Source organism: Pseudophaeobacter leonis, assembly GCF_002087335.1.
In the GTDB taxonomy this organism is placed as follows: domain Bacteria; phylum Pseudomonadota; class Alphaproteobacteria; order Rhodobacterales; family Rhodobacteraceae; genus Pseudophaeobacter; species Pseudophaeobacter leonis.
Genome location: NZ_MWVJ01000047.1, coordinates 1 through 57671, shown reverse-complemented (window position 1 = coordinate 57671; position 57671 = coordinate 1). Strand labels below are relative to the sequence as shown.

The following is a 57671-nucleotide window of genomic DNA, read 5'->3' as shown; positions in this document are numbered from 1 at the left end:
GGCAAGGCCGCGGCGGCCGATGATCGCCAGAAACTGTTTGTCACCCTTGGGGCCAAAGATTTGCCGCTGCATGGCCAGTCGGTGGATCTCGGGCGCATCGCCGATCTGGTGCGCAGCCAGCCACAGGACAGCCGGGGCCATCTTGTCCTCATCAGCCCGGATGCAGAGGCCTCGTCACAGCGGCTGGTGGATCTGCTGGCCGCTCTGCGTCAGGTGGAAAAGCTGCAAACCGTAGTACTGGGCTGACGCATGCAGCTAAAAGCCCCTGCTTTGACCCAGAAAGAGCCGACAATCGCGCTGATCAATATCGTATTTTTGATGCTGATCTTCTTCATGATTGCCGGCACGCTGGCGCCTCCGATCGACAAGGATCTGGCACTGGTCGAAACCGCTGATCTCGAAGGGCGCGAGCCCCCCGATACGCTGGTGGTGCATGCGGATGGACGGTTGTCGCTGCGTGGCGCCGCTGTTGTCGATGCCCAGAGCTACATGGCAGGGCTGTCACCCGAGGCACGTGAAACCGTGAAAATCGTTCCGGACCGGGCCCTGCCGGCCAAAGATCTGGTGCAGATTGGCAATGCGCTGCGCGCGGCCGGGGCCGGGCGGGTGGTGCTGATTTCCGAAAGGGCACTTTGAACATGTCGGTGCAGATCGCCCCCCCGGCGCTTGAGGTGCCACAGTCGCTTCTTGCGGGTATTCTGGCTTTGGCCCTGGCGCTGGGCCTGCACGCCGCATTTGCGCTGCAAAACCAAACCAGTCCTGTTGAGCAGGCAGGCGGCAATACGGCCCTTGCGGCCCAGGGCAGCAGTTTTGCCAATATGGCCGCAGGTGTCGAAACCCCGCAACAGGCCGAGGTGGCGCCTGCTGTGCAGGAGCTGCCCAAAGTCCAGCCTGTTCAGCCAATGCCGCCCATTCAACCGGTGCAAACGCCACAGGTCACGGTTGCCAAACCCACCCCGGTACAGAGGCCAGAACCAGTTGAACTGGTGAAACCTGTGACCCCAATTCAGGCCGTGGCGGGCGGTGTGCCGCTTGTGCTGTCGCAGACCAAGCCTGAGCCGGTTGTCGCGAAACCGCCTGAGCTAACAGCGGTCGAGGTTTCTGCTGAGGTGCTGGAGGGGGTTACACCCGTCATTGAACAGGCCCTGGACCCGAGTGTGACCAAGGACGCCGCCCCCGCGCCAGAACCTTTGCCAACGCCACCAGCGGCGCAAGCTGCGGATCCGGTGCAAACCCAACAGCCGGTTGCAATTCAGAAACCGCTGGCAACCCCAGAACCCGAGATGGCCGCCGATCCTGTTGCGGCGACCCAGCCTGTTGAGGCCAACGTGCAGCCACCAGAGCCGCAAAGCCCTCCGGTCACCGAATCCCTGCGTCCGCCAGAGCGTCCAAAGCCCGAGGTGGTGCGCCGCACTGACCCGAAACCTGCGCCAAAGTCCGCTCAGAAAACAAGTGCAAAACCACGGGGCAATGGGAATGTGAATGCAACGCGCGGCGTGGCGAGCTCAACCCGCAGTCAGCCGGGCGGGCAGGCCCAAACCACAGGCGGCAGTGCCAAGGTGCAGGGCAATGCTGCGGCCAGCAACTATGCCGGGCTGGTGATGCGGCGCATTCAGCGTGCCAAACGGCGGGCCGATGTGCGCGGCGAGGCATTGGTGCGCTTTTCCATCACATCTGGCGGTGGCGTCGCATCTGTTAGTCTGGCGCGCAGTTCCGGCTCTGGTAAGCTCGATGGCATAGCGCTGGCGCAGGTGCGGCGCGCGGCGCCTTTCCCACCGCCTCCTCCCGGTGCGCGCACCAGTTTCACGGTGCGGATCAAGGGCAAATGAGCGGCGGGGCCTGGAGGCATGGCCTGGAGGCGGGGCCTGACAGTCACGCGCGGGATCAAATTAGTGTTGCGCCGCTGCAAGATGGGCTAAGCAGCGGGTAAGACGGATCGAGAGGCGAGTGACCTCTCCAAAGGAGCACTGCCCATGACCCCGCTTTCTGGCCTCAAGGTTGTTGAACTGGCGCGCATTCTCGCTGGCCCCTGGATTGGCCAGTCGCTGGCGGATCTTGGCGCTGAGGTGATCAAGGTCGAAAGCCCCGACGGCGATGACACCCGCAGCTGGGGCCCGCCCTTTATTGAGCGCGATGGTGACAAGACGGCCGCCTATTATTATGCGGCCAATCGCGGCAAAGACTGCGTGGTTGCGGATTTTCGCACCGATGCTGGCCGCGCCACAGTACTCGATCTGGTGCGCGACGCCGACATTCTGATCGAGAATTTCAAGGTAGGAGGTCTTGCAAAATACGGCCTCGACTATGATAGCCTCGCCAGGCTGAACCCCGGGTTGATCTATTGCTCGGTCACCGGTTTTGGTCAGGATGGCCCCTATGCCACGCGGGCTGGCTATGACTTTTTGCTGCAGGGCATGTCGGGCCTGATGTCGATCACTGGTGATCCGGATGGCCAGCCGCAAAAAGTAGGCGTGGCGATCACCGATGTGGTCACCGGGCTCTACGGCACCATTGGCATTCTGGCCGCAGTGGAGCAACGCCATACCACCGGGCGCGGCCAGCACATTGATATGTCGCTGCTGGATTGCGCCACTGCCGTGCTGGCCAATCAGGCGATGAACTATCTGGCCACTGGCGAGAGCCCAACGCGGCTGGGCAATGAACACCCCAATATCGCGCCCTATCAGGTCATGGAGGTGCAGGACGGCCATATCATTCTGGCGGTGGGCAATGACGGCCAGTTTCAGCGGCTTTGCGAGGTGTTGGGGCTGGCGGGCATCAAAGCGGATGCGCGATTTGCCTCGAACCAGCTGCGGGTGGCAAACCGGGTGGCGCTGACCACGCTGTTAGAGGCCGTAGTGGCGGGCAGGAGCCAGACAGAGCTTTTGGCAGCTCTTGAGGCGGCGACGGTTCCGGCAGGGCCGATCAACACCGTGGGTCAGGCCTTTGAGGATCCGCAGGTTTTGCACCGCGAAATGAAGATCACCCCCGAGGGCATTCCCGGCGTGCGTGGACCGTGGAAGTTTTCGGATGCGGAGCTGGCGCTGGAGAAATCCGCCCCCAAGCTGCCGAAATAATCTGTAAAACACCCCTCTCAGACCGGTCCTTCAGAGGCCTGCCCTTGCGGCCTGGCCGGTTCTTGCGACCGCTATGTGGTGTGGCCATAGGCTGCGAAAGCTCCGGGCAAAATTTTTGCATATTATTTTTTGCGGACAGCGAGGCGCATTCTGTCACTTTTCTTTTGCCAGCCAGTGCGCGAGGCTGCGCTTGAAAGCCCCTTTAAGAAGAGACCCAGCGGATGTCCTGTGCCTATGACCTGATTGAGACCACCTGGATCACGCTGCCCGATGGACGTCGCCTGGCGGCCCGCATGTGGTTGCCGCAAATCGAGACACCGGTGCCGGCCATTCTGGAATATCTGCCCTATCGCAAAGGCGACGGCACAGCGCCGCGCGATGAGACCACCCACACCGTTTTTGCCAGCGAAGGCTATGCCTGCATTCGGGTGGATATTTCCGGAACCGGCGACAGCGAAGGCTGCTTTGATGATGAATACTCCGAACAAGAGCTGAGCGACGGTGAGGCGGTTCTGGCCTGGATGCGGCGCAGGACTGGTGTGACGGCAATATCGGCATGATCGGAATTTCATGGGGGGGCTTCAACGGCTTGCAGCTGGCCTTCCGGCAACCCGAGGCGCTTAAGGCGGTGGTCTCGGTGGCCTCTACCACGGATCGCTATGCGGGTGACATTCACTATATGGGCGGCTGTCTGCTGAGCGATAATGCCAACTGGGGCAGCCAGATGTTCGCCTATCAGTCGCGCCCGGCAGACCCGAAACACCGTGCAGACTGGCGGCAGGACTGGATCAGGCGGATGGAAGAGATGCCCTTTATGGCCGCTGACTGGCTGCGGCATCAGACCCGCGACGCACAGTGGACACATGGCTCGGTCTGCGAAGACTGGGCGGCAATAAAGGCGCCCGTGCTGGCGATCACCGGCTGGGCCGATGCCTATGTCAACGCCCTCGCCCGTTTGGCGGCCAATCTGACGGTGCCCGCCAAGGCGCTTGTTGGCCCCTGGGAGCACCGCTACGCCCATATCGCCAAACTGGATGCGTCGGATTTCCATGGCGAAGTCCTGACCTGGTTTGACCAATACCTGCGCGACGAGGACAGCGGCGCGGCAGAGCTGCCGGACTATCGCACCTATATGCAGGAACACTTTAACCCGACCATGCAGAACAAACCCCGTCAGGGGCGCTGGGTGGCCGAGGCGCAGTGGCCCTCGCCCAATGTCCGCGACAGGGTGATGCATCTCAGCGCAACCGGTCTTGTGGATGCGGCGGAGACTGGGGCGGCGACTGGGGCGGCGGCGACAGAGACCGAGGTGGTGCGCAACCCGGCGACGCTGGGGCAGGCGGCGGGCTATTTCTGCGCCGGTATGCGGTTTGACAACGAGTTGCCCGGTGATCAGGCAGTGGATGATGCGCAGGGGAGCAGTTTTGACACATCGCCGCTGGCAGACCCGTTGGAGATCATGGGGCGGCCGCGTCTGCGGGTCAGTTTTTCTGTCAACAAACCTGTGGCGCAGCTAGTGGCGCGGCTCTGCGATGTTGCCCCCACGGGGGTGTCGCAGCGCATTACCTTCCGGCCGCTGAACCTCACCCATCGTGACAGTCACGTGGCACCAGAACTGCTGGTGCCGGGGCAGCGCTATGAGGCCGAGATCGAGCTGAATGAATGTGCGTATCAGTTGCGGCCGGGGCATCAGCTGCGGCTGGCGCTGTCGACCTCTTACTGGCCGCTGGTCTGGCCTGCGCCCGAGGCGGCGGAGGTGACGCTGTATCTGGAGGGCTGCCAGCTGATCCTGCCAGAGCGGCGTGTCACCACAGAGATCGCGCCACAAAATCCCGGAGCACCCCCCGACTAACAAACCCTGCAGGCAGAGGTTCTGCGCCCGCCCGGTGGGCATTCAAACACCCAGGTGCTGCAGGATGGCACGCTGGTGCTGGATAGTTTTGATGACTACGGCAAGGCGATTGATCCCTACCACGGGCTTGAGGTGGGCAGCCATGTCTCGATGCACTATGCGATCCACCCGGATGACCCGGCATCGGCGGTCTTTGCCAGCGACTGGCAGTTCACTTTTGCCCGCGACGACTGGCAGGTCACAATCGAAACCGAGAACAAGATGACCTGTGATGCCGAGAATTTCCATCTCTTGCGCCGGGTCACAGCGCGTGAAGGCGCAGAGGGCGCCGAAGTTCTGGTCAAGGAATGGCAAGAAACCATCCCGCGGGGTTTCCTCTAAAGGCTTTCAGATCAGGCGTCGCTGCGCCTGATCTTTTTGCGACCTGCGTTTTTAAATCCAGTCCCAGATCCAGCGTCTGCGCCGAAGGGGTGAGTGCGCCGGAAGAGATATAGTTGACGCCGGTGGCGGCGACCTCAGCAATACGGTCCAGCTTCATATTGCCCGAGGCCTCGGTGACGAGCCTGCCACGGGTCATTTCAACCGCGCGGATCAGATCTGGCGTGCTCATATTGTCCAGCAGCACCACATCGGCGCCGCCCACCTGCAGCACCTCTTCGAGCTGCGCCAGGGTGTCGACCTCGATCTCGACCTTCATCATGTGGCTGACGCTGGCCTTGGCGGCGGTGAGGACCGGTATGATGCCGCCCGCAGCGGCGATGTGGTTGTCCTTGATCAGGATGGCATCCGACAGGCCAAAGCGGTGGTTAAAGCCGCCGCCATGGATCACCGCCTGTTTTTCCACCATGCGCAGGCCCGGCGTGGTCTTGCGAGTGCAGGTGATGCGGGTCTGGGTGCCTTTGGTCTGGGCGACAAAGCCAGCTGTGAGGCTGGCAATACCCGACAGGCGGCCAGCAAAATTAAGTGCCACACGTTCCGCAGAGAGGATCGCCGCAGCCGAGCCCTCAATGGTCATCAGGGTGTCCCCCGGCGCGCAGGTATCCCCGTCCTGACGCGTGATGGTCAGCGCAAGGCCAGGGTCCACCAGATGAAAGGCAATGCGGGCAATCTGCATGCCAGAGACAATGCCACTGTCGCGCGCATTGAGACGTGCCTTATAGCGGGCCGAGGCCGGGATCACCGCCCGGGTGGTGATGTCGCCGTTCTGGCCCAGGTCTTCATGCAGGGCCGCGCGCACCAGGGGCTCTAGCAGCAAATCGGGCAGGGGGGTGTGACGGATCATTGGGTATCCTTCCGGGGGGCCTGCTGAGTGGGCCGGGCGCTGTGCAGAACCCGGGTCTGGATACTGCGGGCCTCAGTCAGGGTGATATGACTGCGCTGGGCAAAGGTGGGGTCGGGCTGCGGGAAGTCGTCGCGGAAATGTCCGCCCCGGCTTTCACGGCGCTGTAGGGCTGAGGCAGTGATCAGGATCGCGGTGGCACACATGTTGAGGAACGCTTCATCCTCGGCCTGCGTGATCTCGAGATCAGACAGGATGATCAGCGCCTGCTGCAAGCCTGCCTCATCGCGTCGCATCCCCACATGGTTGGTCATGGTCTGGCGCAGGCGCTGAACCGCGTCTGCGTCCATTTCGCGCCCGCCGGGGGCAAAGCTGGGGTGCAGCTCTGGTGGGCGCTCTGGGGAGTACTCTGGCACCGCTTCACAAGTGACGGGTGCTAGGGTGCCGGCGATATCTGCAGCAGCGCGACGGGCATAGACCAGCGCTTCAAGCAGTCCGTTTGAGGCCAGCCGGTTGGCACCGTGCAACCCGGTTGAGGCCGCCTCGCCACTGACCCAGAGGTGGTCCAGACTGGCGCGCCCCTGCAGATCGGTCTCGATGCCGCCCATATGATAATGCGCCGCCACCGCAACAGGAATGGGTTGCGCCACGGGATCTATGCCTGCGCGTGCGCAGGTTTCAGCCAGAGCGGGAAAGCGCTGCAGAACCTCGGCACCGAGGGCGGCACGGGTGTCCAGCATGGGGCGGCGACCGGCCTGAGTTTCGGCAAAGATGGCGCGCGCAACAATATCGCGGGGCGCCAGTTCAGCGTCTGGGTGCAAATCCCGCATGAACCGGATGCCGTCTGCGTTGATCAGGGTTGCTCCTTCACCCCGCAGCGCCTCGGTGGCAAGGGGGGCGGGATCTTCGCCGCAATCCACCGCTGTGGGGTGAAACTGGACAAATTCCGCATCGGCAATGCGCGCCCCGGCACGGGCCGCCAGCCCAATGACCTGGCCGCGAATGCGCGGTGGGTTGGTGGTATGGGCATATAGCCCGCCCGAGCCCCCCCCGGCGAGCAAAACACCGGGGCAGCGGATCAGCACCGGCTGTGTAGCTGCATCAGAGCGCCGGATCCACACCCCGGTGACAGTCTTGTTTTCGCTGTTCAGGTCCGTGTGGGTTTCCAGCCGCAGAGCCTCGGTGCCCTCAAGCACCTGGATCGAGGGGGTGGCCCGCACAGCCTCGATCAGGGTTTCCATGATCTGATAGCCGGCCTGGTCGCCTTTGACACGCACCACACGGGCGGCAGAATGAGCGGCTTCGCGGCTCATGACATAGTTGCCGTGGGGGTCGCGATCAAAGGGCGCACCAAGTGCTGTGAGGTCAAGGATATGGCGGCGCGCCATCTGTGTGACCATCTCGGCCACCTCAGGATCAACAGTGCCAGCCCCTGCGGCGCGCGCATCACGGGAATGGGCCTCGGGCGTGTCGCTGGCTGCCATGGCGGCGGCAACGCCCCCCTGCGCCCAGGCTGAACTGGCGCCCAGGCCCAGCGGCTCCGGCGAGATCATCAGCACCGGGCGCGGCGCGAGCTCCAGCGCGGCATAGAGCGCGGCCAGTCCGGCGCCGACAATGACGATGCGCTCGGTTGTGAGAGGGGCGGTCATGGACGCAGCTCCGGTCGCTGGGATGTCACGGGGACTGCAGGCACCCGTCAGATACCCAGTTTCTGCGACATATCAATCATCTTTTGCACCGCCTGGCGCGCCCCTTCCGCCACTGTGGGGTCAACTTCGACCGGCTCGGACATTGTGTGCAGCGACCAGAGGATTTTCTCCAGCGTGATCATCTTCATGTAGGGGCACATGTTGCAGGGGCCGACAAAATCCACCTGTGGAAGGCTGTCCGCAATATTGGAGGCCATCGAGCACTCGGTGATCAGCAGGGCCTTCTCCGGCTGCTCGTCGGTGACATATTTGATGATGCCACTGGTGGAGCCGGAAAAATCAGCCTCTGCCACGACATCCGGTGGGCATTCGGGGTGGGCAATCAGCCGTGTGCCGGGGTTCCATTCGCGGAATTCGCGCAGGTCCTTGGCGCTGTATTGCTCGTGCACGATGCAGGAGCCCTCCCACCAGACGACGTTTTTGTGCGGCACATCCTTGGCCACGTTCTGCGCCAGATACTGATCCGGAGTCATGATCACCGTGTCGCTCTCCATGGCGCCCACGATCTGGGCCGCATTGGAGGAGGTGCAGCAGATATCCGAGGCGGCTTTAACCTCGGCGGTGGTGTTCACATAGGTGACCACGGGTGCGCCGGGGTATTTTGCCCGCATCTCGGCGATGCCTTCGGCGGTGATGCTTTCGGCCAGCGAGCAGCCCGCGTCCATATCAGGGATCAGCACGATCTTGTCGGGGCTGAGGATCTTGGAGGTCTCGGCCATGAAATGCACACCGCATTGCACGATGACATCGGCCTCGACGCGGGTGGCCTCGATCGCCAGTTGCAGGCTGTCGCCAACCACATCGGCCACGCCGTGATAGATTTCGGGGGTCATGTAGTTGTGGGCCAGAATAACGGCGTGGCGTTTTTTCTTCAGGGCCTTGATGGCAGCGACATAGGGCGCATGCATCGCCCAGTCGATGGGCGACACCACGCGCTTCATCCGCGCGTAGTCTTCTGACATCTCCTGGGCCAGATCCGGGTTGGGTGCCAGATCATAATGGGCGGCGAGCTGATCGCGCATTGTGAGCAGATCAAACATGGCTGGTCCTCAAAGTAGTGTTCAGGATGAAACTTTGGCTGCGGCTTGTTTCACGTTCAATACCCGCACGCAAGTGAGCCTGGGGGAATAGCGCAGCCGGTGCGGTGATTTGGCGCGCGGTGAGCGCGCATTGGGGTCAATCGGCGCATTCTGACGGCAAAAGGAAACTGCGAATGCCTGGTTGGGGTCGTATTTGACCAGTATGTTGTCCATTCTACGGCGCGCTTCATGCCAAAGTTGAGCTAGATATAAGTACCAAAACTGACCCGTCAAGAGGTGGGGCGCCTAGGGGGCCTAGACAAATTGTCCCTTTTGGCACGGCCGTTAAAATAGTTCTGTTGTTGATGACAAACCTGTGATTTTGAACCTCATATTGAAGTTGAATCGACAAGGCAGGAGGTGGCTAACCTCCAACCCAAGCGAGGAGAAAACCATCCGCGATGACTGATCTGTTGGACGGTATGGTCCGGGCCTTCTGGCTGGTGGTGACTCTGGACAGTGATCTGGTGGAAATCACCCTGCGCTCGCTGAGGGTCACTTTGACCGCGCTGGCGATTGCCGCGGTGATTGCGCTGCCGCTGGCGGCGCTGCTCTCGGTGCGCCGGTTTCGCCTGCGCCGCACGACGATTGCCGTGCTGAATGCCCTGATGGGGTTGCCACCGGTTGTGGTGGGGCTGATCGTCTATGTCTTTCTGTCGCGGTCCGGCCCGTTTGGGGTGTTTGGACTGTTGTTCACCCCGACCGCCATGATCATTGCACAGGTCATCATAATCGTGCCGCTGGTGGCCTCGATTGCGCATCAGTCCCTGCGTGAGTTGTGGAGCGACTACCACGATCTGCTGATTTCGATGAATGCCTCGCAGGTCCAGCGCGTCAAGGCGCTGCTGTGGGACGGGCGCCGGGCGCTGTTGACGGCAGCGCTGGCGGGGTTTGGCCGCGCCATTGGTGAGGTCGGCGCGATTATGGTGGTTGGGGGCAACATCGACCATGCAACGCGGGTGCTGACCACGGCCATCGCGCTGGAGACCGGCAAGGGAGACTTTGCCATGGCTCTGGGGCTTGGATTTGTGCTGATCGCGATGGCGATTATGGTCAATCTTGCAATCCATTGGCTGGGCCATACCGAAACCGAGGGGCGCTGGTGATGTCGGGGCAAATGTTTCCCATGGTTGCCAAACAGGCGCTGGTGCGGCGACGCGGCAAGGTGCTGGTGGGGCCGGTTGACCTAACGCTCAACGGCCAGGGCACGAGTATCGTGATTGGGCCTAACGGCGCGGGAAAGACCACGCTGCTGAAGATGCTGCATGGCATTGTGCGGATGAATGGCGGCGCGCTGGACTGGGGCTGCTCTTCGCGAGGAGGCGCAGCGGCGGCAGGCCTTTGTGTTTCAGGCGCCGATCATGATGCGGCGCTCGGTGGTGGATAACATTGCCTATCCGCTGCAGCTGATCGGTGTCAGGCGCAAAGAGGCGCGGGCGCGGGCGGCTGTCTGGGCCGAGCGGATCAATCTGGGCGATGCATTGGGTCGGCAGGCAACGCTGCTTTCTGGCGGTGAGCGGCAAAAGCTGGCGCTGGCACGGGCTCTGATCCGCGAGCCGGATGTGTTGTTTCTGGATGAGCCCTGCGCGTCACTGGATGGCCGCGCCACCCGCGAGATCGAAGAGATCCTGCAGCAGGCTGCGGCTGAGGGAACCCGTTTGATCATGTCGACCCACAATATGGGCCAGGCGCAGCGGCTGGCCGATGAGGTGATCCTTGTCCTGCAGGGCCGCATTCACGAATTCACCCCGGCCAAGACGTTCTTTGCCGGACCAAAGACCCCACAGGGGCATGCTTTTCTCAGAGGAGATATAGTTGAATGAAACAGTTTGTATTGGGCATTGTTGCGAGCCTTGTTCTGACCGGTGCCGCAGTGGCGGAAGAGATGAAACTGGCGGTTACGACCTCTTTCCACAACTCGGGTCTGGCGGAAATTTTGCTGCCTGAAATCAAGGCTGATCTGGATCTTGATGTGCAGCTTTTGGTGGTGGGCACCGGACAGGCGATCCGCCTTGGCGAAGCCGGCGATGTCGACGCCATTCTGGTGCACTCGCAAAAGGCTGAAGAGAAATTCCTGGCCGGCGGCAATGGCACCCATCGCCGGGAAATCATGTATAATGACTTTGTCTTTATCGGGCCAAAATCCGACGTAGCAGGCGTGCAGGCAGCCACAAGTGCGGCCGAAGCGTTGCAATTGATCGCCACAGCCGCGTCGCCCTTTGTCAGCCGCGGCGATGACAGCGGCACCCACAAGAAAGAGTTGAGCCTGTGGCGAGCCGCTGAACTGGACCCTGCGGGTTTTGACAGCTGGTACCGCGCGGTTGGCGCTGGCATGGGGGCGGCTCTGAACACGGCGTCGGGGATGGAGGCCTATATCATGGCCGACCGTGCCAGTTGGCTGAACTTTGGCAACAAGGGCGCGCTGGACCTGCTGTTTGCTGGCGACCCGGTGCTGTTCAACCAATATGCCTATCTGCCGGTGAACCCTGAAAAGCATACACATGCAAAGAACGATCTGGCGATGAAGCTGGAAGCCTGGCTGACCTCGGACAAGGCCAAAGAGCTGATCAATGCCTATAAGATCAATGGCGAAACCCTGTTTGTGTTCAACGCCAAACAGTAAAAATTAGCAACGACAACCTGCGCCCCTGCTATTTTGCGGGGGCGTTTTTTTGGGCGGGTTTTAGCTGTCAGGTCGCGGGCTCACCCCTCCAGCCCATCAACCGTCAGGGTGACACGATCCCCGGCAAACCAGGTACGGCCAAACTCCACGGGGCGGCCCTCTGTGTCGATGTTGACCCCGGTGGTGCGCAAGATGGGGGCGCCTTCAGAGATCCGCAGATGCAGCGCCTGGGTGGCGGTGGCCAGCTTGGCGGTGATGCGGGTTTCCGCCCGGGTATAATCCTCAACCCCGCAGGACTTTAGCGCGGCTGTGACCGATTGCATCTGGGCCAGAGCGGTCAGCAAATCGGGCAGGGCCTGCGCCGAAAAGATGCTTTGAAACAAGGCAATGGGTTGCCCATCGGCCAGCGAAAGCCCATCGTAGACATGCACCAGTGCACCGGGTTCAAGATGCAGTGCTTCAGCCTCTGAGGCAGAGGCGATGCGGGTTTCCAGCATCAGGATCTGTTTGGTTGGCGCCTGACCACCACGCGCAATATTTTGGTGAAACCGCACTCTTTTGCCGATGGGATAATCGGTGGGCGCTGCTGCGACAAAGACGCCTGCACCGCGCCGGGCATGCACCAACCCCTGATCCGCCATCGCGGCCAATGCTCGCCTGACAGTGTGGCGGTTGACCCCAAACCGGGCCGCCAGCTGGGCTTCTGATGGCAGCTTGTCCCCAGGGCGATACCGCCCCTGCGCGATATCATCGGTCAGCGTGATCGAGATGGATTTCCACACGGATGTGCGGCCACTGCCAGGCGGGCTCTGAGCCATGTCACTAAACTTTCACAAGGTTTCGATTGCGCATCTGCGGGTGGCTTCGCTATGATTTGTCTAGTTGTATAGTTGATGTAGACAACCCGGCCAAGAGGCTTTGATAGATGAAGACAGAAATTTCCGTTCCCGCGCGTAAGGCCTGGATGAGCCTTTTGGCCCAGGCCGATGCGGGTGAACTCACGCGATTGTGGGCCTCCTTTGGCCGTGACCCGGCCTTTGACTGGCTGCGCGCCCCTGAGGCCGGCGGCGTGATGCTGCGTGGCCGTATGGGCGGTGCCGGGGCGCCATTTAATCTGGGTGAGATGACCGTGACCCGCTGTGCGCTGACGCTGGCGGATGGCACGGTTGGCCATGCCTATGTGCAGGGGCGCTCAAAACCCAAGGCAGAGATCGCCGCAAAAGTGGATGCCCTGATGCAGACCGAGGCGGCCGAGGCTCTGCGCGCTGCAGTGCTGGATCCACTACAGGCGGCACGCAAGGCCCGCAAAGAAGCCCGCGCCGCAAAGGCCGCCGCCACCAAGGTTGAATTCTTCACAATGGTGCGGGGAGAGGACTGATGTCAGAACAGCAAGAGCACAATATCTTTAGCGGTGGCTTTGCCCCCCCGGCCATTGATGCAGCGCATGGGTTTCGCGCCGCGATGCAGGCCATGGCGCGCCCCGGTAGCCGTCACGAGGTCGCAGGTGCGCAGCCCCCCGGCGGGATTTCCGTGGCGGCAGGGGTGCTGCTGCTGACCCTGTGTGATCCCGAAACCGGGGTCTATCTGGCCCGCGATGTTGACAGTGCGCCCCTGCGTGAATGGATCGCCTTTCACACCGGCGCGCCAATTGTTGCGCCAGAGCTGGCCAGTTTTGCGCTGGGCAGCTGGGAGGCGCTGATGCCTCTGCCGCAATTTCGCATTGGCACCTCCGATATCCCGACCGGTCAGCGACGCTGATTGTCGAGATGCCCGGCCTGTCGCGTGCAAATGCCAGCCTCACGGGGCCGGGCATCAAAAAGCAGGCAGAGTTGGCCCTGCCGGATATCGCCGCCTGTCAGAGCAATGCCATGCAGTTCCCTCTCGGGGTGGATTTCTTTTTCACCTGTGGGCCGGAGCTGGCGGCGCTGCCGCGTTCAACCACGATTTTGGCAAAGGACTGACGCCATGTATGTAGCTGTAAAAGGTGGTGAACGCGCCATCGACAATGCCCATGCCTGGCTGGCCGAAGAACGCCGTGGCGACACGGCCGTGGCCGAGCTTTCTCTTGAACAGATCCGCGAACAGATGAGCCTTGCGGTCAATCGGGTGATGGCCGAGGGCTCGCTCTATGATCCGGATCTGGCGGCGCTGGCGATCAAACAGTCGCGCGGTGATCTGATCGAAGCGGTCTTTTTGATCCGCGCCTATCGCACCACCCTGCCACGGTTTGGCTATAGCCAGTCGGTAGACACCGGCGCGATGGCCTGTGACCGTCGTATCTCGGCCACCTTTAAGGACGCGCCTGGGGGCCAGGTTCTGGGGGCGACCTTTGACTACACGCATCGTTTGCTGGATTTCAAACTGGCCGCCGATGGCGAGGTGCCCGAGGCGCCGATTGCCGCGCCTCGTATGGAGGTGACGCCGCATATCACCGAATTTCTGCAGGGCGAGGATATCATTGAGCGCGAGCCTGCTTCAGAGGCCACGCCCGGGGATCTGACGCGTGAGCCCATGAGCTTTCCTGCCGGGCGTGCCGTGCGCTTGCAGTCGCTGGCGCGCGGCGATGAGGGGTTTATCCTTGGCATGGCCTATTCCACCCAGCGCGGCTATGCGCGCAACCATGCCTTTGTTGGCGAGCTGCGCATCGGCAAGGTGCCGGTGGAGATGGAGATCCCCGAGCTGGGCTTTGCCATCGAGATCGGCGAGGTGGAGCTGACCGAATGTGAAACGGTGAATCAGTTCAAGGGTTCAAAAACCGTGCCGCCGCAGTTCACCCGTGGCTATGGGCTGGTCTTTGGTCAGTCCGAGCGCAAAAGCATCGCCATGGCGCTGGTTGACCGCGCGCTGCGCTGGGAAGAGCTGGGGGAGGACAATCTGGGTGCTGCAGCCCAGGACGAAGAATTTGTCCTCAGTCACTCCGACAATATTCAGGCGACGGGTTTTCTGGAGCACATCAAACTGCCGCATTACGTCGATTTCCAGTCAGAGCTGGAACTGGTGCGCAAGCTGCGCCGGGAGGCACAGGATCTGGCCGAACAGATGGCAGCACGGGAGGCCGCGGAATGAGCGAATTTCACTGTATCACTGCCCGCATCACTGAGCGGCGTCATGTCGGACCTCCCTCAGCTGCCCACCTGTTGCGTGAAAGGACATACAATGTCTGACTATAATTTTGCCTACCTGGATGAGCAAACCAAGCGGATGATCCGCCGGGCGATCCTGAAAGGGCTGGCGGTGCCGGGCTATCAGGTGCCCTTTGCCAGCCGCGAGATGCCGATGCCCTATGGCTGGGGCACGGGCGGTGTGCAGGTCACAGCGGCGACCCTGACGCCGGATGATACCCTCAAGGTGATTGATCAGGGCGCTGATGACACCACAAATGCGGTCTCGATCCGCAAGTTCTTTCAGCGCACCGCCGGGGTTGCCACTACCGAGGAAACCACCAAGGCCAGTGTGATCCAAACCCGTCACCGCATCCCCGAGGCGGAGCTGAGCGAGGATCAGGTGCTGGTCTATCAGGTGCCCATTCCCGAACCCCTGCGGTTCCTCGAGCCACGTGAGACCGAGACCCGCAAGATGCACAGCCTTGAGGAATATGGCCTGATGCATGTGAAGCTCTATGAGGACATCAGCCAGCACGGCGATATTGCGACCTCATATGCCTATCCGGTGAAGGTTGAGGATCGCTATGTGATGGATCCCTCGCCGATCCCCAAATTTGACAACCCCAAGCTTGAGATGGCGGCGATCCAGCTGTTTGGCGCCGGGCGTGAACAGCGCATCTACGCAGTGCCGCCCTATACCCGCGTCGTGAGCCTTGATTTTGAGGACTACCCGTTTGAGGCCAGCAAGGCGGATCATGCCTGTGATCTGTGTGCCGCCGGGGACAGCTATCTCGACGAGGTGATTTTGGACGATGCGGGCAGCCGGATGTTTGTCTGCTCGGATACCGATTATTGCCGCAGCCGCCGCGCCGCGGGCCATGTGGGCCGTTTGGGCGAGGAGGCCGCGTGATGATCAAAGAAGTAGGAGCGCAGGACATGACACCGCTGTTACAGGTGAACTCCCTGACCAAAATGTATGGCGCCCGGATCGGCTGCAAGGACGTCAGCTTTGATCTCTACCCCGGTGAAGTGATGGGTATCGTTGGCGAAAGTGGCTCTGGAAAGTCGACGCTGCTGAATGCCATGGCGGGCTACCATGCGCCGGATCAAGGCGAGGTGATTTTCGACACCCGCGCCGATGGGCCGCAAGACACGCTGAAAATGTCCGAGCCAGAACGCCGTATGTTGGGGCGCACCGACTGGGCCTTTGTGCATCAGCCGGCCCGTGATGGGCTGCGCATGTCGGTCTCGGCAGGCGGCAATATTGGCGAGCGGCTGATGGCTGTGGGCGGGCCTCACTATGGTGAGATCCGCGCGCAGGCGGCTGACTGGCTCGGCCGCGTTGAAATCAGCGACAGCCGCATTGATGACCGGCCCTCGGCCTTTTCTGGTGGCATGCAGCAGCGCCTGCAAATCGCCCGCAATCTGGTGACCGGCCCGCGACTGGTCTTCATGGATGAGCCCACGGGCGGTCTGGATGTCTCGGTGCAGGCGCGCTTGCTGGATCTGTTGCGCGGACTGGGGCGCGAGATGGGGCTGAGCGCCATAATCGTGACCCATGATCTGGCGGTGGTGCGGCTGCTGGCGGACCGGTTGATGGTGATGAAAGACGGGCATGAGGTGGAAAGCGGTCTTACCGACCAGGTGCTGGATGACCCCCAACATGCCTATACCCAGCTGCTGGTTTCCTCGGTGCTGCAGGTCTGAAGGATAAAGACGATGATTGAACTTGAAAACGTAAGCAAGAGTTTCACTTTGCACAATCAAGGCAGTGCGGTGATCCCGGTGATGGAACGGGTCAACCTCACGGTGGGCGCAGGGGAATGCGTTGGTCTGGTGGGCGCCTCGGGCGCTGGGAAGTCGACCCTGATGCGCCTGATTTATGGTAACTATCTTGCGGCCGCAGGCCGGGTCATGGTGGGGGATCTGGATGTGGCACAGGCAGCCCCGCGTCACATCATAGCGCGGCGCCGCGAAACCCTTGGCTATGTCAGCCAGTTTTTGCGGGTGGTGCCGCGTGTGGCGGCGCTGGATGTGGTGGCCGAGCCTTTGCTGGCTGTGGGCACCCCGCTTGAGGCGGCGCGTGACAAGGCGGCCAGCCTGCTGGCCCAGCTGAACATTCCTGAGCGGCTGTGGTCGCTGAGCCCAACGACATTCTCGGGCGGTGAGCAGCGGGTGAATATCGCGCGCGGCTTTGCCTACGCGTATCCGGCACTGCTGCTGGATGAGCCGACGGCCAGTCTTGATGCGAAAAACCCGCGCCACGGTGCTGACCCTGGTTGAGAGCGCCAAGGCGCGCGGGGCTGCAATCATCGGGATCTTCCACGACGAGGCAGCCCGCGATCAGGTCTGCGACAGATTTATCGATGTCTCATCCTTCACGCCGCAGGTCTCCGTATGACAGGGACTGACACCAAGGGACCTGTGATCGCCGTTGTTGGCCCCTCCGGGGTAGGCAAGGACAGCCTGATGCTGGCGCTGGCCGCGGCTGACCCGAGCCTGCATGTGATGCAGCGGGTGGTGACCCGTGCAGCTGAGGCAGGTGGCGAGGACTACCGCGCGGTCACAGAGGCCGGTTTTGCCGATCTGGTGGCAGCAGAGCAGTTTGCGCTGCACTGGTCTGCCCATGGTTTGCGCTACGGTATCCCGCGTCAGATTGAAGATCTGCGCGGCAATGGCCAGGGCGTTCTGGTCAATCTGTCACGCAGCGTGCTGTTGCAGGCGCAGCAGGTTTTTGGCGCGCTGGTGGTGCTGTCGGTCACCGCATCCCCCAGTGTTCTGGCAGAGCGGCTGACCAAGCGCGGGCGCGAAGACAGCGCCGAGGTTCAACGTCGCCTTGCCCGCGCGCGCCAACCTCTGCCTGCGGGGCTGCGGCGGCTCCACCAGATCGACAACAGTGGCGATCTGAGCCAAGCGGTCGCTGCGGCCCGGGCGGTGATTTATTCCGCAGCGGCTGCGTCTTGCGGCCCAGTGAGGGTATAGCGTTGGTTCATGTGAAACCGACCGGAGTCGTCTTCTCCCACCAGGGCAAGGTCCCGGATCACCAACGGTTTGGGCAGCAGTGGTATCAGATGCGCCGCAAGTGCCGCCTCAACGGCAGCCAGCTCTGCCTTGGGCAGCTTGCCGGTCAGGGTGATGTGAAAGCGGAACTGATCCAGCACAAAGGGGTAGCCCCAGGCCAAGAGGTTCGCGTCCTGCGCCGGGCTGAGACCGGATGCGCGGCGTTTGGCCAGCTCGGCCTCGGAGGCAGCGGCGCGAAACGGGTCCAGATCCTGCACGCAGGCTGCCGCAAGGCTGCTCAGGGCGGTCTCATTGCCGGTGACGCGCAGGGCCAGAAACCGCCCCAGCCGCGCCAGATGCAGCCCCTCAAGCGTCACCGGCGCCTGTTGTGCCGCCAGCGCCTCACAGTCCGCCTGCAGGTCCGTCAGGTTGCCCCCTTCGGCAAGCCGCATTGGCGGCTTCAGCGTTGCATGGAGGCCGTATTTGCGCGGAACCTGCGTGATGGCTGCAAGATCGAGGCCGGTAAGATTGAGGCCGGTGACCTCGGGCTGGGCGACTACCTGCCCCGCCTGCATGTCCCATCCCAGCCAGCTGGTTGCAAACCCTCCCCAGGCCGCGTCGGCTGGCGGAGCATAATAGATCGCGTATCGCGTGAATGTCACATTGGCCTCCTTTACATGGCCGTTCCTATAGCTCGAAAGTTGTGAAGTTCAGATGACAGATGAATTGATCCTTGCCAATGCCACCCTGGTGTTGCCCGGCGCAACCCTGCGTGGGCAGCTGAGAATTTGCGATGGCGATATTGGCAATCTCGCTACCGGTGCTGCGGTGCCCAAAGGCGCGGTGGACTGTGATGGCGACTACCTGTGCCCCGGCATGATCGAGCTGCACACCGATAACCTGGAGCGCCATATCCAGCCGCGTCCCAAGGTCGACTGGCCCCATGCTGCCGCTATCATGGCGCATGATGCGGAACTGGCCGGCACTGGCATCACCACGGTATTTGACGCCATGCGGGTGGGATCTGTCAGCCGCAAAGAGAGCCGCTATGGCTCTTATGCGCGCGGGCTGGCCACTGAGATGCTTGAGCTGCGCGCCAAAGACGCCCTGAAGATCTCGCATTTCCTGCATCTGCGGGCCGAGGTCTGTTCAGATAGTTTGGTCCAGGAGCTGGCAGAGTTTGGTGAGGCAGATCGGGTGGGGCTGGTCTCACTGATGGATCACACACCGGGGCAGCGCCAGTTTCGCGATCTCTCCAAGCTGGAAGCCTATGTCAAAGGCAAACACGGGCTGGATGACGCGGGTTTTGCAGCGCATGTCGCCCACCTGAAAACCCTGCGCGACACCTATGGCGATCTGCACGAGGTCGAGGCGGTCTCGGCAGCCCGGCGCTTTGGCGCGGTGCTGGCCAGCCATGATGACACCACCGCAGAGCAGGTCGCGACCTCTGCAGCGCATGGCTTCATCTGGCGGAATTCCCCACCACGGTAGAGGCGGCACGCGCCTGCCATGCCCATGGGATCAAGGTGATGATGGGGGCGCCCAACCTGATACGTGGCGGCTCACACTCGGGCAATGTGGCTGCACATGAGCTGGCAGAGCTTGAGCTGCTGGATATTATCTCGTCGGACTATGTGCCGGGGGCGTTGTTGATGTCGGCGGTGCTGCTGGGGCAGGTCTGGGGCGATATGGCGCGGGGGCTGGCGACGGTCACGCAGGCGCCGGCACAGGCTGTTGAGCTGGACGACCGGGGGCGGCTTGAGGTGGGAAAACGCGCCGACCTGATCCGGTTTACGCTGATAGACAACACCCCCGCACTGCGCGGCCCCTGGGCGCGCGGACAGCGCGTGGCCTAGCGGTTTCACAGGTGAAACTCTTCTCCCCGGCAACATATGCTGGGGAGAAGGATGCGAAAAAAGGCCACCAGAGAGAAAGGGTGGACAGATCGGACGGGCCAGATCAGACGGAGCTGTGCGGACGGGCCAGAGAAGCCGCGTCAGGGCCTTCAGGCGCGATAAAACAGATAGCGCCCTTCGGGAATGCCCTCAGGCCCCTTCAGCTCTTCAAATCCAACCACGGCTGGCCCGAGACCACGATGCCGCCCTTGGTCATCACGCGGGCGATAACCGGCGACATGGCTGCGGCCTGGGCCACGTCTTGCTCTTTGACGCCAAAGCCAAAATCATAATGCGCCAAGGCCATCTTGTGACCCTCAGCCATAAGACGCTCCAGCATCGGCACCGCCTCGCCCTGCAGAAAATCCGCTTCGGGCGGCACGCAGGAGGGGTGGCACTGCAGCACCCGGTCGATGACCCAGACGCGGCGGTCGGGCAGGATCTCGCGCAGGTGGTCATAGGTGCGGCCATTGCCCAGCCCCATGTCCAGCACATCGCCGCCGATGCCTGCGATCTCTTGGGCAGCCCAGTTCAGCCCGTCCCGTTGCGCCGTAAAGCGGCGCAGCATTGAATCCAGTCGGCTCATTTCAAATCATCCTTTTGTCAAACTGCCAGACCTGTGCCGGCCCCTGCATCAGGCGCGCAATCAGCGCCGCGGTGAACTCCCAGATGGCTGTGTCATGCACCAGGTGATGCGTGAGAATGCCATAGGGTTCGCTATTGTCTGCTGTGCCAAGGCGGCGCGCCTGCAACTGCCGGCTTACCTGCGTGATCAGCTGATCCGGTGCAACCAGTGACCGGCTGCCCTTCCAGTTGATCGGGTCCAGGTGGGTGTTGATCTGCGCCAGTCCAGGTGCTGCCTTGGCCTTTGTGCGTGGCGTAAAGGTCGACAGCGCAGCAAAGCCAGCGCCTGCCATCCAGGGGAGCAGATCTGCTGCGATACGGTTCCAGGGCGGCACAAAAATCGGCTCAAGCCGGGCGCCAAACAGATCCTGCAGCCGGGCCAGCCCGGCCTCTATGTCGCCCAGGGCCGCCTCAACCGGCCGATGGGCCGGGAATTCACATTTCTTCTCACCCTCTGCGGCCAGGTTGCTATGCGACCAGCCATGCACCACGGGGATCAGCTCGGGGTGGGCGCTGACATAGGAGGCAAGCTGCGGTGTCGCGCTGCTGGGAATGACGGCGAGATGCACGGGCAGGGCCAGGGTTTGTGCCAATGCGCTGAGCTGATCCAGCGCCGCAGTTGGCGCAATGGCGTCATCGTCGCGCCACCAGAGCGGCAGCGTCAAGCCGATGTCCCGCCAGCGCGACAGCTCAAGATCCAGCGCAGTCCAGTCCGGTGTCATAGGGGCTCTCCTGCCAGCTCATGGGCAATGTCAACGGAACGCCGGGCGCCGTCAAACTGAAACCGGGTTGCCACACGACGGGGGGCCGCCAAGGCCCGTTGCAGGGCTGCAATCAGGCTTTGTGGAGTCAGTTCGGCGGTGCGCAGGGCCTCAATCCAATCCAGTGGCGTCAGGCTTTTGGCGCGCAGGCCCTGTTCCACTTCGCTGCCGGCATCAAAGGAACAGGGCACGGAGGCGGTATTTGCCTGCAACAGATCCAGCGCGGTATTGTAGCCACACATGCTGACCGAGGCGGCGACATGGCTGAGCATCTGGCGAAAATCCGGCCGCGCCGCCTCAACCCTGGCGGGGGAGGCGATCTGGCGCAGAGCGGCAATGCGCGCTGTCGCGTCACTGCCACCCACCAAAAGACGCCAGGGATGGCTCGGCATCAGGCGGGCGGCCTCAAGGGCGCAGTGGTAGATCTCATCGCCGACACTGCCGCCGCCAGCACTCACCAGAATTTCACCCTGACCTGCTGCATCGGGTGTGGGCCCGCTGCAGGGGGGGCGACAAAACCGGTATAGCGCAGCTTTGAGGCCAGCATGTCAGAGACCGGCCAGCTGAGCTCCAGCGGCACCGCCTGTGGATCTGAATGCACCAGCACGGCGTCATAGAACTCTGCGATCACCGCATCGGCTTTGTCGGCCTTTTCCGGTTTGGACGGCGGCGCCAGAATGGCGCGGATCGAGGCCAGGATTTTGGGCGGCTTTGCCAGTGTCTCCGCCGCCCGCTACAGCGCCAGAAATTCATGGCGCAACGTACGGCGACCAAAGGGGTAAAGTTCGGTGACCAGCACATCGGGCTGCATCTGCTGCAAGGCAGCACAAAGCGCGTTTTGACGTGCCAGGTGATAGGCGTCATCCGCGCGTGCCCCATCGGGTGTCAGCAGTTGGCTGAAATTCACCCCGTTTGAGCGCAGCGGCGGCAGTTGCACAATCGCGATGCCCTGGGTGTTGAGCTGCGGTGCGGCAAAGCCTCCCGAGACGATCTGCACCGTGTCGCCAGCCGCCAGAAAGGCGCGCCCAAGGGTGAGCGCCCGCGCCAGATGGCCGGTGCCCAGCAGATGGGTGACCACGATCATAACCTTCATGGCGCGGCGATTTTGGTCAGGCGAACGGGCTCTGGCCAGGGCGTGAGGGTCTCGCCTGCAACCTCGATGACAAAGAGCCTGTTGCGTTTGATCCGAAAGGGGGCGGGGCCGTCAAAATCCCAGTGATAGGCCTGGGCCAGGATCATCCGCATGATGCCGATATGGCAGACCGCAACCGTGTCGCGCTGCAGCGTCGCCAGCCAGGGCCTGATCCGCGCCCAGACCTCTGCCGGGGTTTCGCCGCCGGGGGGGCGATAGTCCCAGCCCCAGTGCTCAATATCGCGAAACCCGCTGTCGGGGTCGGCCTTCAGCTCCAGCCCTTTCTGGCCCTCCCAGTCACCCCAGAACATTTCGGTCAGGGCAGGGTCGGTCAGAGGCGCGCGCCCGGCGACCACTTTGGCCGTTTCCACCGCACGGCTCAGGGGGCTGGACCAGAGCTCAGCCGCGTCCCAGGGGGCAGGCAGGGCAAAACCGGCCAGTTCTGTCCGGGCCATGTCATCCAGCGGGATGTCGCTGCGGCCCTGAATCTGGCCAGCCCGGTTCCAGGCGGTGTGGCCGTGGCGTAAGAGAGCGAGACGTATCATGGGATCTCCTTCATGAGCGGGGCAACGGCGGACCAAAAGCGCTGGGTTGCGGCCGGGGCAAGGTGGTCAGCAGCGATCATTTCCCGCGCCTGCGCACCCAGCTGTCGCCGCAGCTCGGCTGCGCTCAAAAGTTTTTGAATTTGGGTGCTTAGCGCTGTGGCGCCAAGATCTGGCGCCGGGTAGTCACCGGGCGCCAGAACATCGCGCAGGCCGGGGCGGTCCTGTGCAACCACGGGCAGCCCGTGGGACTGGGCCTCAAGGTAGACCATGCCAAAGGCCTCATTGACGCCGGGCCACAGGAACAGGCTGGCCTGCGCATAGATCTCGGCCAGGGCGTCGCGGGACAGCTGCCCCAGGAATGTGACGCGACTGCCAAAGGGCGCCATCAGGGCTTCGACCTCTGCGCGGGCCGGGCCATCGCCGGCGATCTGCAACTGCCAGTCACCGGTCAGCCCGGCCAGTGAGGCGGCGATGATCTCGTAAGAGGCCAGCTTGTCTCCGGCCCGCATCATGCCAACCGTGAGCATTGGGCCAGTTGTGCGCACAGGCCCTGTCAAAGTGCCCGCCCTGGGCAGGGACGTGATTGGCAGAAAGGGCGGCAGCGAAACCAGCGACTGGTCCTGATAGCGGTCGCGTTCAAGCGTGATCAGATCATTGGCGGTGAGATAGAAAATCAGCGCGGCGGCATCGGCAGCCGCATGGGCAGACTGGGCAAATCCGGCCCAGGGCCCCTGCAGGCGCCGGGCGGCGCGGGTGCTTTCGATCTGCACATAGGGAATGCCACGCGCGCGCGCCACAGTCGGCCCGATCAGGTCCGGCGCCTTATAGTAGTTGTGATAGGTGACCCAGAGATCCGTCGGCGGCATCTCTTTTATCAGGCGCTGGGCCTCAAAGGCGGCTTTGTCGCGCAGGGTGGCCTGCAGGCTGGCATCGCCCGCTTTGTCAAAGATCTTCAGCTCGGTGACCAGATCAACCCCGGCGCCGCCTGCAGCGATAATGGACATCAGGTTGCGTGCCATTTCACGATCCCCCGACGGCACCGGATGGCGGGGGGATTTCATCGGCGCGTAAAAGGCGACCCGCCTGGCGGTGCCGAGAGGGGGGGCATGATCCGGGGCAAATTCAGGGCCAGCAGCGGTGGCGGGGTCTGTTGCGTCGCTCATGAGCCCTGCAGCATGGCATCCAGCCGGGTGACCAGCTGGGCGATGCCGGGATCCATGCCAAAATCGCGGCGCAGGCGCTGCAGTGCCGCTTCGGCCATATCTGCGGTCTTCTTTGGATCCTGCGCCAGCGTGACAATCGCCGCCGCCAGCGCTGCGGGCGCGTCATCGCTGAGCAAGCCATGGGTGCCGCTGTCGATGAATTCCGGGATGGCGGACACCGGCGTCGACAGGATGGGTAGCAATTGTGACGCAGCCTCCATCAACCCGTTGGGCAGGCCGTCGCGGTCGCCATCTGCCGCCACCCGGCTGGGCAGCACAAAAGGTCCGAGGCGCGCATGGCTTTGATCACTTCGGGCTGGTCGCAGGCGCCGCACCAGGTGATGCGCCGGGCAATCCCGGCGTCCTCGGCCATGTCCTGCAACAGATCGCTCAGACCGCCGCCGCCGATATGGGTCCAGTGCCAGTCCAGATCCTGCGGCAGCAGGGCCAGCGCGGCGATCAGCCGGTCAAAGCCCTTTTTCTCAACCAGACGCCCGACGGACATCAGCCGCAGCGGATCTTGTGCCTGGCGGTCCTGTCGCACAGGTGGCGCTGGAAACCGCGCCAGATCCAGCCCGTGATAGATCAGGTCGATGCGGGCCGGGTCATCCGACATCTGCTGCAGATGCCGCGCGCCAAACCCGGTGCAGGTGGCGCCAAAGGCGGCGCCGTGATGCTGGCTTGAGAGCTTTTCGGAAATCTCCCAGTCCGGTGAGGTCCAGATGTCCTTGGCATGGGCCGAAAAGCTCCAGGGCAGGCCGCGCATGATGGCAGCATAGCGTGCCACCGAGGAGGGCGTGTGCAGGAAATGCGCATAAAGACCCAGCACTTCGGCGGGCATCTCGGCTGCGAGAACGCAGGCCTGACCAAAGCGGCGGATGCGGTTGCGGCTGGGGTCACGCCGCAGGTCGGCGCGCCAGATGCGATAGGCCTCGGCGTAGCCCGGTAGCGTTTTGGCGCGCGCGCGCGCCTGCCAGACGCGGGCGGGTTCCTGATAGAGATACTCTGGCAGATAGCGCACATGCGCCTGCAAACGGTCGTGCAGCGGGTGGCGTTTTACATCCGTCGGGTGGCGCAGCGACCAGATCTCAAAGCTTTGCCCGGCGGCCTCAAGCGCCACCAGCTCCTGGGCGATAAAGGTCTCTGAAAGGCGGGGCCAGCCCTTGACCAGAACCGCAGCGGCGGGGCGGGCGTCTCGGGGAGAAGGCCGGGGGGCGTATGGCTCATTCGGAGGCCTTTCGGGGCGTGCCTTCCAGCAAGGATGAGACGCGCTGGGTCACGTAGTCGAGCCCGTCCAGCAACCCGTCCAGCAGCCCGTCTGAAAAGGCGGCCGAGGGGGGCTTTTGCGCGCCCAGGGTCCGGATGGCGAGGTTCATCGCCTCGGGGGTCCAGCCATCGCGGCGCTCGTCCAGCATGGCTACCAGCCCGAGCTCTTCGGCGCGGCTGGCGCGGATCCATTGTTCCAGTCGCGGTGTGGTGCGCGGCACGATGACGGCGGGTTTGTCAAAGGACAGCACTTCGCAAAACGTGTTGTAGCCGCCCATGCAGACAACGCCCTGCGCGCCAGAGAACAGGGTTTCGATACGCGATTCAAAGCCAACCGGGGGGACCCGGCCCTGCAGGGCCTCAACGCGGGTCTCAAAGGCCTCGCGGGTGTCGCCTGACAGGAAGGGGCCGTAGACCAGCACGGCGCGCGGCGCCAGATCGGGGTCGCGTTCATAGGCCGAGAGCACCAGATCCACCATCATGGCACCGTCGCCACCGCCACCGGGGGTGATCAGCACATAGGGCTGCTCTGGGGGTTCATCCAGCGGCCCCAGGTCGCGGCGTAGATAGCCGGTCCAGTGCATGCGGTCCTGAACCGCAGGGCTGAGACCCAGCCCCTTGGTTGGGTCGTAGATCGAGCGCAGCCCGTAAACCCAGATTTCGTCATAGAAGGCCTCGGTGGCCTGGATCGCCTCTTTGCGGGCCCATTCCGCCGCCAGAACCTCTGGTTCATCAAGCACATCGCGCAGCCCCAGCACCAGCTTGGTCCGCCCCTGGGCGGCAAGCACCTCGAGCGCCGGCAGCAGCTCCCCGCGAAAGCCTGTGGGCTCTTTGTCGACAATCAGCACATCCGGCTCATATTGCTCTGCCATAGAGCGGATCAGCCCGCTGCGCATCTCGGTGGTTTCTTCGATGCTCATGCCCATTGTGCGCGAGGCATAGCTGCCATTAGAGCGTTTGATCACCCCAGGCAGGCGCATATGGTCGACGCGGCTGGGAAAGAGCAAACCGCCCCGCCACAGGCGACCCGGTCAGAATAAGCGCCGGGGCGGCGGGATCTGCGGTGGTAATGGCGCTCGCCAGGGCGCGCGAACGGCGCAGGTGCCCGAGCCCAAAAGCATCATGACTATACAGCATCACCCGTGGTCCGCGTGGCATCTGGTCTCGCTCGGAAGATGTGTTCTGGGTCGGTATCATTGGCTAGCCTGCAGGTGCGCTACAAAGGGTTGGTGCAATAGGAGGGTGCTGAAATCAAGGGGGGGGGCCTTGGAAACATCCGATTTTCAATGGAAATGGCGCATGAGGGACAAATCCTTTGGCCCGGACTGACATTTCAGCACAGGTATGCCGTAGGTTCGCGTGCGCTCTGGGGTATGCCGGATAACTCTGACGTGTGGAGGCGGGCACAGGAAGAAGGCACAGGAGGGAGGCATAGCAGGCGGGCACAGGAGAGGTGGGACCCTCTTGGCCAATCAAGGGCGCGGCGCAGTTTGGAGCCTAGTAGCGATCTTGCGCCTTTTCTGTAGAGCGAAGGGGCCAGAAAGCCGTGGCACCGCTCGCATGATAATCCTGCGGCATGCAATTGCGAAGAGGGTGCCCTGTCGCTAGGCTAACGCGACCCTATACGGAGCCAGTCTTGTTATGATCCAGCGTTTGTTCCAGTTCAGCTGTTTGAGTTTTTTGCTCATCTTGTTTTCGATGGCAGCGCCTCAGATGGTGCAGGCGCAGGAGACTGTTGCCACAGACCCGGTTGCCCGGGCGGTGGAACTGGCGGCTGAGAGTGGCCTTGGGGTGATCATTGTTGACGGCAGTGGCACCGTCAGGACCACCGGGGACCCAGAGCCAGAGACGCCTGCGACACGTAAGATGGAGGGGGCTTCGGCGCTGATGAAGGCGCAGTCGGAGTTTCAGTCTTTTCGTCAAGAGCTGCGCAGCCGTCTGGAGGCCTTGCCCTATTCTATCTTTGAGATGAAATACATTCTGCGCCAAACCAGCCCGGACGGGCGCATCATGACCTATGTCGAAGTGCTGGGCTGGAGTGTCTTGTTCCTGATAATTGGGATTTGGCTGACGACGGAAATCTACGGAAAACGGATTGCAAAACGCTTTGTGGTGGCCCGGATCAAAGCGCAGCCCGTGGGATACTACGAGAAGATGCCGTTTCTCGTCTTCCGCTTTCTGATGGGGGTTGGAGGGACGTTGTTTGCAATGATCTTTGCCCTGACGGCCTCCTATCTGATTTTTGGCCCCTCAGGGGACAGCTCGGTCGAATTCACCGTGACGGCGATCTACACGGCGTTTTTTGTTATCCGGACAGTTTCGGATTTGTGGCGTATGGTGCTGTCGCCCTATCTCAGCCAGTATCGCATGCCGGTGTTTTCTGACCGGGATGCCAAACGGCTTTATATTTCGGCCTCGATACTGGCAGCCTATGACGTCTCAACCTTGATATTTTCCACCTGGGTGGGGGATTTCGGCCTGAATTACAATGTCTATGCATTGGTTTATGGCTTGCTGGCACTGGTGGGGGCCTTGGGGAACCTGGCCTTGGTCGGCCTGAATGCCAGGGCAATTACGCTGGCGATCCGGGCTGGGCGCAGCAAGGACGAGTGTTCCTGGCTGTTGCGTGTTCTGTCGATGGTCTGGGCACCCCTGGTGTTGGCCTATATCGTCTTTGGCTGGTTTCAGCTCGCGTTTGATCTGGTGTTGGAGCGCGATGTGCCGGTGCCGCTGATGGCTGGAACCTATATGGTCCTGACCTCAATCCTGGTGGTCTACGGTGTCATCAACTACGGGATCGAGGCCTTCTCCCGCCGTCGCCGCCTGCCCGAGATCCTAGCCCCGGTGAGCGCTGAGCAGGCTTTGGCTGCCGGCGAAGACGGCGAGGTCGCTGTGATTTCCGAGGAAGAAATCGAGGCGATGGCCAAGAGCCAGGGGCATCCTATTGCCAACTTTGAGGATCTGGCGCGCCGGGTGGCGGGCATGCTTGCCTTCCTGGTTGGGGCCTATGCCCTGGTGATGGTTTGGGATCCAGAGGCCGCATGGATGATGGGCACAGTCGCCACACGGATGGGCGATGTCATTGTCATTCTGTTTCTGGGCTATATCGTCTATCACGCCTCGCGGGTCTGTATTGACAGCAAGATCGACAAGGAGCGCGGTGATGTTCCGGAGGCTGAGCTGGGCGATGAGGGCGGTGCTGGCGGGGCCAGCCGGTTGGCGACATTGCTGCCGCTGTTTCGGGGCGCCATTCTGGCCGTGGTGGTGGTGTCTATCGTTCTCATTGTGTTGATGGAGCTGGGCATTAATGTGAGCCCCCTGTTTGCCGGTGCCGGCGTGGTTGGTCTGGCGGTCGGATTTGGCTCTCAGACCCTGGTGCGCGACATTTTTTCCGGGGCGTTTTTCCTGGTTGATGATGCGGTTCGCAAGGGCGAGTACATCGATATTGGCGAAGTCAAAGGCACCGTTGAGAAAATCTCGGTCCGGTCTTTTCAGCTGCGCCATCACCTGGGGGCGCTGCACACGATCCCGTTTGGCGAGATCAAGGTCCTGACCAATTACTCGCGCGATTGGGTGATGATGAAGCTGCCGCTGCGGGTGACCTATGACACCGATGTGGAAAAGGTGCGCAAACTGATCAAGAAGCTGGGGCAGGAGCTGCTGAACGATCCGGTAATTGGCGAGAGCTTTATGCAGCCCCTGAAATCGCAGGGTGTGATCGAGATGCAGGACTCTGCGATGATCATCCGGGTGAAGTTCATGACCAAGCCGGGCGATCAGTGGCTGGTGCGTAAACGGGTCTATCAGGATATCCGCGAGATTTTTGCCCGTGAAGGCATTAAATTTGCCCACCGTGAGGTCACAGTACGCCTGGCGGATGAGCATGCAGATGATCTGCCTGCGCATAAAAAAGAAGCTGTGGCCGGCGCGGTCCAGGCCGCAATTGACGAGGATTTTATGGACGTCAATGGAGGTGGTGACGACCGCTAGCCCTGCGACGTCTGGGTTGGAAAGGGCTGTTGTGAGGGCTTGACAGGTCGCCGCCCAACAGGGGGGGCTCCCGCCCCCAATCCGATCCGCTGACGCGCCTCGTTTGGCGTTGGGCCGGGCGCCGGGCCTGCGGCCCGGCGCGGAAAGGTTGCGCAGGTTTGCGAGTGCGGAGAAGTCTGGTTTGGCTGAAAGCCGTGACTAGGTGTTTGACCAGCGGGCGGGTGCGCTGCCGCAGGCCTGTGCCGGGCTGTCCCAGTGCATCTGGGTTGCGTCGCCGACCAGTAATGCTGGACGAAGACGCAGAGCGGGCCCCCAGCTGCTGTCTTCCAGCTGGCTGCAATAGTCCGCGGGTGTTGCTTGCCCCAGGAGGGGGGCAGCGGTGGTCTGCTCTGGAAGGCTGGCAAGCTGTTCCGCCGTGCGGGCAAGGGAGAGCCGGGCGGTCTGGGTTACCCCTTTGACCACAGCCTGCCGCAGGGCGCTGAGCACCGCGGCCGCCATCAGATAGCCGGTGGCGTGATCCAGCGCCTGCACGGGCAGAGGTGTCGGTTTGTCCGCACCAGCCCAACGCGCGCCCGCATCAGAAATCCCGGCGCTCATCTGCACCAGACTGTCAAAGCCGCGCCGCTGCGCCCAGGGGCCGCTCCAGCCATAGGCGCTAAGGCTTACCTCAATCCGGTTCGGCGCAAGGCTGTCACGGGTTGCGCGGCCAAACCCAAGCCGGTCAAGCGCGTCAGGACGGTAGCCATGCACCAGCACATCTGCCTGCGCCAGCAGCTCCTCAAACCGCCGCCGGTCCGCGTCTTGGCGCAGATCAAGACTGGCCATGGTCTTGCCCAGGGAAATATCCGGAATGACGCCGGGTTCGTCCCAGCCGGGCGGATCAATGCGCAGCACCTCGGCGCCAAACCCGGCAAGGGTGCGCGTGGCGATGGGACCTGCCAGCACGCGTGTCAGATCAAGCACCCGCAGGCCAAGCAGGGGCGCGGCACTACTGGCGGCTGCACGCGGTCTTAAGGTGACGGTGCGCGCTGCGTCCCAGTGGATCAGAGGCTCGGCTGCCACAGCCTGCCCCTGTGGATGGGACAGCCAGTCCGCACGGCTGCGCATAGCGGCCGCGACACCTCCGGCGGCGACGATTTCGGCCTCAAGCGCATCGCCACTCCAGCACAGAACAGCGCGGCGCACCGCTGCGGGATCCGCCGCGCAGCCCAGCACACCAAGTGCGGCAGCGCGGTGATGTGGCAGGTTTGTGTGCAACCTGATCCAGCCATCGCGACAGGGGTAAGTTGCCCGCGATCGGATCCCAGAGGCTTGGCAATTTCCAGCCCTGGGCGGCAAAACTATAGCCAACCAAAGCGAGGCCAGACGTTGATCCACCGTCACTGGCAGGGTCACTGGCAGGACCTCATCGCTGAGACCTGTGGCCTGCATCAACAGGGCGAGCTGCTGGCCCACGGCGGCAAAGCTGGCATTGGCCAGCGCGCTCACATCATATGCGCTGTCGTAGCGCCCCACACCGGTGCGCTGATAGCTGCCCGGTGCAGGCAGGGCTTGCAGCAGGCTCATTGCTGATAGGGGTCCGAGACTGTCCCGCAGCCCGTCACCAAAAAAGTTGAAGGCGAGCACGATTATCACGATCGGTAGCATCGGGATGGCGGTCCATGGATAGATCTCGATCGAGGCCAGGTTCTGCGCATCATTCAGCATCCGCCCCAGCTGACCGCCGGTGCCCGCAGCCCAAGGCCAAGGAAGGAGAGCGCTGTCTCACCGAGGATCATTGCCGGGATCGACAGCGTGGCCGAGGCGATGAGATGCGACATGAAATTGGGGATCAGGTGTTTGCGGATCACCCGCCCCGATGAGGCCCCCATCATTTCCGCCGCCCGCACGTATTCTTCTTCGCGCAACGACAGGAATTTGGCCCGGACCGAGCGCGCCAGCCCCGGCCAGTCCAGTATCCCGAGGATCACTGAGATAATGAAAAACACCGCCACCGGCGACCAGTTTGAGGGCACGGCCGCAGAGAGCGCCAGCCAGAGCGGCAATTCGGGCAATGAGCGCAGAACTTCGATCACGCGGTTGATCACCCAGTCGATCTTGCCGCCGAAATAGCCGGCAACAGAGCCAAAAAAGATCCCCAGAACAAAGGACACCGAGATGCCAATGAGGCCAACCGTGAGCGACAGCTGCGCGCCATAAAGGATGCGGCTGAAGATATCGCGCCCCAGTCGGTCAGACCCCCAGAGGAACACAGTTGCCCCCTCGGCGGGACAGAACAAATGAGTGTCAGAGGGGATCAGACCAGCAATGTTATAGGTCTGGCCCTCGCAAAAGAACTCCAGCTTGAGCGGGTTGTCCAGATCGGGTTTGAACACCCACTGAAAGGTCTCCAGGTCGGCCTCGGAGGTCATCGGATAGATGAAGGGTCCAAGAAATTTGCCCTCATGGAACAGGTTGATGGATTGCGGCGGCGAAAACAGATGTTCGCTTTTGCGCTCATTCGGGCCATAGGGCGCGATAAAGCCAACCACGGGCAGCAAAAGATAGCAGATCAGCAGGAAGGTGCCCGAGATCAGCCCCAGCTTATGGGTTTTGAACTTGCGCCAGATCAGCACCCAGTTGGGGGCATCCAGATCTTTGCGCTCAAGCTCTTGCAGAGAGGCTGCGGGATCATAAGGGGCGTCATCGACATAGCGTCCGTCAGGTAATTGGGTCATGCGTCACGCCCCTCGTATCGAATGCGGGGATCCAGCAAGACCAGCAGAACGTCCGAAATCATGGTGCCAATCAGGGTCAGCAGGGCGACAAACATCAAAACAAACCCAGACAGGAACATGTCCTGGGTCTTGAGCGCCGTCAGCAGGGTGGGGCCGATGGTCTGCAGGCCAAGCACCACCGAGACCAGAACCGAGCCGGAAATCATCGAGGGCAGCAGGTTGCCGATGTCGGCGACAAAGGGGTTGAAGGCCACCCGCAGCGGGTATTTTGCCAGCATGCGCGACGGCGACATGCCCTTGGCGATGGCGGTCTCGACATAGGGTTTGCCCAGCTCATCCAGCATATTGGCGCGCAGCCGCTGCATCATCGCCGAGGCGCCGGAGGTGCCAATGACAAAGGTCGGCACAATCAGGTGGATGAGGATGGATTTCACCTTTTCCCAGTTCATCGGCTCGCCCTCAAGCGCCGGGTCCATCAAGCCGCCAATCGGCAGGTTGAACCAGCGATGACCATAGTAAAACAGGATCAGCGCCAGCAAAAAATTGGGCGTCGCAAGGCCAAGATAGCCCACAAAGGCAGAGCTGTAATCAACCCAGCTGCGGGCGCGGGCGGCGGCCAGAACGCCCAGAGGCAGGGCCACGACATAGACAAAGAGAACGGCCGCAAGATTGACCAGAACGGTGAGCCAGAGACTGTCGCCGACGATTTCAGAAACGGGGCGGTCAAATTCAAAGGACCAGCCAAAATTGCCCTGGATCAGGCCGGAAAACCCATGCGGGCCCGGCAGAAACCCGGCCCAGATAAAATATTGCTGCCACAGGGGCTTATCCAGGGAGTATTCGCTGCGCAGAAATTCGGCCTTGGCGACACCGGCGGATTGGCCGCTGGCCCGCAGCTCGGCGATCTGATTGGACAGGTAGTCGCCGGGCGGCAGGTTGATGATGACAAAGACCAGAATGGAAACCACCCAGAGGGTCAGCAACATGGTGCCAAACCGGTAGATGGCGTAACGCAGAATGCCCATCAGCCCTTACCATCTTCAAAAAAGAATTCATCCGGGCGATAAACCCCGAAATGCGCTCCGGGCTCCCAGGCCCAAATGGTTTTTTGGGGCACGTTGCGCAGCCGGTTTGAGAGACCACGGGTTGCGGTGCGCCCGCCACAATGCCAATGCCATAGACCTGCTCGGAATGGATCTTGAGCATCTCATGCCAGGCTGCGGCGCGCGCCTCGTCATCAGAGGCATTTTCCCATTCATGCATCAGCTCCATCAGGCGCTGGGCCGGCGCCATATCCGGCGCTTCACCCGCGGCACCCGCCGTCTGGTAGTGCTGGCCCCATTTGGGCCAGGCAAAAAACACCTGATCGGTGGGGGCGAGATAGGCGGGGGAGGTGTAGTTTTGTGGCAGGCCATTGTCCCAGCCGTACCAGACCGCCGCCAAGGTGGTGCCCGAGAACACCCGGTTGCGCAGAATATCGCGGTCCAGCGGCCGCATCACCAGCTTGACGCAACATCTCTCCAGTCGTCGGTGATGATTTGCAGGGCATTCTCTACCTCCTGGCGTTCTCCGGCGGTTTCCACCACCAGCTCCATCTGGCGCCCATCGGGCAGGCGGCGAATGCCATAGCCGTCTTTTTCACCGAGCCCGGCCTCGTCCAAAAGGCGGTTGGCCAACTCGGGATCAAACGCGGCCCAGGCCTCGCGCATCTCAGCCTCATAAAAGGGGCTTTGCTCCAGCACCGTCATCGCCCCCGGTTTGGCCAGGTTGAAAAACAGCGCCTTGTTGATGGCGTTACGGTTGATCGCAAGCGACAGCGCCCGGCGGACCCGGACATCGCGCAGAACCGCGCGCCAGACCGGGTCCGCGACATTCAGGTTGGGATAGATTGCGATCTGCGAGGCCGCCCCGGTCCCCCAGAGGTAGGTGGTGTAGTCGGCGCCGTCTTTTTCGCCCTTGCGCAGGACCGGGAGGTCGCGAAAGCCAAGGCCACGCGCCTGCAGATCCGCCTCGCCTGCGTTGGCCTTGGCCGCCACCAGACCGCCGGCGACGATTTCCATCTCGACGGTGTCGATATAGGGCAGCTGGACGCCATGGGTATCGACGCGGTGATAATAGGGATTGCGCACGAACTGATGGCGGATTTTCTTGCCGGCTGTCGCATTGATCCAGGGCTGCAGGGTGGGCAGCTCGTGGTGATCGAACTTGTACATATTGTCGTATTTATTGTGCAGCGCCGCCCAGCTTTTGACCCGGGCATAGTCGACTTCTTCGGCCAGGGCCTCAGCCGTTGCATAGTCCGCGTGGAACTGTTTCAGATAGGCTGACGGACGATAGAATGAACGGCGGGCGCGCCTGGGCCAGGTTTTGCAAAAACTGCGGATTGGGCGTGTCCCACTGATAGATCACGGTGGCTGCATCCGGAAAACTGACCTGCGGCAACTGGCCCTCTGAATAGAGGAAATCCGGCGGGCCAGCCGGGCTCAGCAGCGGGGTGTTGGCAATATCTTTCCACCAGTATTCAAAATCAGCCGAGGTGAAGGGATCGCCACTGGACCAGCGATGGCCGGGCCGCAGTTTCAGCGTGTAGCGCCGGTTGCCCTCGTTTTCATAGCCAAGCAGAATGTCGGGCTGCAATGTGTAGTCTTCGGTATAGCCGACCAGCCGGGCATAGCCATAGACCACCATCTGGCGGATATCCTTGGAGCGGGTCACCATGGTGTTGAGGGTGCCGCCCTGCTGGCCAAAGGCACGCCCTTTGGCGGCCAGATCGACCATCAGCGGCACATCCGGCAAGCGCTCTGAGACGGGAGGCATATTGCCGCTGCTCACCTCGTCCTGCCAAAAGGGGCTTTCGACAAAATGGGGTCCGGCATGGGCGGCCGGCGGGGCAAACAGGGGCGCGAGCAGCAATGTCGCGGTCAGGGCAAGAACAGAGTGCGGGGCTTTAAACATGGCAACGTACCTTGTGTCCGGGCTCAAGCGGCACAAGAGGCGGCGCTTCAAAGCCTGAGAATCTGAATTTTTCGGGCCAGTCTTCCGGCCGGCCTGCGCCCTGTGCCACCAGTTTTAGGTTAATGGGGCGATGAATGTCCGGCTCTGGCTGGGCTGCGATCAGGGCCTTGGTATAGGGGTGTTGTGGGTTGTGAAACAGGGTCTCGGGCGTGGCCTGCTCCACCACCAGCCCGCGCCGCATCACCGCAACCTCATCGGCAATGCGCGCCACCACCGCCAGATCATGGCTGATAAAGAGGTAGGACAGCTGGTTTTCGTCGCGGATTTTCTCCAGCAGGCGCAGGATCTGCTCTTGGACCGAGACATCCAGCGCCGAAGTTGGCTCATCGCAGACCAGCAGCGAAGGCTCCAGCATCAGGGCCCGCGCGATAGACAGACGCTGGCGCTGTCCGCCGGAAAATGCATGTGGATACCGCTGCAGCATATCCGCGCCCAAACCCACGGTTTGCAGCATCTTCGCAGCCCGCTCACGCCGTTCCGACTGGGTGCCGATGTGATGGATCTCCAGCGGCTCGGTCATTGTGTCGAGGATGCGCATCCGCGGGCTAAGCGAGGAATAGGGGTCCTGAAACACCATCTGCGCCTCGCGCTGAAAGGCGGTGCGGGCGGTGCGGTCCATTTTGTGCACCTCGATGGCGGCCTCCCCCGCGCGGGGGCGAAACAGCACAGAGCCGCCTTCGTCAGGCGGCTCGGCCCCCAGAGCGATGCGGGCGGCGGTGGTTTTGCCCGAGCCGCTTTCGCCCACGATTGCAAGGGTCTTGCCACGCGGAAGCAGCAGGTCAACACCGCGACAGGCAAAGATCAGGCTTGGCGCCTTCCAGCCCTTTCCGGCCCGCATGCTATAGGTTTTGGAGACGGATTTCAGCTCAAGGATCAGGTCCGAGCGGCCCGGTACCGGCTGCGGGGCTGCGGCGGCGGGAATCTTTGGGGCTGCCTCAATCAGGGCACGGGTATAGGGGTGCGCCGGGGCTGACAGCAGGGGCTCGGCCGCGCCGGCTTCCATCACCCGGCCCTTGTGCATCACCACCACCTGTTCGGCCATATTGGCCACCACGCCCAGATCATGGGTCACCAGGATCATCGCCATGCCGGTGTCGCGTTGCAGCTCTTTCATCAGGCCCAGCACCTGCGCCTGGGTGGTGACATCCAGCGCCGTTGTCGGCTCATCCGCGATCAAAAGCTGTGGTTGGGCAACCATCGCCATGGCGATCATGGCGCGCTGGCGCATACCGCCGGACAGCTCGAACGGATAGGAGCTATAGGTGCGCTCGGGGTCAGGAAAGCCGACGCGTTCAAAACAGGTGAGCACCTCTTTCTTGGCCTCAGACTCGCTTTTGCGGCCATGCAGCCAGAGCACCTCGGCCACCTGATTGCCAATGCGGTGCAGGGGCGACAGTGAGCGCATCGGTTCCTGAAAGATCATCGCAATCTGATTGCCGCGCAGATCGCGCATCTGGCGCTCTCCCAGTGTCGCCAGATCAGTCCGCCGGAAGCCCCCTGCAATAGCACGCTGCCACTGCGAATTTGCGCCGCCTTGGGCAGGATGCGCAGCACGGCCCGACAGGTCACCGTTTTGCCGGAGCCGCTCTCGCCGACCAGCGCCAGCGTTTCTCCGGCGGCGACATCAAAACTGACGCCGCGCACAACATCGTCGCCCTTGCCAAAGCCGATGCTGAGGTTCTTTACCGAGAGCAAAGGCGCCATTTAGAGCGGCCCACAGTGCTGCATAGGTCCAGGCTGAATTTGTCCAGTCATAGGTGTCCCGTTTTCCCTGTTCTTTTTGTCTTCACCTTCGCGCGTGGCCTGCGGCCTAGTCAAACCCCATTTGCCATAGCTGCTGTTTGCTGCAGAAATATTGATACAGCGGCACCACATGGCCACATTTTCGCGGTGCCAGCCAGAGATTGGCGGCAAGTGCTACACATTTGTGCCGGGATCTGACAAATCAGGGTGGGTGAGCGGCCTGGCTTTTGCAATTGTGCCGTCGCGCACTGCCCGCTGGCTGGCCAAAGGAGACCTGGCATGATCACTCGACTGGACCTTTTTATCGATCGCATGGTGTCGCAGCGCGCCTGTCTGGATTTTGGCATCGCTCAGACCGCCGCCCTGTCGGGCCCGGTGTTCGAGCTGGGGCTAGGCAATGGTCGCACCTACCATCACATGAAACACAACGTAAAAGACCGCGATCTCTATGTGTTTGAGCGGGCCGTGGCCTCGCATCCTGACAGCACGCCGCCAGAAGAGCTGACGATCCTAGGCGATGTGCGCGACACCCTGCCCGCAGCACTGGTGCGGTTTGGCGCAACGGCCAGCCTGGTGCATGCCGATCTGGGCGGCCACAACCGCGAAAAGAACGACGCCTTTGCCCGGCTGATCTCTCCTCTGGTAGAGCCGCTTTTGGCGACAGGGGGCCTGATGGTCTCGTCTGGCCGGATGTATTTTGACAGCCTCACCGAAATGCCACTGCCAGCAGAGGCGGTGCAGGGGCGCTGTTTTATCTACCGTCGCGACGCCTGAGGCGGGGGCTCAATTTGGAGAAGGCTCAATTTGGAATGGGACGCAGGGTCACTCTGGCCGTTGCCCGTATCTGATCCCTAGGCTGGCCTGCGACCAAGGAGGCCAGCTGATGATTTTTTATGATTGTTCTACCGCACCCAACCCGCGCCGGGCGCGGATGTTTCTGGCAGAAAAGGGTCTTGCGCCCGAAAGCCACGATATTTCCATCGCCAAGGGCGAGCAACTGGACGCCGCGTTTCGGGCGGTGAACCCGCGCGCCACGATCCCGGTGCTGGTGACAGACAGCGGCGCGGTGCTGACAGAAAACCTCGGTATCGCCGCCTATCTTGAGGCCTATCAGCCAGAGCCTGCCCTGATGGGGCGCAGTGCGGACGAAAAGGGTCTGGTCCTGATGTGGAACGCCATTGTGGAGCAACAAGGCGGGCACCCCATTGCAGAGGCGTTGCGCAATACGCACCCTGCCTTTCAGGGACGCGCCATTCCCGGCCCCGACAACTATGCCCAGCTCCCCGAGCTGGCCGAGCGTGGTCTGGCGCGCACTCAGCGCTTTTTTGCATTGCTGGAAGAGCGGTTGAGCGAGAGCCCCTATCTGGCCGGTGATGAATTCACCCTGGCAGATATCTCGGCCTTTGTGTTTGTTGACTTCGCGCGGGTGATCAAACAGCGCATCCCCGAAGAGAACGCGGCCAGCCTGGCCTGGTATACGGCGATCAAGGCCCGCCCCAGCGCACAGATGTGACAGCCCACAGATGTGACTGTGGGTGTGTGACTGTATATGTGCGACTGTAAATTTCGGACTGGGCATGACTGGGCAATCCCTGCGTCGGGGTGACGTCAGGGCGACAAGACTGGACAACATCCAGCGCTCAAAGCAGGGTGGTGCTGCCCGCCCTTGCCAGAAATGTGATCCCATGCCGCCAAAGCCCGTATTGCATCGTGACGACCCCAGCGCCGCGCCTTTGGTGGGCAATGTCAAAGTCACCCGGGACGACTGGCTGAATGTGGCCATGGATGTGCTGATCACGGATGGGGTCGAGCAGGTAAAGGTGCTGGCGCTGTCCGAACGCCTGAACGTGTCGCGCTCGTCGTTCTACTGGTATTTCAAATCGCGCCAGGACCTGCTGGACGCGCTGTTGAAGACCTGGGAGCAGACCAATACCGCCGCAATGGTGGCCCGGGCTGAGGCTCCGGCCGAGGCCATCACCGGCGCTGTGCTGAATATTTTTCACTGCATTGCCAACCCGGCGCTGTTCAATACGGCGCTGGATTTTGCGGTGCGGGACTGGGCGCGCCGCTCCGGTAAGGTGCGCAGCCTGCTGGACCGCTCAGATGCCCTCAGGCTCGAGGCGCTGACCCAGATGTTCATGCGCTTTGGCTTTGCCGAGCTTGAGGCGATGACCCGTGCCAAGGTCTTGTATTACATGCAGCTGGGCTATGGCATGGCCGAGCCCAATGAGAGCCACGCCCATCGTTTGCAAATGACGCCCTACTACCTCAAGGTCTTTACCGGCTGTGAGCCAAGCGCGTCGGAGCTGGAAGAATTTGCTGATTTCACCAAGAAATACTGGGATATCTGACGTCTGCGCCTTGTGACGAAAGTCAGATAAAAATGGCCCCATGCGGGGCCATTTTCTGTGTCAGAGGGTTTTGAGCAGGCGTTCAGCGCTGGCTTGATGTTTCTTGGCGGCGTCCAGTCGTACGGGGCCATAGCCGCGGATCTCCATCGGTGCGTTCAGGATCTGCAGGCAGGAGCTGTGCTTTTCGCTGCTGTAGTGGGTGGAAACCGTTGTGAGCGCCGCCTCAAACCAGGCCAGCAGGCTGCGGTGCAGGCGGGCTTCTTCGTGATAGCCAAAGGGGTTGAAGCGACTGCCGCGCAGGCGTTTGCCGCGCGTCAGCAGCGAAAGCGCCGGACGCAGCCAGGGGCCGAACGCCATTTTGACGGGCCGTCCGCGGGCATCCTTTTTGCGCGCCAACACGGGAGGGGCCCTATGATAATTGACACGAAAATCCCCTTCGAACTCCTGATCAATCTGATCCTTGAAGTGGTCGCCGGTCATCAGCCGGGCCACCTCAAACTCATCCTTGTAGGCCATCAGTTTGAACAGGGATTTTGCCGCCGCCACGGTCAGCGCGTCGCAGCTGTCAACGGGCAGCAGGCTGCGGAATTTCCCCAGGGTTTCGGTGTAGCGAAGGGCGTAATCCGCATCCTGATAGCCGGCAAGGAAGGCGGCGCGGTGCTCGATCATCTGCTCCAGAGTTTCCTCAGTCTCCTCGGCCTCGGTGTAAAACTGTGACACCAGGGCAGGGTCAACAGCCATGGCGCGGCCAATTACCAGGGCAAGATGGTTTTTCTCAATCGCAACCCCGTTGAGCTCAATCGCCTGATCCAGAGCCATGCCGCTGACCGGTACCAGCCCCTTTTGCCAGGCAAACCCCAGCATCATGACATTGGCCAGAACCGCATCGCCCAGCAGGGCCTCGGCGGCTTCGTTGGCGTTAAAGCCCGCAAGGTTTTCGGGGCCAACGGCAGCGGCAATCTGTTGTTCGCGCACACCGGCCATCAGATCGGCATCGCGGCGCAGCACCAGATCGCCGGTGGGCATCTCGGCGCGGTTCAGCACTATCTTGGTACCGGCGCGATAATGCGCCGAGGCCTTGGGGGCTGAGCTCACCACCACGTCACAGCCGATCACCGCATCGGCGGCGGCCTGATCAATGCGCACCTGGTTCAGGTGTTCGGGCGCGTTTGACAGGCGAATGTAACTAAGACCAGTGCCGAATTTTTGCGCAAACCCGGTAAAGTCCAGCACGCTGGACCCCTTGCCCTCAAGATGCGCCGCCATGGTGATCAGCGCGCCCACGGTGACAACGCCAGTACCGCCGACGCCTGTGACCAACAGATCAAAGGGTTTGTCCAGGCTGGGCAGATCGGGGGCAGGCAGCTGCGCCAGCAGCGCCGCACGATCCAGCCCGGCGGGCCGCTTTTTGCGCCGCGCGCCGCCCTCAATGGTGACAAAGCTGGGGCAAAAACCGTTCAGGCAGGAAAAGTCCTTGTTGCAGCTGGAGAGGTTGATCTTGCGCTTGCGGCCAAAGACGGTCTCCTTTGGTTCCACGCTCAGACAGTTGCTCTCAACCGAGCAGTCGCCGCAGCCTTCGCAGACCAGATCGTTGATGAAGGCGAATTTCTTGGGATCTTCCAGCGTGCCGCGCTTGCGACGGCGGCGCTTCTCGGTGGCGCAGGTCTGCTCGTAGATCAGGATGGTCACGCCTTTGATGTCACGCAGCTCACGCTGGACCAGATCCATCTCAGCACGGTCATGAAAGGTGGTGCCCACAGGGAAGTCGGCGCGGCTGAACTTGTCTATGTCATCCGAGACCAGCGCAATGCGCTCTACGCCCTCGGCGCGGCAGGTCTGGGCAATGCCGGTCACGCGGACGGGGCCATCCACGGGTTGGCCGCCGGTCATGGCGACGGCGTCGTTATAGAGGATCTTGTAGGTAATATTAGTCCGTGCTGCCACCGCCTGCCGGATGGCGAGCGAGCCCGAGTGATACCAGGTGCCCTCACCAAGGTTCTGAAAGACGTGTTTGCCGCCGTTGAACTGCGAGGCCGCCGTCCAGGTGACACCTTCGCCGCCCATCTGCGCATAACCAGAGGTGTTGCGGTCCATCCAGCTGGCCATCACATGGCAGCCGATGCCGGACTTGGCCTCGCTGCCCTCGGGCAATTTGGTCGAGGTGTTATGCGGGCAGCCCGAGCAGAAATAGGGGGTGCGATTGGCGCCGGGCACATTGATCAGCTTTGGTGGTTGGGCCAGCAGGGCGGCGGCCTTGGCGGGCAGGGATTCAGCAGGGAAAAACCCGTCCAGACGCGCGGGCACAATCGGCACCAGCATCAGGGGGCTCAGCTCTACGGTCCAGGGGATCAGTGGCTCGCCCTCACTGTCGTATTTGCCGACCATCATTTTCGGCTTGGTGCCGGGCCAGTCGTAGAAATATTCTTTGAGCTGGCTTTCAATGATGCCGCGTTTTTCCTCAACCACCAGCACTTCGTCCTTGCCGCCCATAAAGCGCAGCGCCTCGGGACGGGCCAGCGGCCAGACCATGCCAACCTTGTAGATGTCGATGCCCAGACGGCGGCAGGTGACCTCGTCCAGACCCAGCAGCCGCAGGGCCTCCATCAGGTCGAGATGGCCCTTGCCCGTGGTAACAAAGCCAAATTTGGCCGCCTCGACGTCATAGATGCGCCGGTCAATCGGGTTGGCCTCGTCAAAGGCGCGCACCGCTTTGATCTTGGCGCGAATGCGGGTCTCGATCTCGGGAGAGGGCAGGTCGGCGCGGCGGATGTGCAGCCCGCCCGGATAGGCGGGCAGCTCTGGATAGCTGAAATCACGGTCCGGCTGCAGGTTGATCGAGCGCGCGCTCTCAACCGTTTCCGACACCGCCTTGAAGCCAACCCAGGTGCCGGAATAGCGCGACAGGGCAAAGCCGTATTCGCCATAGGTCAGGAACTCTGAGACATCTGCCGGGTTCAGCACCGGCATGAACCAGGACAAAAGGCGACGTCTGACTGGTGCGGCATGGAGAAGCTGACGCAGCCGTGGTCATCGCCTGCCACCACCAGCACGCCGCCCTTGGCGGACGAGCCATAGGCATTGCCGTGTTTCAGCGCATCACCCGAGCGGTCAACGCCGGGGCCTTTGCCGTACCACATGGAAAAGACGCCCTCGACCTCGCAATGGGGATCCAGAATGGCCTGCTGCGCGCCCAGAACGGCGGTGGCGCCAAGGTCTTCGTTGACGGCGGGCATGAATTTTATGCCGTTGTCTTGCATGCGCTGGCGGGAGCGCCAGAATTCTAGATCCACCGCGCCCAGGGGGGAGCCGCGGTAGCCCGAGACAAACCCGGCAGTGTTGAGCCCGGCTGTGCGGTCACGGCGGGCCTGATCCAGCATCAGCCGGGCCAGCGCCTGGGTACCGGTGAGAAACACCCGTCCCGTCTCCATGGCGTAGCGGTCTTCAAGTTTGTAGCTGCGAAAATCGTGGCTCAGCTTGGTCATTTTGGGGTCGTCCTTACGGAAAGTGGGCGCGGGCCTGCCTGTTTGTGGCAGGATATTCCGGCTTTGCCGAAAAGATCTGTCTGAATTGCTGGTTTTGGCAGATGATTTGGTTATATTAGCCAAAAAGCAACCCCAAATTGGATGAATTTCGCGACATGCATCAACTGGACGACCGGGACCGACACATTTTGCGGCTGTTGCAGGAAGATTCTCGCATCTCGAATGCGGAGCTGGCAGAGACGGTTGGCATGTCCGCCTCGGCGCTGTGGCGTCGGGTGCGGGTGCTGGAAGAGACCGGCGTGATCGAGCGCTATGGTGCGGTGGTGAGCGCCCCGGCGATGGGGCTGGGGTTTCAGGCCATCGTGCATGTGCATCTGACGCGCCATGATCCGGAAAAACTGGCCGAATTCATTCGCGCGGTTGAGTTGAGCCCGCTGGTGCAGGAGTGCTATGCGACCACCGGTCAGGCGGATTATCACCTGCGCGTGCTGGCTCCGGATCTGGAGGCCTACAACCGGTTTCTGGAGGGGTTTTTGTTCCGTCTGCCTGCGGTTGCCAGTGCCCAGACCAATGTCGTGCTGCGCACCATCAAGCGCGATCGCCCAGTCGTGGCTTAAATAGTGGTGGCCTAGCCAGTCTTCGCCTGACCCGTGGTGCCCTAATAGGCCGTAAAATGCGTCGTGCAGATATGCGACTACATCGCGACAGCCGGGGCTAGCCGATGGCGCATTTGACCCAGACCGCAGTCATCGCAATATAGGTGAGCTGATGCAGGCACTGGTCGGTGCCCATGGCACGCCAGAAAACCGCTTGCTGCGGGTTCAGGTGCCTCTTTTCGGTATACTGCGCCTTGCCGTAGTCGATGTGGAAATGCACCACCCATTCCGCAAGGCAGATCGCCAGAATAAAGCCAACGGGTGCACCCATAATGACAAAAGCGACAACCGAGCCAAGCGCATGGACCCCGGCATGCTGCGCCCGTCCGGAGTGAAGATATACATTGCGGCCGGACAGCATCTTGTGGGTTTGCAAAAAGAAATCAGCAAAAAGATGTTTGATCTGCAACAGGCAGAGCAACAGCAGTACTGATCCGACTATTCCTAGCAAAGCATTCCCCTGTGACAATTTGCTGCTCTGAAACCATAGGGCTTTTTTTGTGACTGGCAAATACTGCGTAGCACAGGTGCCGTAACGGGACAGTGACCTGGGTCACACCTGTACGGATCCGTCTGGCTATAGACCTTTGCCCGCCTGCTATCTGCCTGTCGCCCGTCTGCCATTGCCTGCCGGGGGTAATCCGCGTTAGGCATAGAGAATAATTTTTGCTGCAGCCAAACCGGAGCTGTCCCATAGAAACGTCCCTGTTCCGCTTCATCTGGAAATATTCCAAACGCGACCAAGTGCTCCTGCTGGCGGTCACGACCTGTCTTTTCCCGCTATTGTATCTGACGCTGGAGCTGCCAAAACGGATCATCAACGATGCGATTGGCGCGGCGAGCGACCGGATCGAAATCCTGGGCTATAGCTTTGAGAAGCTTGATTATCTGTGGATTCTCTGTGCCGGTTTTCTGATTTCGGTGCTGGTCCATGGGCTGTTGAAGATGCGCATCAACACCATGAAGGGGGTGCTGGCCGAGCGCATGCTGCGGCGGTTCCGCTACAAGTTGATCACCCGGGTGCTGCGCTTTCCCCAGCCCTATTTTGAACGCGTCAGCCAGGGCGAGCTGGTCTCGATGATCACCTCCGAGAGCGAGCCGATGGGCGGCCTGATGGGCGATGCGGTCAGCCAGCCGGTGCTGCAGGCCGGCCAGATGCTGACGATTCTGTTCTTCCTGTTTACCCAAAGCCCCTGGTTTGGGCTGGCGGCTGTGGCCCTGATCCCGTTGCAGGGCTGGCTCATTCCAATGCTGCAACGCCAGATCAACCTGCTGAACAAGACCCGTATCCACGAGGTGCGGGCACTGGCTTCAGAGATCGGCGAGAGTGCCGCCGGGGCTGCAACCCTGCGTATCAATGGCGGCTGGCGCTACCGGATGGCCGCCATTACGGATCGGCTGGGGCGGCTCTATGACATCCGCTTTGAGATCTATCAGAAAAAATTCTTCATGAAGTTCCTCAATAACTTCATCACCAATCTGACACCGTTTTTCTTTTATGCCGTTGGCGGCTACCTTGTGCTGCAGGGCGATGTCTCGCTTGGCGCTCTGGTGGCGGCTCTGGCGGCCTATAAAGATCTGGCCTCGCCCTGGAAAGAGCTTTTGGCCTATTACAACCAGACACAGGATATGTCGCTGCGCTGGGATGTGATCCTTGAACGGTTCGCACCACCTGGCATGGTCCGCGAAGAGTTGATGTCGGGCGAGCCGGGAGACATTCCGCGTCTCAATGGCGATGTGGTTCTTGACGGTGTCAATGTGCGCGATGCCGATGGCAATCTGGTGCTGGAAGAGCTGAATGCCACCCTTCCGGCCGGAAAGGTCATGGGCATTGCGGCGCCCTCAGAGGAAGATCGGGGTGGCCTGGCAGCGCTCCGGACCCGCGAGGTGCTGCCCGCCACAGGCCAGGTGACGGTTTCGGGGCGGGATATGCGCGAGCTGCATCAGGCCGTTCTGGCGTTGCGCATAGGGCATGTAACCTCGCGGCCTGTGCTGTTTCAGGGCTCGTTTGGCGAGAATGTCATGATGCCGATGCTGCACCGGCCCAGGGGCACTGCCCTGGATCAAAAGCAATTTCAGGCGGCGCAATTGGCCGGCAACAGCGCCGATCCCTTTGATGCGCCATGGCTGAATCCGGAACTGGCGGGCTTTGCCAGTGAGCATGAGTTGCGCGACTGGTGGGTGCAGCTGCTGGCGGGCATTGGCACCGACAGCGCCTTGTTCCGCCGTGGGATGGAACAAAAATTTGATCCTCTGGGGCACCCGCGTTTGGCCCAGTGTCTGGTCGATATGCGTCCCAAAGTGCGCGCCGCCGTGGCCGAAGCCGGTCTGGCCGGGCAGGTGCACGGGCTGGCACCGGATGTCTATAATCCGGCGCTGCCGGTAGCCGAAAACCTGCTCTATGCCACGCTGAGTGAGCCGATAACCGAGGAAGCGCTGCAGCGGCACGTGGAGTTCCTTGACCGGCTGCGCGAGCTGAAACTGGACGACGATCTGGTCAGCCTGACCCGGGACGTGGTGGATATTCTGCGCCAGATCTTTGGCCTGGACGGCACGGATCACCCGCTGTTTCGTAAACTGGGCCTTGATACCAAAGCCTATGAGCGCGCCTCGGCTTTGGTCGACAAGACCCGTGCCAAGGGGGCGGTGGCGCTGGAACGGCATGAGCTGGCACAGCTGATGATCGTGCCCTTCAGCATCTCGGCAGACCAGATCGGCCCGGCCTTCACGGACGATATGAAAGCACGTATCCTCGCCTTCCGCAAAAGCCACGCGGATGAGCTGATGGAGACGCTCTCGGATATTTTCGTGCGCCTTGATGAGGGTCAATTCGCGCCGGGTCTGACGGTTTTGGAAAACGCGCTTTTCGGCAAGATCTCCGACAGTTCCGGCGCCCGTGGGGATGAGCTGCGACGGCTTATTTCAGATGTGCTGGTTGAAAACGGCGCCCGCGATATGGTTGTGGAGCTGATCTTTGATCTGCCCATTGCACTGGGCGGGCAGGGGCTGCCGGCCAGCTATGCCGAACCTCTGGCCTTTGCGCGCGCGACGATCAAGCGCCCGGATATCCTGCTGCTGGATGCGGCCCTGACCAGCTATGATCTCGACACCAGAATCGCAGTGCACAAAAACCTGCGGCGGCTTTTGCCCGAAACAACGCTAGTGTATCTCGATTCCGGCTTTGAGCGGGCGGATGTTTTTGATGTCTTTTACGAGATGCGTCAGGGGCGGCTGGTCAGTGATGTGCCACATCAGGAAATCGTCGAGGACAGCGCTGCCAGCCAGGATCTGGCGCGCAAATTGCGCGCACTTGATCAGACTGAATTGTTCTCGGGCCTGAACCGGCGACAGCTGCGGCTTTTGGCCTTTGGGGCGCGCTGGTACAGTGCCGAGGCGGGGGATGTGGTGTTCCTGAAGGACGATGCGGCCAGCGATGGTGTCTACATGATCATTTCAGGTGAGGCGGGTCTGTTCCTGCCGCAACCGGGTAAAGAGGACCGCAAGATCACCTCGGTCGGCCCCGGCCATCTGGTTGGAGAGCTGGGTCTGATCCGAAGAGAGCCCCGCGCGCTCAGCATGGTGGCCGAGACCGAGCTGTCCTGTCTGCGGATCGGGGAAGAGGAATTCCTTGCCGTGGTGGAGAACGACGCCAATACGGCCTTCAAGCTGCTGCAGGTGGTTGCGGGCTATGTTGCAAACTGATCAGTGTGCAGTTTGCTGCACAGGCAGCTGTGTAGTCAGGCCTGTTTAGTCAGGCCTGTTTAGTCGGGCCTGCTTCGTCCGGGCTGCAGAACTGGCGGTACAGCAGGGCAATGATTTCTTCGGTATTGGGGTTCTTGAGAGAATAGTAAATGGTCTTGCCGTCGCGACGGGTCTGCACCAGGCCTTCGTCGCGCAAACGCGCCAGCATCTGGCTGACAGCAGCCTGACGCATGTCCAGCAAAGCCTCCAGCGCGCCGACTGATTTTTCTCCCGTGCCCAAATGGCACAGAATCATCAGGCGGCCTTCATGGGCCAGAGTCTTGAGAAAAGCGGCGGCCTCGGCGGCGCGCTCTGCCATATTCACTGGGGCTTCCGGCTGCGTGCCTGCGTCGCCCACAGCTGTCTCTGGGGCAGTGGGCGTCTCGTCGAGGGGTTCGGGGGTCTGGAGGGTCACGTGTCCAACATCCTGCGGTGATTGATACCGCTATATTGCCCTATTTTCGTAAGGTAAGACAGCCCCCCTTGTTGTGAGCCCCCCCTTGTCCGCTTGTTGCACCTGTTCGCCTGTTGCGACCAAGAGATCAGCCTTCGAGCGGCGGCGCCCCTCCGGCGAAATTATTGCCGTTTTGATAGTCACAGGGGGCTTCGCGCATGTTCAGGTGCAGATCAGAGCCCGTAAAAGGATGCGCCCTGGCAAGAGCTTCATCGACCGTGATCCCAAGACCGGGGGTCTCGGGGGGCGTGATAAAGCCCGCCTCGACCTTGAGGCTGCCTTTGATCAGCGCGTCATGGAACGGGGTCTCGATGCATTCTGCCATCAGGATATTGGGAATTGAGGTCGCCAGCTGGATATTGGCGGCCCATTCCACCGGCCCGGCATAAAGATGCGGCGCCAGCTGCGCGTTGAACACTTCGGCGAGGGCTGCGACCTTTTTCATCTCCCAGATACCACCGGCGCGTCCCAAAGCGGGCTGCAGGATTTCTGCAGCGCCACTGCGCAACACGGCGGCAAACTCAGCCTTGGTGGTCAGGCGCTCGCCGGTGGCCACCGGGATACGGACGTTGCGGGCCACCCGGGCCATGTCCTCGATATTGTCGGGGGGCGTGGGTTCTTCGAACCAGAGCGGCGCATAGGGTTCCAGCGCTTGGCCCAGGCGAATGGCGCCGCCGGTTGTAAACTGGCCATGGGTGCAAACAAAAGATCCGCCTTGTCGCCAATGTCGCCGCGAATTGCTTTGCAGAAATCGACCGAGAGCGAGATATCTTGCATCGCGGGCATATGGCCCCCGCGCAAAGTATAGGGCCCGGCCGGGTCGAATTTCACCGCCGTATAGCCCTGGCGCACCATCTCGACGGCGGATTCCGCGGCCAGCTCCGGGGAGGTCCCGAACTCATTTATGTCGTGATGCGGCAGCGGGTAGAGATAGGTGTAGGCGCGAATGCGGTCATTCAGCCGGCCACCGATCAGGGCATGCACTGGCCGGTCGCGGTCTTTGCCAAGGATGTCCCAGCAGGCGATCTCTAGCCCCGAAAAGGCACCCATGACGGTGAGGTCGGGGCGCTGGGTAAAGCCCGAGGAATAGACCCGGCGGAACATCATCTCGATGTTTTCGGGGTTCTCGCCTGCCATGTGGCGGGCAAAAACATCCTCAATCACCGGCTTCATGGCCTCGGGGCCGATGGTTGACGCGTAGCATTCGCCCCAGCCCGTGATGCCAGTGTCGGTGGTCACTTTGACCAGGATCCAATACCGCCCACCCCAGCCCGGCGCGGGCGGGGCGGTGACGATGATCTCAAGATCTTGCAGTCTCATGGCGTGGTCCTCGGTCAATAGTATTGGGGCCTCCCCCGCAGAGAGGGCGGCCCCTTGGGGTCTGCCTAGCGGTTGAACAGGATGACATTGCGTTTGGCGCTGCCCGTCTTGGTGTCGGCAATGGCCTCATTGATCTGCTCCAGGCTCCAGCGCCCGGAAATCAGCTCGTCCAGTTTCAGACGGCCCTGCTGATAGAGATCCACCATCCAGGGAATGTCACGCTGAATGACCACATCGCCCATTTTAGAGCCGATCATACCCTGGCCCACAGCGGCCATGATGACCGGCTCATAGGTGGCTTTCTGTCCAGAGTGCGGCATGCCGATCATCACGACCTTGCCGCCATACCCCAAGTAGCGCAGCGCCTGCTCGTAGGCGGGTATGGCGCCGACGGTGACCAGAACCAGATCAGCGCCTTTGCCGCCAAGCGCCTTGAAGGCGGCTGTCCAGGGGGATTTCAGCGTGCCGAGCACGCCGTGGGTGGCGCCAAACTCTTTGGCGATTTCCAGCTTTTCTTCACTCATGTCGACAGCAACGATGCGGCGCGCGCCTGCAATGCGGGCGCCCTGAATGGCGTTCAGGCCCACGCCGCCGGCGCCAATCACCACCACATCCTGCCCGGCCCGCAGCTGCCCGGCATTTACCGCAGCCCCAACGCCGGTGATCACACCGCAAGAGATCAGCGAGGCGGCCTCTTTGCTGAGGGTGTCTGGGATTTTCACGATCTGGCGCTGGTCGACCACCACCTTTTCGGCAAAGGCACCACAGGTCATCGCCTGCATCAGAGCACCGCCGTCAGCGGTTTTCAGGGGGCCGTCGTTGATGGGGTCATAAGGGGTTTCGCAGATCGTGGGCTTGCCGCCTGCGCAGCTGGGGCAGTTGCCGCAGGACCGGATCAGGGTGACAACAACGCTGTCGCCTACGGCAAAACCGCTGACACCGTCACCGAGGTGAGAGATGATTCCTGCAGCCTCATGGCCGTAGACTGCGGGAAGAAACCCGCCCCAGGCACCCTCTGCAAAAGATATGTCGCTATGGCAGATCGCCACCGCGTCCAGCGTGACTTCGACTTCGCCCATGCGCGGGGCCGCCAGTTGCACCTCTTCGATGACCAAGGGTTCGCCAAAGGCATGGCAGACGGCGGCTTTTATGGTTTGCATGGTATTCTCCCTGTTTGATGCACGGTGGCCCGCAGCAAAACTCGCTGCAAGCTGGAAACCGTCAGCCCCGCGTCGTTTTTACGTCACGGAAGAGCGGCTGCGCAGAAAAACAGCTGTGCCGATTACCATCAGCACCAAGGCCAGCAGAAAGGGCGCTCCGGGCAGGTAATAGGCAGTGTCTCTGTCCGAGAAAACGGCAAAGGTGGCCGTCATCATCAGAGGCGAGATAACCATCGACAGCGCATGCGCCGCTGTCATGACACCCTGCAGTTCGCCCTGTTGATTGTCGGCTACGGCCCGCGACATCAACCCCTGCAACGCAGGCTGCACCACCGCACCGAGCGCTGCAATCGGGATCAGCGCCAGCGCCAGGTTGCCGCTTGTGATAAAGGCCAGAATGCCAAATGCAACAAAGTCAAATCCCAGCCCCCAGATCACCGTGCTGCGCTCGCCAACCCAGCGGACCATATAGCGCAGCAGCCCCCCCTGCACGAGCGCCATGGAGATGCCATAGATCGCCAGCGAGATCCCAATCATCTGCGGCTGCCAGCCAAATTGTTCGGCAGTGAAATAGGACCAGATCGCCGGGTAGACATAGATGGCAACGGAATAAAGAAAATAGACCCAGAGCAGCCCCGTGATGCCAGGAATACGCGCCATGGCACGAAAGGCCCCCAGCGGATTGGCGCGCGCCAGTCAAAGGCGCGGCGGGTCTCGTCCGTCACGGTCTCGCGCATCACGAACCAGCCAAAGGCAAAGTTCAGCCCGGCCAGAACGGCGGCGGCATAAAACGGCGCCCGGGTGCCCAGCTCTCCCAGCAGCCCGCCCATGAGCGGCCCCAGTACAAAGCCAGCCCCAAAGGCGGCCCCAAGCAGGCCAAAGTTGGCGGCCTTTTCCGCAGGCCTGGAGATATCGGCAATATAGGCGCCTGCGGTGGCATGGGTCGCGGCGGTGATGCCTCCAATCAGGCGTCCCACCAGCAGCAACCAAAGAGAGCCCGCCAGCGCCATGACCAGATAATCCAGCGTCATCACGAACAAAGACACCAGCAGCACCGGACGGCGTCCCAGCGCATCCGACAGGGAGCCAAGCACCGGGCTGAACAGGAATTGCATCACCGCAAAGGCAGTGCTGAGAATGCCGCCCCAGATCGCCGCATCCGCAAGGCTGCCACCCTGCACCTCAAGCAGCAGGTTCGGCATGATCGGCATGATCAGGCCAATGCCCATGGCATCAATCATCACGGTGGTGAGGACAAAAAACAATGGCAGGCGCATCAATGTCGTCCTTGCTGGCGGGGAGAAGTAACCCCGGCGCGACGCGTCTGCAGGCGCGCCAGGATCACAACGGGGTCACATTGGGGTCAGTCACATCGGGGTCAGTTCACTCGGACACCAGTTCCGCGACTTTCTCGCAAAAACGCAAGGCTTCCGCCGGGGCAGCGCCGAGCTGAGCTGCGGGATCAAACAGCGCATCCCCATCGATCTGCGGGTAGTCGCGCGCCACCAGTTGGCGCAAAGGCTGACCTGTGTCGCCCGCCTCACGACAGAGTGTTTTGACCTGGGCCTGCGCCTCGGGGCGCGGCATCACTGCCGCCAGGGCAAAGCTGAGAGCCTCGGCATGGATCATGTCCAGACCCGAGGCAAGAGCTGCCGTCATGGCAGGCGCATTGGGGCTGATCCCGGCGCAAAGGTCGCGACCGGTGCGCGCAGCACTGGCGGCGCCCAGCACGATCTGCGGCAGGCAAAGCCATTCGCTGAACCAGGCGGCCCCGTCACGCTGATGCTGTTGCAGCGCACTGCCATGCAGGATCGACAACAGCCCGGTGCCCTGCCGCGCCAGTGCCACCAGGGCCGAGGGGGCAACCGGGTTCTGTTCTTGCGGCATGGTGGAAGACGCGCCGGCACCGCCAAGAGAAATCTCGCCAATACCGGTCTGCACCAGCGCGATACAGTCTTCGCCCAGTTTGCCCAACACCAGATTGACCCGCACCATCCACTCCATCAGTCGCAAGAGCGGTGTGCGGTCGCTGTGCCAGCTGCGCTCAGGATCACTAAGACCCAGAGCCTCGGCCATCCCGGCGCGCACAGTGGCGGCTGCGGCCCCAGGGCGCCTGCGGTGCCGGCAGCACCTGACAATGAGATCAGCAGGCAGTTTTTGCGCAGGGCGGGCAACTCGGCCAGAAGGTCAAGCATCGGCGCGCCCCAGGCGTCGACCACTGCGCCAAAACTGGTGGGCGTGGCGTGCTGGCCATAGGTGCGCGCGGGCATGGGCAGGGCGGCATGCGTCTGTGCCAGTTTGCCCAGAGAGGCCAGCGTCAGGTGCAAGTCATCCTCGATCAGTGCCAGCGCCTGGCGCAGCCGCAGCATCAGCGCGCTGTCCATGATGTCCTGCGAGGTGGCGCCCCAATGCACATACTGCGCATGTTCCGGCGCGTTCATCTCGGCGCGAAAGGCGGCGACGAGCCCCGGAACCGGCACGCCGTTTTGCCCGGTAGCCTTGCGGATCGAGGCCGGGTCCAGCGCCACTTCCATCACGGCCCGCCCAATGGCGGCAGCGCTCTCAGTCGGGATGACCCCGGCTGCCCCCTGGGCACGGGCAAGCGCGCCTTCGACCAGCAGCATGGCGCGGGTCTCGGCCGTATCGGTGAACAGGCGACCCACATCGCCAGAGGTAAAGAGGTCGCCATAGATCTGGCTGTCAAAGACGCAAGCCGCCATCAGAAGTCCTTTGCGATGTGCCCGACCAGATCCGCCAGACCTTCCGGGTCGGCGAAAAAGGGCGAGTGGGAGCAGTGCATGTCGTGCACGGAGCCTTGCGGCCAGTTGGTGACCATTGCGGCCTGATATTCCGGCGGAATGGTCTGATCCTGGGTGCAGCGAATATAGGCCTTTGCCGTATCCTGCCAGTTTTTGCCAAGCGTCAGCGGGGTATCCTGCGGCAAAATGGCCTGCGCACAGAGCCGGGGTAGCGCATAGGCCACGGCCTCGGCTGGGCAGTCGTGATAGAATAGGCGCGGTGCCTCAGCAGGATCAATTGTATAGCTGGCGCCATCAGGGTTTTTGATCGCTGCCGCGCCAATAGTCTGGCGCGGGCCGGCCTTGCGCATGTCGATCAGCGACTGGCCAGAGGTCGGCACATAGGCACAGAGGTAGATCAGTCCGCGCAGCGCAGAGGGATCGATCTCGGCGGTGGCAGACATGGGATAGCCGGCCCAGGAATGCCCCAGCACCACGGTCTCTGGCGTTGAAGCGGCAAGAATCGCTTCGGCAGTTTCCTGCAGGGTAACAGTGGCAAGATCGCGGCCGTCATTGTGGCCGGGCAGATCAATGGCACGGGCGCTGTGACCGCGCGCCTCAAGAGCAGGGATCACGTCGCGCCAGCACCAGGCTCCGTGGCAGGAGCCATGGATCAAAAGGAAATCAGTCATTGTGGCCTATCTCTCGCAGAAACTGGCTGAGGCGTGCGGCATATTCACCGGGTTGTTCAACGCAAGGGATGTGTCCGGCGCGCTGGATCAGGTGGAACTGGCTGCCGGGAATGAGATCCACGGTCTCGCGCACCAGATCGGGCGGGGTCGCACCGTCTTCGGAGCCGGCAATGCCCAGGCAGGGCAGGCGCAACCCACTGGTGGGGGTGTAAAAATCGGTCCCGGCAATGGCGGCGCAACAGCCGGCATAGCCCGCGCGCGACTGCTGAACCAGCATATTGCGCCAGAGCTGCAGCTCTGGTTTTGCCTGAAAATCGCGGGCGAACCAACGCTCCATCACCGTGTCTGCCATAGGTTCAATGCCGTGGTCCTGGACCGCTTTGACCCGCTCTTGCCACATCTCGGCGGTGCCGATCTTTGCGGCAGTATTGGACAGCACCAGCGCGCGCACCAGATCAAGGCGTTTGCCCGCCAGCCCCTGTGCGATCATGCCACCAATGGACAGCCCGACAAAGACGCAGTCGCGCAGGTTCAGATGATCCAGCAGCCGTTCTGCGTCGCGCACCAGCGCGCCCATGGAATAGGGCGCAGGCGGACAGGAGGACAACCCATGCCCCCTCTTGTCATAGCGCACTATCTTCAGCCCCGCAGGCAGCCGCGCCACCACATCGTCCCAGACCCTGAGATCGGTGCCAAGGGAGTTGGCAAAAACAATGGGGTTCCCATTGGGGTCGCCATCAATGCGGTAGTGAAGCTGGACATCGCCCAGGTCTGCGATCTGCATGTGGTCTTCTCCGGTCTGTGTTGGGCGCAATCTACGCGGGGTACGGCGCCGGGGTAAAGCCTGCTTTGGCGCAAACTTTGCTTGGCGGCGTTGATGCGACAGAGTGGCCCAGACCAGAGTGGCCCAGACCAGAGTGGAGGCGCGACCTGCGTGTTTCAGCCGGACCAACAGGGGCCTGTGGCTTTAGGCGTAGCGGAGCAGAGCCTGCTGGTAGAGGGCGGCGTAAACATTGCCACCGGTGGCCAGCGCAATAACCGCCTGGCCTTTGAATTCTTCCGGGTGGAACAAAGCCGCTGCCAGCGCAACTGCGCCGCCTGGCTCGACCACGATCTTCAGGCGCAAAAAGGCCAGGGCCATGGCGCGCAGGGCCTCGTCTTCGCTGACAACAATCCCCGGCCCGCAGAGCCGTTTCAGTACCGGAAAGGTGAGCTGACCGGGGGCCGGCGTCAGGATGGCGTCACAGATCGAGCCGGAGATTTCCGCATTGCTCTGGATCTCGCCGCTTTGTAGCGAGCGGGCCACATCGTCAAAGCCCTCAGGCTCTACCGGGCGGACCCGCAGGCCCGGGGCTACGCCTTCAAGCGCCAGCGCCACGCCACTGGTGAGACCGCCGCCACCGCAACAGACCAGAACGTCGGCCTGCGTCACCCCGTCGGCGGCGGCCTGTTTGGCGATTTCAAGCCCGGTGGTGCCCTGGCCTGCAATCACTTCCGGCTCGTCATACGGTTTGATCAGGATGAGGCCACGATCCGCTGCCAACTGATGGCCAATTGCATCACGGTTCTCGCCGCCGGCGCGGTCATAGAGCACCACCTCAGCGCCAAGCGCGCGGGTGTTTGCAATTTTTAGCTGCGGCGCATCCGCTGGCATCAGGATGACGGCCTGAACCCCATGCGCCTTGGCGGCGGCGGCGACCCCCTGGGCATGGTTGCCGCTGGAATAGGCGATGACACCCTTTTTGCGCTCCGCGTCACTCAGGGCTGAGACAGCCGCCCAGCCGCCGCGAAACTTGAACGATCCGGTGTGTTGCAGGCACTCGGCCTTGACCAGAACGCGCCGGCCGGCGATCTCATCCAGAAAGGGAGAGGACAGTATTGGGGTGACGCGGGCATGGCCCTGCAGGCGTTTTGCAGCGGCCTGGATTTTTTCAAAAGAAGACATCAGATTTGCACCAGAACAGAGTGTATCAAGGCAAGCGCTGCGGGCTCATCGAGAAAGGGCACATGGCCACGGCCCGCCAGCTCCACGGCCTGCAGCGCTGGCAGGCGGCTTTGCATTTCCAGATAGGTTTCATGGCTCAACACATCCGAGTTGGCACCGCGAATGACACCGCAAGGCAGGCCCTCAAGCGCCAGAAACAGCGGCCAGAGATCCGGCGTGGGAGCTGCCTCTGCCTGGGCGATCAGGGCCTCGCGCAGCCGCGGGTCATAGCGCAGCATCAGGCCGCCCGCGCTGGCGTCATAAAAGGCCTCGACCTCTTCCCGCCAGCGCTGGGCGGGCACGCCGACAAAGGCAGGGGCCATCAGGGCGGCGAGGGTTTCGGCGGCTTTGTCATAGGTTTTGGCAGCCGGGCGGCGGCCGACATACTGCATGATGCGATTGATGCCATCCGCAGGAATTACCGGGCCAACATCGTTGAGGATCACGGCCGACAGGCGGGATTTGGGGCTGGCAGCCAGCATCATTGCCACCAACCCGCCACGCGAGGTGCCCAGTATGGCGGGTTGCTCCAGACCAAGGTGGTCCATCAGCGCCAGCACATCCTGCGCTTCGCGCAGCACATTGTAGTTCTCGTAGGTATCATCAAAATCAGATTGGCCCCGGCCACGGGCATCCAGCGTGATCAGGCGATAGCGCTGCGCATGCGGGGTGAAGTAGCGAAAATCGCGACTGTCGCGGGTGAGGCCCGCCAGACAGATCAGCGGCTGGCCAGACGCGGTGCCCGTGTCGCTGTATTACAGCGAAAGCCCGTCAGTGGTGGTGAAATAGCTCATAAAGCAAGGCTCTTTTAGGCTGTTGCAAGATCAGGAATGGTCGTGAGATCCGACAGAATATGGTTCGGTTTCCAGGGCAGCCGGTCGACCGGTTCAGCAGCGCGATTTACCCAGGCGGTGGTAAAGCCATAGCCCGCCGCCCCGGCCGCATCCCAGCCGTTGGAGGAGACAAACAGCACCTCGTCGTTGCGGCAGTCAAAGCGCTGGCCTTCCAGGTCATAGACCCGCGAGTCGGGCTTGAAAATGCCGACGCTTTCGACCGAGAGCACATCATCCAGCAGCGCGCCGATGCCGGCCGATTGCACCGCACCAGTCAGCATGTCGGGAGAGCCGTTGGACAGGATGGCTGTTTGCAGCCCTGCCTTTTTCAAGGCCGTCAGCATGGCGGGGACTTCTGGATAGGCCTGCAGCTCCCAGTAGAGATCCAGCAGCCGCTGGCGCAGTTTTGCATCGCCCTCCAGCCCGGTCGCCTCCAGTGCCCAGTCCAGCCCGTCCTGCGTCACCTGCCAAAAGCCGCAGGGCGCGCCTGTTATGGCCCGCAGCCAGGTGTATTGCAGCTGTTTCAGCCGCCAGTGATTGGCCAAAGCAGCCCAATTGTCCTGCAGTTGCGGAAAATCAGGCTCGGTTGCGGCCTGGCGGGCTGCGGCGGCAACATCAAACAAAGTGCCGTAGGCATCAAAAACACAGGTGGTGATAGGCATTGAATTCTCCCTTTTGTGCATCCTGTCATGGGCCTGGCCGAGGCGCAAAGCGCGAACTTGTGATGGATACAATTCCCTGTGATCAGCGCCGACCGACTTGCACCAGTTGAAAAACCTTGTCTGTGGCCGCGACACAGTGTGTCTCCGGTGGTCAGCCCGTTAGTCTCCCTGGTGTGGGTTTACTTTACCACTGGGGCCTGTAGGGTGCCGGCCATTGTAATTTGTACCGGAACTGGAGCTCACATGACCGAGGTAAAAAGCGGCGATACCGTTCGCATTCACTACACTGGCACATTGGCGGATGGCTCTGTCTTTGACAGCTCCGAGGGGCGTGACCCACTGGAGTTCACCGTCGGCACGGGTCAGGTGATCGCGGGCATGGATGGCGGCTTGCCCGGCATGAAGGTTGGCGACAAAAAGCGCCTCGAGATTGCGGCAGAGGATGCCTATGGCCCGGTGAATTCCGAGGCGCGTCAGGCGATCCCGCGCGAAGGCATTCCCGATGACATCCCGCTGGAGCTGGGCACACAGTTGCAGATGCAAAGCCCCGAAGGCCATGTTCTGCCGGTCACCGTGGTCGAAGTCACAGAGGCTACCGTGACGCTGGACGCCAACCACCCGCTGGCAGGCAAAGACCTGAACTTTGACATCGAGCTGGTCTCGATCGGTTAATGCGTTGCACACTCGGCCGAATAGAAACTGGGCTGAACAGAAACTGAGCCGAATAGAAAAGGGCGCCCGCTGAGGCGCCCTTTTTGTCTCTGTCTGGTCTGATGCTGCTGTTACAGGTGCTCTTGCTGCGGCATGCCGAGCACATGAAAGCCGCCATCGACGCGGATGATTTCACCGGTGGTGCAGGCGCCTGCATCCGAGGCGAGGTAGACAGCGGTGCCGCCCACAGCCTCGAGCGTTGCGTTTGAGCGCATCGGCGCGTTTTGTTCCGTGTGCTTATAGCTCTTGCGGGCACCGCCAATGGCGGCACCGG

The 57671-nt window shown here is 61.9% G+C and carries 35 protein-coding genes and 18 pseudogenes (1 of these 53 running past the window's edge); 23 read left to right on the top strand and 30 right to left on the bottom strand.

Annotated elements, in window-relative coordinates; genetic code table 11:
• The 5 genes and pseudogenes from B4968_RS11780 to B4968_RS11760 all read left to right on the top strand — a co-directional run.
• Window positions 1-246: the 3' portion of an ExbD/TolR family protein gene (locus tag B4968_RS11780; protein WP_338153248.1), read on the top strand. It extends 138 nt beyond the left edge of the window; 246 of the gene's 384 nt are visible here — the last part of the coding sequence; its start codon lies beyond the left edge, outside the window; the stop codon is at window positions 244-246.
• A gap of 3 nt (window positions 247-249) precedes the next feature.
• Window positions 250-636: an ExbD/TolR family protein gene (locus B4968_RS11775; RefSeq protein WP_083099262.1), complete on the top strand. Its 387-nt coding sequence runs from the start codon at window positions 250-252 to the stop codon at window positions 634-636.
• Window positions 637-638: 2 nt separating this feature from the next.
• Complete coding sequence (locus tag B4968_RS11770; RefSeq protein WP_083099260.1) at window positions 639-1829, top strand: TonB family protein; 1191 nt, start codon at window positions 639-641, stop codon at window positions 1827-1829.
• Between the two features lie 144 nt (window positions 1830-1973).
• Window positions 1974-3077: a CaiB/BaiF CoA transferase family protein gene (locus B4968_RS11765; protein ID WP_083099258.1), complete on the top strand. Its 1104-nt coding sequence runs from the start codon at window positions 1974-1976 to the stop codon at window positions 3075-3077.
• 221 nt (window positions 3078-3298) lie between these two features.
• A pseudogene (locus B4968_RS11760) lies at window positions 3299-5310 on the top strand (CocE/NonD family hydrolase).
• Here B4968_RS11760 and nadC read toward each other — a convergent pair.
• From nadC to nadA, 3 genes are read right to left on the bottom strand one after another with little or no spacing between them, the layout of a single operon-like run.
• Complete coding sequence (gene nadC / locus B4968_RS11755; protein WP_083099256.1) at window positions 5270-6211, bottom strand: carboxylating nicotinate-nucleotide diphosphorylase; 942 nt, start codon at window positions 6209-6211, stop codon at window positions 5270-5272. The pseudogene B4968_RS11760 and the gene nadC overlap by 41 nt on opposite strands.
• Entirely contained in the window at window positions 6208-7857 is a 1650-nt protein-coding gene (locus tag B4968_RS11750; protein WP_083099254.1) for an L-aspartate oxidase, read from the bottom strand. The genes nadC and B4968_RS11750 overlap by 4 nt, the downstream gene beginning before the upstream one ends.
• A 47-nt stretch (window positions 7858-7904) precedes the next feature.
• A complete protein-coding gene (gene nadA, locus B4968_RS11745; RefSeq protein WP_083099252.1) occupies window positions 7905-8957 on the bottom strand; it encodes a quinolinate synthase NadA in 1053 nt (350 codons plus the stop codon).
• Window positions 8958-9397: 440 nt separating this feature from the next.
• Between nadA and B4968_RS11740 the strand changes: the two genes are divergently transcribed.
• From B4968_RS11740 to B4968_RS11730, 3 genes and pseudogenes are all read left to right on the top strand, one after another.
• Window positions 9398-10102 (top strand): ABC transporter permease, encoded by a 705-nt coding sequence (locus tag B4968_RS11740; RefSeq protein ID WP_083099250.1) that lies wholly within the window; start codon window positions 9398-9400, stop codon window positions 10100-10102.
• A gap of 11 nt (window positions 10103-10113) precedes the next feature.
• Window positions 10114-10819: pseudogene (locus B4968_RS11735) on the top strand (ATP-binding cassette domain-containing protein).
• Window positions 10816-11619 carry an ABC transporter substrate-binding protein gene (locus B4968_RS11730; RefSeq protein ID WP_083099248.1) on the top strand — a complete coding sequence of 268 codons (804 nt, stop codon included), beginning with the start codon at window positions 10816-10818 and terminating at the stop codon, window positions 11617-11619. Before B4968_RS11735 ends, B4968_RS11730 begins: the two are co-directional and overlap by 4 nt.
• A gap of 80 nt (window positions 11620-11699) precedes the next feature.
• On the opposite strand, the gene phnF is transcribed toward B4968_RS11730, so the two are convergent.
• Entirely contained in the window at window positions 11700-12437 is a 738-nt protein-coding gene (phnF, locus tag B4968_RS11725) for a phosphonate metabolism transcriptional regulator PhnF (RefSeq protein ID WP_083099247.1), read from the bottom strand.
• A 107-nt stretch (window positions 12438-12544) separates the two neighbouring features.
• Between phnF and phnG the strand changes: the two genes are divergently transcribed.
• From phnG to phnN, 7 genes and pseudogenes are all read left to right on the top strand, one after another.
• Window positions 12545-12997: a phosphonate C-P lyase system protein PhnG gene (gene phnG / locus B4968_RS11720; protein ID WP_083099245.1), complete on the top strand. Its 453-nt coding sequence runs from the start codon at window positions 12545-12547 to the stop codon at window positions 12995-12997.
• A pseudogene (phnH, locus tag B4968_RS11715) lies at window positions 12997-13580 on the top strand (phosphonate C-P lyase system protein PhnH). The gene phnG and the pseudogene phnH overlap by 1 nt, the downstream one beginning before the upstream one ends.
• Before the next feature lie 4 nt (window positions 13581-13584).
• On the top strand, window positions 13585-14685 hold the full coding sequence (locus B4968_RS11710; protein WP_083099243.1) for a carbon-phosphorus lyase complex subunit: 1101 nt from the start codon (window positions 13585-13587) through the stop codon (window positions 14683-14685).
• A gap of 90 nt (window positions 14686-14775) precedes the next feature.
• Entirely contained in the window at window positions 14776-15633 is an 858-nt protein-coding gene (locus B4968_RS11705) for an alpha-D-ribose 1-methylphosphonate 5-phosphate C-P-lyase PhnJ (RefSeq protein ID WP_083099241.1), read from the top strand.
• Between the two features lie 26 nt (window positions 15634-15659).
• Window positions 15660-16430 carry a phosphonate C-P lyase system protein PhnK gene (gene phnK / locus B4968_RS11700; protein WP_083099274.1) on the top strand — a complete coding sequence of 257 codons (771 nt, stop codon included), beginning with the start codon at window positions 15660-15662 and terminating at the stop codon, window positions 16428-16430.
• 12 nt (window positions 16431-16442) lie between these two features.
• Window positions 16443-17124: pseudogene (phnL, locus tag B4968_RS11695) on the top strand (phosphonate C-P lyase system protein PhnL).
• Window positions 17121-17705 carry a phosphonate metabolism protein/1,5-bisphosphokinase (PRPP-forming) PhnN gene (phnN, locus tag B4968_RS11690; protein WP_083099239.1) on the top strand — a complete coding sequence of 195 codons (585 nt, stop codon included), beginning with the start codon at window positions 17121-17123 and terminating at the stop codon, window positions 17703-17705. Before phnL ends, phnN begins: the two are co-directional and overlap by 4 nt.
• Here phnN and B4968_RS11685 read toward each other — a convergent pair.
• The gene (locus B4968_RS11685; RefSeq protein WP_083099238.1) at window positions 17663-18385 is read right to left on the bottom strand and encodes a DUF1045 domain-containing protein; all 723 of its coding nucleotides are present in this window, start codon (window positions 18383-18385) and stop codon (window positions 17663-17665) included. The genes phnN and B4968_RS11685 overlap by 43 nt on opposite strands.
• 52 nt (window positions 18386-18437) lie before the next feature.
• On the opposite strand from B4968_RS11685, the pseudogene B4968_RS11680 reads away from it, so the two are divergent.
• Window positions 18438-19579 (top strand): annotated as a pseudogene (locus tag B4968_RS11680) (alpha-D-ribose 1-methylphosphonate 5-triphosphate diphosphatase).
• 149 nt (window positions 19580-19728) lie between these two features.
• Here the strand turns inward: B4968_RS11680 and B4968_RS11675 are convergent.
• From B4968_RS11675 to B4968_RS11645, 7 genes and pseudogenes are all read right to left on the bottom strand, one after another.
• Window positions 19729-20204: pseudogene (locus tag B4968_RS11675) on the bottom strand (class I SAM-dependent methyltransferase).
• A gap of 1 nt (window position 20205) precedes the next feature.
• Entirely contained in the window at window positions 20206-20964 is a 759-nt protein-coding gene (locus B4968_RS11670; RefSeq protein WP_083099236.1) for a polysaccharide deacetylase family protein, read from the bottom strand.
• A pseudogene (locus B4968_RS11665) lies at window positions 20961-22096 on the bottom strand (glycosyltransferase family protein). Before B4968_RS11665 ends, B4968_RS11670 begins: the two are co-directional and overlap by 4 nt.
• Window positions 22093-22680: a histidine phosphatase family protein gene (locus B4968_RS11660; protein ID WP_083099234.1), complete on the bottom strand. Its 588-nt coding sequence runs from the start codon at window positions 22678-22680 to the stop codon at window positions 22093-22095. Before B4968_RS11660 ends, B4968_RS11665 begins: the two are co-directional and overlap by 4 nt.
• Window positions 22677-23741 (bottom strand): glycosyltransferase family 4 protein, encoded by a 1065-nt coding sequence (locus B4968_RS11655; protein WP_083099272.1) that lies wholly within the window; start codon window positions 23739-23741, stop codon window positions 22677-22679. Before B4968_RS11655 ends, B4968_RS11660 begins: the two co-directional genes overlap by 4 nt.
• 98 nt (window positions 23742-23839) lie before the next feature.
• Window positions 23840-25053: pseudogene (locus B4968_RS11650) on the bottom strand (glycosyltransferase family 4 protein).
• 52 nt (window positions 25054-25105) lie between these two features.
• Window positions 25106-26306 (bottom strand): annotated as a pseudogene (locus tag B4968_RS11645) (glycosyltransferase family protein).
• 483 nt (window positions 26307-26789) lie between these two features.
• Between B4968_RS11645 and B4968_RS11640 the strand changes: the two are divergent.
• Window positions 26790-29138 (top strand): mechanosensitive ion channel family protein, encoded by a 2349-nt coding sequence (locus B4968_RS11640; RefSeq protein WP_083099233.1) that lies wholly within the window; start codon window positions 26790-26792, stop codon window positions 29136-29138.
• 198 nt (window positions 29139-29336) lie between these two features.
• Here B4968_RS11640 and B4968_RS11635 read toward each other — a convergent pair.
• The 5 genes and pseudogenes from B4968_RS11635 to B4968_RS11615 all read right to left on the bottom strand — a co-directional run bounded on the left by B4968_RS11635 (window position 29337) and on the right by B4968_RS11615 (window position 36574).
• A pseudogene (locus B4968_RS11635) lies at window positions 29337-30704 on the bottom strand (CoA transferase).
• Window positions 30701-31855, bottom strand: a pseudogene (locus B4968_RS11630) (ABC transporter permease). Before B4968_RS11630 ends, B4968_RS11635 begins: the two co-directional pseudogenes overlap by 4 nt.
• Window positions 31852-32880 (bottom strand): ABC transporter permease, encoded by a 1029-nt coding sequence (locus B4968_RS11625; RefSeq protein WP_083099231.1) that lies wholly within the window; start codon window positions 32878-32880, stop codon window positions 31852-31854. Before B4968_RS11625 ends, B4968_RS11630 begins: the two are co-directional and overlap by 4 nt.
• Window positions 32880-34810: pseudogene (locus tag B4968_RS11620) on the bottom strand (ABC transporter substrate-binding protein). The gene B4968_RS11625 and the pseudogene B4968_RS11620 overlap by 1 nt, the downstream one beginning before the upstream one ends.
• Window positions 34803-36574 (bottom strand): annotated as a pseudogene (locus B4968_RS11615) (ABC transporter ATP-binding protein). Before B4968_RS11615 ends, B4968_RS11620 begins: the two co-directional pseudogenes overlap by 8 nt.
• A gap of 318 nt (window positions 36575-36892) precedes the next feature.
• Between B4968_RS11615 and B4968_RS11610 the strand changes: the two are divergent.
• The 3 genes from B4968_RS11610 (at window position 36893) to B4968_RS11600 (ending at window position 38964) form a co-directional block, all read left to right on the top strand.
• On the top strand, window positions 36893-37387 hold the full coding sequence (locus B4968_RS11610) for a class I SAM-dependent methyltransferase (RefSeq protein ID WP_083099229.1): 495 nt from the start codon (window positions 36893-36895) through the stop codon (window positions 37385-37387).
• Between the two features lie 109 nt (window positions 37388-37496).
• Window positions 37497-38126 (top strand): glutathione S-transferase family protein, encoded by a 630-nt coding sequence (locus tag B4968_RS11605; protein ID WP_083099226.1) that lies wholly within the window; start codon window positions 37497-37499, stop codon window positions 38124-38126.
• 172 nt (window positions 38127-38298) lie between these two features.
• The gene (locus tag B4968_RS11600) at window positions 38299-38964 is read left to right on the top strand and encodes a TetR/AcrR family transcriptional regulator (RefSeq protein WP_083099225.1); all 666 of its coding nucleotides are present in this window, start codon (window positions 38299-38301) and stop codon (window positions 38962-38964) included.
• Between the two features lie 60 nt (window positions 38965-39024).
• Here B4968_RS11600 and B4968_RS11595 read toward each other — a convergent pair.
• Window positions 39025-42446, bottom strand: a pseudogene (locus B4968_RS11595) (indolepyruvate ferredoxin oxidoreductase family protein).
• A gap of 155 nt (window positions 42447-42601) precedes the next feature.
• On the opposite strand from B4968_RS11595, the gene B4968_RS11590 reads away from it, so the two are divergent.
• Window positions 42602-43063, top strand: a complete 462-nt coding sequence (locus B4968_RS11590; protein ID WP_083099270.1) for an Lrp/AsnC family transcriptional regulator — start codon at window positions 42602-42604, stop codon at window positions 43061-43063.
• Window positions 43064-43160: 97 nt separating this feature from the next.
• On the opposite strand, the gene B4968_RS11585 is transcribed toward B4968_RS11590, so the two are convergent.
• Complete coding sequence (locus tag B4968_RS11585) at window positions 43161-43553, bottom strand: DUF3307 domain-containing protein (RefSeq protein ID WP_139792774.1); 393 nt, start codon at window positions 43551-43553, stop codon at window positions 43161-43163.
• Between the two features lie 293 nt (window positions 43554-43846).
• On the opposite strand from B4968_RS11585, the gene B4968_RS11580 reads away from it, so the two are divergent.
• Window positions 43847-46804, top strand: a complete 2958-nt coding sequence (locus tag B4968_RS11580) for an ABC transporter transmembrane domain-containing protein (RefSeq protein WP_083099222.1) — start codon at window positions 43847-43849, stop codon at window positions 46802-46804.
• Between the two features lie 49 nt (window positions 46805-46853).
• Here B4968_RS11580 and B4968_RS11575 read toward each other — a convergent pair whose 3' ends face one another.
• The 10 genes and pseudogenes from B4968_RS11575 to B4968_RS11530 form a co-directional block, all read right to left on the bottom strand.
• Window positions 46854-47258: an ArsR/SmtB family transcription factor gene (locus B4968_RS11575; protein ID WP_420916510.1), complete on the bottom strand. Its 405-nt coding sequence runs from the start codon at window positions 47256-47258 to the stop codon at window positions 46854-46856.
• 127 nt (window positions 47259-47385) lie between these two features.
• Window positions 47386-48617, bottom strand: a pseudogene (locus B4968_RS11570) (mandelate racemase/muconate lactonizing enzyme family protein).
• A gap of 65 nt (window positions 48618-48682) precedes the next feature.
• On the bottom strand, window positions 48683-49777 hold the full coding sequence (locus B4968_RS11565) for a Zn-dependent alcohol dehydrogenase (protein WP_083099220.1): 1095 nt from the start codon (window positions 49775-49777) through the stop codon (window positions 48683-48685).
• A 78-nt stretch (window positions 49778-49855) separates the two neighbouring features.
• Window positions 49856-51054: pseudogene (locus B4968_RS11560) on the bottom strand (TCR/Tet family MFS transporter).
• Window positions 51055-51160: 106 nt separating this feature from the next.
• Window positions 51161-52497, bottom strand: a pseudogene (locus B4968_RS11555) (lyase family protein).
• Entirely contained in the window at window positions 52497-53207 is a 711-nt protein-coding gene (locus B4968_RS11550; RefSeq protein ID WP_083099219.1) for an alpha/beta fold hydrolase, read from the bottom strand. Before B4968_RS11550 ends, B4968_RS11555 begins: the two are co-directional and overlap by 1 nt.
• Window positions 53200-53991 (bottom strand): 3-oxoadipate enol-lactonase, encoded by a 792-nt coding sequence (gene pcaD / locus B4968_RS11545; protein ID WP_083099217.1) that lies wholly within the window; start codon window positions 53989-53991, stop codon window positions 53200-53202. Before pcaD ends, B4968_RS11550 begins: the two co-directional genes overlap by 8 nt.
• 183 nt (window positions 53992-54174) lie before the next feature.
• Entirely contained in the window at window positions 54175-55152 is a 978-nt protein-coding gene (locus B4968_RS11540) for a threonine ammonia-lyase (RefSeq protein ID WP_083099215.1), read from the bottom strand.
• Window positions 55152-55985: pseudogene (locus B4968_RS11535) on the bottom strand (alpha/beta fold hydrolase). Before B4968_RS11535 ends, B4968_RS11540 begins: the two are co-directional and overlap by 1 nt.
• Before the next feature lie 14 nt (window positions 55986-55999).
• Window positions 56000-56686, bottom strand: coding sequence for a haloacid dehalogenase type II (locus B4968_RS11530; RefSeq protein ID WP_083099213.1), 687 nt, complete (start codon window positions 56684-56686; stop codon window positions 56000-56002).
• Between the two features lie 243 nt (window positions 56687-56929).
• On the opposite strand from B4968_RS11530, the gene B4968_RS11525 reads away from it, so the two are divergent.
• Window positions 56930-57358 (top strand): FKBP-type peptidyl-prolyl cis-trans isomerase, encoded by a 429-nt coding sequence (locus B4968_RS11525; protein WP_083099211.1) that lies wholly within the window; start codon window positions 56930-56932, stop codon window positions 57356-57358.
• A gap of 110 nt (window positions 57359-57468) precedes the next feature.
• Here B4968_RS11525 and B4968_RS11520 read toward each other — a convergent pair.
• A partial coding sequence (locus tag B4968_RS11520; protein WP_139792772.1) for an SDR family oxidoreductase occupies window positions 57469-57671 on the bottom strand: 203 nt, incomplete at its 5' end.

Bases quoted from the DNA above. Each gene is read 5' to 3' on its own strand.
- B4968_RS11625 (WP_083099231.1), bottom strand. From the start codon at position 32,880: ATGGGCATTCTGCGTTACGCCATCTACCGGTTTGGCACCATGTTGCTG.
- phnF (WP_083099247.1), bottom strand. From the start codon at position 12,437: ATGGCTCAGAGCCCGCCTGGCAGTGGCCGCACATCCGTGTGGAAATCC.
- nadA (WP_083099252.1), bottom strand. From the start codon at position 8,957: ATGTTTGATCTGCTCACAATGCGCGATCAGCTCGCCGCCCATTATGAT.
- B4968_RS11740 (WP_083099250.1), top strand. From the start codon at position 9,398: ATGACTGATCTGTTGGACGGTATGGTCCGGGCCTTCTGGCTGGTGGTG.
- B4968_RS11775 (WP_083099262.1), top strand. From the start codon at position 250: ATGCAGCTAAAAGCCCCTGCTTTGACCCAGAAAGAGCCGACAATCGCG.
- B4968_RS11655 (WP_083099272.1), bottom strand. From the start codon at position 23,741: ATGAAATCCCCCCGCCATCCGGTGCCGTCGGGGGATCGTGAAATGGCA.
- B4968_RS11660 (WP_083099234.1), bottom strand. From the start codon at position 22,680: ATGATACGTCTCGCTCTCTTACGCCACGGCCACACCGCCTGGAACCGG.
- B4968_RS11590 (WP_083099270.1), top strand. From the start codon at position 42,602: ATGCATCAACTGGACGACCGGGACCGACACATTTTGCGGCTGTTGCAG.
- B4968_RS11530 (WP_083099213.1), bottom strand. From the start codon at position 56,686: ATGCCTATCACCACCTGTGTTTTTGATGCCTACGGCACTTTGTTTGAT.
- B4968_RS11765 (WP_083099258.1), top strand. From the start codon at position 1,974: ATGACCCCGCTTTCTGGCCTCAAGGTTGTTGAACTGGCGCGCATTCTC.
- B4968_RS11565 (WP_083099220.1), bottom strand. From the start codon at position 49,777: ATGCAAACCATAAAAGCCGCCGTCTGCCATGCCTTTGGCGAACCCTTG.
- phnG (WP_083099245.1), top strand. From the start codon at position 12,545: ATGAAGACAGAAATTTCCGTTCCCGCGCGTAAGGCCTGGATGAGCCTT.
- B4968_RS11540 (WP_083099215.1), bottom strand. From the start codon at position 55,152: ATGTCTTCTTTTGAAAAAATCCAGGCCGCTGCAAAACGCCTGCAGGGC.
- phnN (WP_083099239.1), top strand. From the start codon at position 17,121: ATGACAGGGACTGACACCAAGGGACCTGTGATCGCCGTTGTTGGCCCC.
- B4968_RS11640 (WP_083099233.1), top strand. From the start codon at position 26,790: ATGATCCAGCGTTTGTTCCAGTTCAGCTGTTTGAGTTTTTTGCTCATC.
- phnK (WP_083099274.1), top strand. From the start codon at position 15,660: ATGACACCGCTGTTACAGGTGAACTCCCTGACCAAAATGTATGGCGCC.
- B4968_RS11705 (WP_083099241.1), top strand. From the start codon at position 14,776: ATGTCTGACTATAATTTTGCCTACCTGGATGAGCAAACCAAGCGGATG.
- nadC (WP_083099256.1), bottom strand. From the start codon at position 6,211: ATGATCCGTCACACCCCCCTGCCCGATTTGCTGCTAGAGCCCCTGGTG.
- B4968_RS11670 (WP_083099236.1), bottom strand. From the start codon at position 20,964: ATGACACCGGACTGGACTGCGCTGGATCTTGAGCTGTCGCGCTGGCGG.
- B4968_RS11605 (WP_083099226.1), top strand. From the start codon at position 37,497: ATGATTTTTTATGATTGTTCTACCGCACCCAACCCGCGCCGGGCGCGG.
- B4968_RS11750 (WP_083099254.1), bottom strand. From the start codon at position 7,857: ATGACCGCCCCTCTCACAACCGAGCGCATCGTCATTGTCGGCGCCGGA.
- B4968_RS11600 (WP_083099225.1), top strand. From the start codon at position 38,299: ATGCCGCCAAAGCCCGTATTGCATCGTGACGACCCCAGCGCCGCGCCT.
- B4968_RS11525 (WP_083099211.1), top strand. From the start codon at position 56,930: ATGACCGAGGTAAAAAGCGGCGATACCGTTCGCATTCACTACACTGGC.
- B4968_RS11730 (WP_083099248.1), top strand. From the start codon at position 10,816: ATGAAACAGTTTGTATTGGGCATTGTTGCGAGCCTTGTTCTGACCGGT.
- B4968_RS11770 (WP_083099260.1), top strand. From the start codon at position 639: ATGTCGGTGCAGATCGCCCCCCCGGCGCTTGAGGTGCCACAGTCGCTT.
- B4968_RS11610 (WP_083099229.1), top strand. From the start codon at position 36,893: ATGATCACTCGACTGGACCTTTTTATCGATCGCATGGTGTCGCAGCGC.
- B4968_RS11710 (WP_083099243.1), top strand. From the start codon at position 13,585: ATGTATGTAGCTGTAAAAGGTGGTGAACGCGCCATCGACAATGCCCAT.
- pcaD (WP_083099217.1), bottom strand. From the start codon at position 53,991: ATGCAGATCGCAGACCTGGGCGATGTCCAGCTTCACTACCGCATTGAT.
- B4968_RS11550 (WP_083099219.1), bottom strand. From the start codon at position 53,207: ATGACTGATTTCCTTTTGATCCATGGCTCCTGCCACGGAGCCTGGTGC.